We start from the raw sequence: 54,789 nt of genomic DNA on the forward strand, positions 1-54,789 counted from the left end.
CGTCGCACAGGTGCGGGTCGTGAGCGATCGGCGCGGCCGGGTAGTGCTTGCCGATGTTCATCGCATCCTCCGCGCCCAGGCAGGAGCCCAGTCGCAGAGGGCGTCAACCAGGTCAATGTCGGGCTCGCTGGGCGGCCGCGAGCTGGCGGCTGCGGTGCAGGCCCAGCCGGCCAGCCACCAGCGGCGCCGCATCCGATGTCCGTTCTCGCACCGCCGGGTCTGCCCGGGCCGCGTCCGGCCCAGCTTGTGCTCAAACGCGTTCCTGCTCACTCTTCATCGCCTCCACCCAGCGGGGCGTCGGGGGTCAGGTGCGACGGCGCGGGCATTCCATGGAGGTAGGCAACCGCGCCGCCGCAGGTTCTGATCGTGGCGTCGCGGTCGCTCTCCGGTGAAGGGACAACGCGGCCCCCTTTCAGGGCCGCCAGGTTGCCCAAGGGGGACGCATTGTCCCCTTGGAGGTCAGTGCGCTTCGAGTGAGCGGGCCAGGTCGCGCATCGCCGGGGTCAGCCTCGCCCGACGCTCACAGATCTGCACGACCAGACTGCGCGCGGCGACCTGATGCCGGAACCACACCGGGGCGGCGTTCCGCGCCCGCGTCAGCGTCTCGATGGCATCAGTGTCCCGGCGAAGATCGGCTTGAGCGCCGGCGACATCGAGCAGATGTCGGCCGTAGGAGATCGGGCGCAGGGACTGCCGCTGCACTTGCTGAGCGGCGACCAGTGCGCGGTCGGGCCGGCCCAGGGTCGCCTGCGCGTAGGTGTCCTGCATGGACACCTGAGACGGCCCGAAGTTCAGGGCGTAATCGAGCCGGTCGCCGCTCATTCGAGCCGTGCCGGCGCGGGCCAAACCCAGATAGTCATCGGTCTCTGATGCCCGTCCCGCTGCGCAGGCCGCCGCCATCGCCCACAGCACCATGCCGCCCCATACAGTCAACTGCTCCGGCGCGGCCGTGCTCATCCGCGGTTCGATCCGGCTGGCCACGCGCTCAGCAACCCGCTCGGCCTCGGCGTTGCGCGCCTGATTCATCAGCACCCAGGCGTAGGTGCCGTGCGCGGTGCTCCACTGCAACTCGTCGGGGCCGGCCGCCGCCGCGGTGACGGCCCGTTCGGCACCAACCAGCGCCAGGTCGTCGCGGCCGAGGTGTACCAGCAGGCACGCGGCAAGCTGGTACGCCCGGGCCAGGACCACGGCCCCGCCCTCGACTCCGGCGCGATGTGCGTGACGCGCCTCGGCGACGAGGGCGGGCGTGTGGCGTGCCAGGTCGACGAAGCGGCCACCCCAGTAGTCGTCCCAGCCGTCACCGACCGCGGCCGTCAGCCGCTCGATCGGAGTTGGCTCATGGTCGTCGTCGTAATCCATGCCGGCGAGCAGGTCGGGCGACAGGAGCGCGTCACGCAGGCCGAGGACGAGCCGGTCACCGCCGCCATCGAGGCGCGGCCGTTTGTCGGCGAGCTCGGACAGCGGGACGTCCAGCGCGTCGGCGAGGGCGGACAGTGACGTCAGGCGTGCCGATTCCCGCCTGCCCTGTTCCAGCTTCTTGACGAGGTCAACGCTCACGGCTGCCAGCGCGGCCAGCGACTCCTGGGTCAGGCCGCGTTCACTGCGTAGCCGACGGAGCCGTTCGCCGATGGTTCCTGATCTGCTGGCGCGAGTCATCGCCCACCATCCCTGCTAGCCGGTCAGGGGGTGACCGGGCCGCAAGACACCGGCCGCCGATATCGACGGTACGCCAGGGCAACGATCGGTGAGCGTCGGTGGACACGATGAGGACCAGGCGCTGGGCGGGCGCCGGAGCGAGATCGCGGATCTGCCAAAGACTTGAGCACGCAAAAGAGCCCCACCCCCGACCCGGGTACGGCCGAGAGTGGGGCTCCGCGAGGCGTGGTTGGTTCCGGCGTCCGGTTCGGTCAGTCCTGCGCCGCCGGCCGGGGCGAGAGCCCCAGCTGCCGCATCATTTCGAGGTGGTCCTCGACGCCCCAGCGGGCGACGATCTTGCCGTTGGCGATCTGGAAGAAGGCCATACCGTTGAAGCGCACCGACTTGTTCGTCGGCTTCAAGCCGCGGAACTCACCGGTGTGGGTGCCGGTGAAGGTGAACCGCTCCGCCACGGTGTCCCCGTCCTCGACGAGCGCGCTGATCGCGCAGGCGACCTGACTGAAGCCTTTGTGCAAGCCCCCGAAGACTTGCTTGACACCTTCCCGGCCGCTGCCGATACCGGCCACCGTGGTCTCGAACCTGACGTTCTCATCCACGATCTCGTTGAGCGCGTCGAAGTTGCCTTTGTTGACGATCTCATCGCTGAATCGCTGAATGATCGCCTTGTTCGGGGTCAATGGCTTGCCGATTCCCCCTGTGTCGCTCATGTCCCCTCCGTCAGAATCCGTTGTGCCGTCCTTCGGTGAACCTGCTCAGCGTCACCCAGTCAAGCGATCCAAATAGGATTCGGTCGGATACGCGACGCGGAAAAACCGGCCCGTTCGCCGCCTGACGAGATCGTCAGGCGGCGCACGTGGCTTGGTCAGGCCGTGGCGCAGGCCGCGCCGTTCAGGGTGAACGACGTGGGTGCCGGGTTGGCGCCGGTGTGGGTGCCGTTGAAGCCGAAGCTCACCGTGCCGCCGGCCGGCAGCGCGCCGTTGTAGGACGCGTTCGTGGCGGTGACCTGGGTGCCCGACTGGGTGACCGTGGCCGACCATCCCTGGGTCACCTTCTGGCCGGCGGGGTAGGCGAAGCCGAGCGTCCATCCGGTCAGCGCGGCGGGGCCGTTGGTGATCGTCACGGTCGCGGTGAAGCCGGTGCTCCAGCTGTTCGCGGTGTAGCCGACCCGGCAGCCGGCGGCCGGCGACACCGAGACCGAGGGCGACGCCGAGACCGAGGGCGACGCCGACGGGGAGACCGAGACCGAGGGGGAGACCGAGGGGGAGACCGAGGGCGACACGGACGGGGAGGCCGACGCGGAGACCGACGGGGACGGCGTTGTGCCGCCGGGGACCGTGCCCCACACCAGCGACGATCCGTCCCACAGTGGCACGCCGGTGTTCGGGCCGGCCGTTGCCTGGTAGGAGGGGTCGTTCGCCGGGTTCCAGACCCCGCCCTCGGCCACACCGATCTTGAGCTGGACCTCCATCCGGTGCGCCGACTGGCCGGCCGGGGCGATCGTGTAGCCGGTGCAGTCCACCTCGACGTACCAGATGGCGCCGGAGTGCTGCCGGGCCGTCGCCGGGCCGGGGCAGCCCTGCGTGTAGGGCGAGCTGACCTGCAGCGGTGTCTCGTCGTCGCGGGTGAAGTAGTACCGGAGCTTTCCGGCCGTCAGGGCCCGCGCCGGGAACGCCGACTTGTTGTAGACGACGACCTTCACGCCGGTCGACCGGGTCTCATTCTGCATAACCGTGGTTTCGGCCGACATTTCGGGGATGTCGGGTGTCTCCGCGACCGGGAACCCGGTCAGCGGCGCACCACCGAACTCACCGTAGAGCCGCGCGACAGCCGAGGTGAATCCGGCGTTGTAGTCCGTGGCGACCTCGTTCATCACATAGTCACCGCGACTGTCGGTGTACGCGTCGTCCGGCGACGACGGCCCACCCACCAGCGCTCCGTAGAGCACGTGCCGCGTCTCCACCGGGACCTGCTGGCTGTCCCACCAGGAGCCGTGGGCCGTACGGTGATGGGGATTCTTGGGGGAATCGGCGCCGAACCCGATCACGTAGCTGGCGTTCCGCGGGTTGTCGCCGAGGGCATAGTTGATCTGGCGGACCGCGAAGTCGTGATAGCGCTGCTTGCGGGTGGCGTCGCTGAGATGGTCGCTGTGGACCAGGGCGACGAAGGCGGTGTTCGCCGCATAGCGCAGCGCTCCCCACGAATCGACGACCACCATGCCGCCCGGCGAGGTGCGCACCTTCTCCCCGTTGACGCCGACGGTGAACCAGTCCAGCCATCGATTCGCGTCATCGAGGTATTTCTGTTTCCCGGTCAGCTGGGCGAGCAGCACATAGTTGCCGTATTGCTTGTTGTCCCAGCTGATCGTCCATTTGTACATCTTGGTGCTGGTCTGGTTCTCGTTGCCCTGCGCGTCGTATCCGGCCTCGGCCTTCGCCAGGTAGGAAGCGTCGCCGGTGGCCCGGTGCAGCCAGATCGCGCCCCACACCAGCTCGTCGGCGTAACCGCTCCAGGAGCGGTAGAACGACGTCGCGTCGGTGATGCACTCGTGATAGTTCTTGCGCACCCGGTCGGCGAAGGAATAGAGCTGTTTCGCATGCGACAGCAGGGTGTCCGCATAGGCCGCGTCGGTGGGGCGGAAAACCAGCGAGCTCGCTGCCATCGCGGCCGCTGTCTCCGCCGCCAGCTCACTGCCACCACAGCTCGCATCGATTTTGTACGCGGGACGCGCCATCGGCATGACTTCGGCCGGTCCCCACCATTTGTGGTCGTCGTCGCCCTTGCCGACCTGGCCGTAGAGCACGTCCGCGGACGGGTGCGCCTTGATGAAATAGTCGTTCGGGACGCGCAGATTGTTCAGCAGGTGGGTGAGCTGACCGGAGCTCGCGTACGCGTCCCGGTTCTCCACGGCGCCCCAGGCCAGCATGGTGGTGGTGAACGCCATCGGCAGCCCGAACTTGACGTGGTCGCCGGCGTCGTACCAGCCGCCGGTCAGGTCGAGCCCGGCGTCGGCGCCGTCGGTCATCGCCGAGTCGCCGCGCCAGGACACCCGGTTCCAGGCCGGTTTCTTGCCGGCGACCTGGGCCTCGTAGAAGAGCAGTGATTTCTGCAGCGCCTCGCCGTACCGGTACGGCGCCGCGGCCGCGTCGGAGGGCGAGGCGACCCAGAGCAGGCCGGCGCCGAGCACGGCAGCGGCGAGGGCAGTGGTGAGCTTTTTGATCATGCCGGTCCCACCTCGGTAGAGAGTGACCGTCATCGTTACATGGGAGCGCTCCCATTACAATCCTGTTAACTCGGGTTCGCGGCGGACCCCTCGGTGATCAGCAGAAGGACAGTGGTCTCCGGGCGCAGATGCGCTGAGCCGGCCCGGCGCAGGGCGTGCAGCGCGGCCAATGACGCTGCCCCGCACGGGCCCGTGTCGACCCCGGCGGCGGCCAGCTCGCGCGCGGCGGCAGCGGCTCTGGACGGCGTCGTCGTAGTCGCCCGGCACATGGGTGACGGTGGCGCCCTCGTCCCGGATCGCCTGGACGGCGTCGGGATGCACCCCGTCCGGCACGTAGATCTCGGCGCGGTGGCCGAACTGCTTGGCGAAGTGGGCGACCGCCCGGCCGTGGTTGCCGTCGGTGGCGGTGACGAGCGTGACCGGCCCGTCCGGGCGGCGGCCTACTTCCGGTCGTAGACCAGGGACAGCTCCCCGTGCTCGCCGGCGGCCTGGCTGACGAGCGTCCACTCATGGGCAGGCAGGCCGTCGTCGAACAGGCGCGGGCCGCCACCGAGGAAGATCGGGAACACCATCAGCGCGAGCCGGTCGACCTTGCCGGCCGCCAGGAGCGCCTTGATCACGCTGGCGCTGGAGAGCACCAGCACGTCGCCGCCGTCACCGGCCCGCAGGTCGTCGGCGACCTCGGCGGCCGGCCGGTTCACCACCGTGGTCCGCTCCCAGGGCGGTGTGGCCAGTGTCGACGAGAGAACAATCTTGTCCGTTTTCACCAGCCAGGTCGCGAACGCCTCGTCGCGCGGATCGACGCCCTCCGCGCCGATCACGGTGGGCCAGAAGCTGAGGAAGCCCTCCGCGTTCACTCGGCCGAGCAGCGCCGTGCCGGCCGGCTCCCACAGGGCGGTGAGGTGGGCGCGGGCCACGTCGGTCACCGCGTAGGGCAGCACCCAGCTCATGTCGACCGGGTTCTCCGGCGCGGCGTACCGGCCGTCGAGGGAGAGGCTCATGTTGGTGACGATGCGGCGTGCCATGTCAGTTCTCCGTCCGTAGAGTGGCGGCCAGCCTGTCGAGGCTTTGCCCGAAACCGATCTCGATGCCGGCGATGAAGTCCGCCGCGCCGGCCGTGCTGCCGGTGACCCGGTAGACCACGTCGAGCTCACTGCCGCCTGCGGCGGCGCGCAGGCGGAACTCGACGTGGGCGGTGAAGGCGATCCCGCCGCCGGGCAGCATCGGGGACATCTGGTACGCGAGGAGCTGTCCCGCCCGTACCTCGTCGACCCGGCCCTCGGCCCGTCCGGCGATCTCGTCGATGCCGTCGGTGTCGTCGGCGTCCCGGTACTCCTGGACGATCCGCCCGCCGGGCCACGCCTCGAAGATCAGCTCGGAGACGCGCAGGTCGTCCGGCGTCCACCAGCGGGCGAGCAGGCCGGCCTCGGTGAGATGCCGCCAGACCGTGGCGGGCGTGGCCGCGAGCACCCGCCGGAAGGTGAACATGCGGCCGTCGGCCCAGCCGGGTCCGGTCGCGGCGGCCCGCTCGGCGTCCAGGTGTGCTCCGGCGGGCGCGGCGGCAACGTGCTCGGCCATCTCACCCAGCCGCGCGGCCAGCTCACGCAGCGGCTCCGGCCGCAGCGAGTAGATGCGGCGCTGCCCGATCCGCTGCGCCGCGACGAGCCCGGCCCGCTCCAGGGTCTGCAGGTGCTTGGTGGTCTGCGGCTGGCGGACCCCGGCGAGCTGGGCGAGAACCCCGACCGGCCGGGGCCGCTCAGCCAGCAGGCCGACGAGCCGCCACCGAACCGGGTCGGCGAGAGCGGCGAACAAGGCGTCCATGCGCCAAGTATTCGCGCAGAAGAATATTCCTGTCAAGGAATAAAATCAGGCGGTGCGGGAGCCGCCGGAGGAGGCGACGAGCGCGTCCGCGACCAGGGCGGCGTCCGCGTCGGCCGGTCCCGCCGGGTACTCCGGGAGCAGGTCGTCCCAGACCGGCAGCCACGATCCCCACAGCTGCCCCTGGCCCTCGGGCCGGGCGAAGAACCACAGGTGCAGGTGGACCGCGCCGTCGCCGAAGCGGTACATGTGGGCGCGAGCGACGTGCGGCAGCGCCTGCATGTGCCGGACGATGCGGGTTCCCAGCAGGCCCATCTCGGCGGCCATCTCGTCGGGCAGGTCGGCGAGGTCGTAGTGGTCCCGGGGGTAGAGCATCAGGACCAGCGGCACCCCGGCGCCGGGGATCCGGGCCAGCCGCCAGCGCTCGTTGAACCAGATGCCCTCGTCCCGGTCGCCGCAGATCCGGCACTCGGCGGGATCCTCGCCGTGCCGCGGCGGTTCGGGCAGCACCGGCGGCCGGAGCGGGACCACCCGCAGTCCGTCCTGTTCGAACGGGCTGATCTCCCAGCCCGTCATCCGGGACAGGGGAAGCCGGTGCTCGCTGTCCGTGGCGGCGAGCGCGTGCTGGTGGAACTCGTCCGGTGTCAATGCCATGGCGGCAGACTAGCCAGCACGATCCACTGTCATAACTGCCGCTCCAGCTGTTCCAGACCGTTCCTGATCAGCCTCCCGTAATCGTCGTCGCCCAGCGCGCCGATGCCGGCCCGGGCCAGCTCCAGGTGCTCGCGGGCCCGGTCGAGGTCGCCGAGCTTGCGGTGGCAGTCGGCCAGGTTGAGGTGCAGCGACGGGTAGAGCGCGGCGACCGGCATCGGCACACCGGCCTCGGCGAGCCGGTCGTCGGTGAGCGCGCCGGTCGCGGTGAGTGCCCGCTGGTCCCAGAGCAGCTCCTCGCGGGGGTCGTCCTGCACGTCGGCCATCGCGTGCGCGAGCACGCTCACGTGCAGCGGATCGCCGCGTTCCCCGCCGATCTCGTCCCAGACCTCGGCGAACAGCGCGCGGGCGGCCTCGGGCCGGCCCTGGCCATGATGCAGGTCCACCCCGTGGGCGATGCGGTCCATCGTGGAATCAGCGCTCATGCCGTCAATTTATTCGCCGGCGCGGAGAACGCGCTGTCCATCGGCGGCCGGCTTTGCGATCATGCTGCGGTGCGGGTTGTGTTGCTGGGTCCGGTCGCGGTGTCGTCGGACGACGGGGCGCCGGTCGACATCCCGGGCGCCCGGCTGCGGATGCTGCTGGCCCGGCTCGCCCTCGACGCGGGCCGGCCGGTGCACACGGACACCCTGGTCGACGACCTGTGGGGCGAGCAGCCACCGTCCGGCGCCGTCGCGGCGCTGCAGGGCCTGGTCTCCCGGCTGCGCCGGGTGCTCGGCGCGAGCGGCTCGGTCGACTTCGCGGCCGGCGGGTACCGGCTCTCGGCGGGCCCCGGGGACGTCGACGCGCACCGGTTCGAGGAGCTGGCCGCCACCGGTCGCCGGGAGCTGGCGGCGGGACGTGCCCGGGAGGCCGCGTCCGCGCTGAGCGCGGCCGAGGATCTGTGGCGGGGCGCGGCGCTCGCCGACATCCGGGACGCGCCGTTCGCCCGCAACGCCGCCACCCGGCTGGACGAGGCGCACGCCGCCGTCGTGGCGGACCGCTGCGACGCGGAGCTGCGGCTCGGCCGGCACGCCGAGGTGCTGGCCGATCTCGTCGCGGCCGCCACCGAGCGTCCGCTCAGCGAGCGGCTCGCCATGCTGCGGATGCGGGCGCTGTCGGCCGCCGGGCGGCAGTCCGACGCGCTCGCCGTCCACGAGGAGATCCGCGCCCGGCTCGGCGACGAGCTCGGCGTCGACCCGTCGCCCGACCTGCGGGAGGTCCACCTCTCCCTGCTCCGCGGCGAGCTGGAACGGCCGGCCGCGCCGGCTGCCGGGGTGACGCCGAGCCGGCTCCCGGCGGACGTCACCAGCTTCGTCGGCCGCGAGGACGAGCTGAGCCGGATCGCCCAGCTGATGAGCGCCGCGCGGCTGGTCACCATCGTCGGGCCCGGTGGGGCCGGCAAGTCCCGGCTGTCGCTGGAGGCGGCGCGGCGGGACCCGGCGTACCGGCAGGGACGGGTGTGGTTCGTGCCGCTGGCCGCGCTCAGCGATCCGGACCAGCTCGCCGACACCGTCCTCGGCGTGGTCGGCTCGTCGCACGGCCGGCTCTACGACAGCGGGCAGCCGGCGGAGGCGATCGACCGGCTCGCCGAGATGCTCGACGTCGGCGACGCCCTGCTCATGCTGGACAACTGCGAGCACCTGGTGGAGGCCGCCGCCCAGCTCGCCGACGGGCTGCTCAGCCGGCTGGCGCAGCTGCGGATCCTGGCCACCGGCCGGGAGCCGCTCGCGATCACCGGAGAGGCGTTGTGCCACCTCGGCCCGCTGTCGCTGCCGCCGGGGGAGCCGGACCTCGGGACCGCGGCCGAGGCGGCGGCCGTGCGCTTGTTCGTCGACCGGGCCGCCGGTGTCCGGCCGGGCTTCACGCTGGACGAGACCACCGTCGACGCCGTGGTGGAGATCTGCTGGCGGCTGGACGGGATGCCGCTCGCCCTGGAACTGGCCGCGGTGAAGCTGCGCTCGATGGCGGTCGAGGAGGTGGTGCGGCGGCTGGACGACCGGTTCCGGCTGCTGACCTCGGGGAGCCGGGCCGCGATGCCGCGCCAGCGCACGCTGCTCGCGATGGTCGCGTGGAGCTGGGACCTGCTCGACGAGCCGGAGCGGATTCTGGCCCGGCGGCTGTCGGTGTTTCCCGGCGGGGCGAGCCCGGCCGCCCTGGAAGCGGTCTGCGCCGACGAGCGGCTGCCGGTCCGGGACGTGCTCTACGTGGTGGACTCGCTGGTGGAGAAGTCCCTCGTGCAGCAGGCGGGCGGGCGGTACCGGATGCTGGAGACGGTCCGGGCGTACGGGTCGGAGCGGCTGGCCGAGTCCGGCGACGACGTCGCGACCCGGTTCGCCGACTACTTCCTGTCCCTGGCGGAGCAGCAGGAGCCGTTACTGCGTACCCGGGAGCAGTTGAAGTCTTTCGCGGTCTTCGACGCGGAGCACGACAACATCACGGCTGCCCTGCGCACGGCCCTGGACGCGCGGGACGCCGTCCGCACGTACCGGTTCGTCAAGGCCCTGTTCTGGTATTGGGCGAACCGGGGGCGCAACGGGCAGCTGGAGACGTTCCTGGGCGCGCTGTCCGCGCTGGGCGACGCGGTGCCGGACGAGGCGCACCGGGCCGTCGAGCTGGTGCGGTCCGCGTTCCGCGCGCAGGAGGTCCACCCGGCCCGGCTGCTCTGGATCTCGCATCAGGCGTTCGCGCCGGACGCCGCCGACCTGGGGGAGGACCGGTTCCGGCAGGCGCTCACCGCGCCCGACCCGTGGGTGCGGGCCAGCGCGAACTGGGCGCACAACTTCATGCTCGTCGAGCAGGGCGTCCTGGATCGCGGCGCGCCGGCCCGGGAGGAGGCGGTGCGCGGCTTCGAGGAGGCCGGCGACCGGTGGGGCCTGGTGATGAGCCTGCTCGCGATCGGGCGGGTGCCGTCGCTGCGCGGCGATTACGCCACCTCGATCGCCGCCTTCGAACGCGCTGTCGCGATCAGCGCCGAGCTCGGCACCGAGGACTACTCCTACTGGACCCGCAACCGGCTGGCGCGGGAGCGGATGCGGGCCGGTGACCTGGACGGCGCGTGGCGTGACCTGCGGGCCATGCGGGACCGGGCGGAGCAGCTCGGGCAGCGGCGGCGGTCGGCGGCGATCCTGTTCAGCGTGGCCGGCTGGCAGCGGCGGGCCGGTGAGCTGGACGCCGCGGAACGGACCCTGGACCTGCTGGAGACCCGGGTGAGCCGGCTGCCGTACCCGGAGCAGATGGCCCGGGATCTGATCGCCGGGACCCGGCTGATGAACCGGCTGGCGGCCGGCACCGCGGCCGAGGCCCGGGAACTGCTGCCGCGCGGGGTGCGGCCGAACGTCACCCGCAACCAGAGCAACGGCCTGGCCTGGGCCGCCGAGCAGCTCGGCGAGCTGCTCGCGCTGGAGAACCGGCCGGTCGACGCGGCCACCGCGCTGGGCTGGAGCGAGGCGATCCGGGGCGCGTTCGACCAGGGGGAGCCGGTCCTGCGGGTGCTCGGCGCGGGGCTGATCGGGACGCTCGGTGAGCCGGAGTACCGGCGGGCGTACCAGGTGGGTGCCCGGCTGCCGCGGCCCGAGGCGCTGGACCGGCTGATCGAGGTGATCAGCCGGCCCAGCGCCTCGTAGGGTTTGTCACCGAGGGTCGCGGCGGAAGACCGACGCGGACCAGAGGTAGCCGACGACCGTGAGGCCGGCGCACCAGGCCACCGCGAGCCAGCCGTTGTAGCCGATCCCGGTGCCCAGCAGCAGGCCGCGCAGCGTCTCGATGGCCGGGGTGAACGGCTGGTACTCGGCGATCGGCTGGAACCAGCCGGGCATCGAGTCGACCGGGACGAACGCGCTGGACAGCAGCGGCAGCAGGATCATCGGCAGCGCGTTGTTGCTGGCCGCCTCGGCGTTCGGGCTGATCAGGCCCATGCCGACCGCGATCCAGGTGAGCCCCAGCGAGAAGATCACCAGGAGCCCGAACGCGGCGAGCCACTCCAGGGCGGTGGCGTCGACCGACCGGAAGCCGATCGCCACCGCGACCGCGCCGACCAGGACCACGCTCGCCACCGACTGCAGGACGCTGCCGGCGACGTGCCCGACCAGCACCGACGGCCGGTGGATGGGCATCGTGCGGAACCGGGCGATGATGCCCTCGGTCATGTCCATGGCGACCGAGACCGCGGTGCCGACCACGGTGCTGCCGACGGTCATCAGCAGCAGACCGGGCACGAGATAGGCCAGGTACGCGGTCCGGTCCGGCGCGCCGCCGGTGATCCCCGCGCTGAACGTGTCGCCGAAGATGTAGACGAACAGCAGCAGCAACATGATCGGCGTGAGCAGCAGGTTCAGTGTCAGCGAGGGATATCGGCGCGCGTGCAGGAGGTTGCGGCGCAGCATCGTGGAGGAGTCGCGGGCGGCGAGGGCGAGGGTATTCATCGGACGACCTCCGTGGACTGGCTTGCGGGCTGGCTGGTCAGGGCGAAGAACACGTCGTCGAGGTCGGGGGTGTGCACGGTCAGTTCGTCCGCCTCGACGCCGGCCGAGTCCAGCCGGTCCAGGACGGCGCGCAGCTGACGCTGGCTGCCGTCGCTGGCGACCTGCAGCGTCAGCCCTTCGTCGTCCCGGTTCGCGTCGGGCAGCGCGGCGGCGGCGTGGCGATAGGCGGCCGGGTCGGTGAACCGCAACTGCACGTGACCGCCGGGAACGAGCCGTTTCAGCTGCTCGGCGGTGCCCTCCGCGGCGATCCTGCCGTGGTTGAGCACGGCGATGCGGTCGGCGAGCTCGTCAGCCTCCTCGAGGTACTGGGTGGTGAGGAAGACCGTGACGCCGTCCGCTACCAGCTGCCGGATGATCTGCCACATGTTGTGCCGGCTGCGCGGGTCCAGGCCGGTGGTCGGCTCGTCCAGGAAGATGATGCGCGGGCTCCCGACCAGCGTCATCGCGATGTCGAGACGGCGTTTCATGCCGCCGGAGTAGGTGGACGCCGGCTTGCCGGCCGCCTCGGCCAGGTCGAAGCGCGCCAGCAGTTCGGCGGCGGTGCGCCGGCCCTCCCGCCGGGAGAGGTGGTGCAGATCCGCCATGAGCAGCATGTTCTCCTCGCCGGTGATCAGACCGTCGACGGCGGAGAACTGCCCGGTCACACCGATCGCGGCGCGGACCGCCGGCCCCTCGGTGACCAGGTCGTGCCCGCCCACGCTGATCTCACCGCCATCGGGCGAGATCAGCGTGGAGAGGATCTTCACGGCGGTGGTCTTGCCGGCCCCGTTCGGACCGAGAAGAGCAAAGATCGTTCCTTCCGGTACGGCTAGATCGACGCCGTCCAGCACGGTCTTCTCGCCGTAGGACTTGCGCAGCCCGTTCGCTGCGATGGCCAGGTCGGACATCACGATTCTCCTTCGGGGCTCAGAGGCTGCGGGCGACGATGTCGCCGTACGCGGTGGTGGCCTTGATCTCGAGCTCGGTGGTGCCGTCGTTGCGGAGGCTGTTGGTGATCCGGCCGTAGGAGGTGCCGGCGTCGAGCGCGGCGGAGACGCCCCGGGCCGCGCCGACGGTGATCGCTCCGGCCTGGGTGGTCAGCACGACAGTGCCGCTGACCGCCTCGGTGATCCGGATGTCGCCCTTGGTGGCGCTGATCTCCGCGGGCCCGGTGAGCCGGCCGACCGTGACGTCACCGGCGGCGACCGTGACACGGGCGCTGCCGGCCTCGGCGATGCCGACCGTGGCCAGCGACGCCTCGACGGCGATGTCGGCGAGCGGGCCCTCGCTGCGGAACTGGGCGTCAGCGGCCTTCACCGTGAGACGGGAGCCGGCCGGCAGCTGGACGGTGACCTGGATGTATCCGGAGTGGCCGAGGATCCGGTCGCGGGCGGCGGTGTTCTCGATGCGCAGGACGCCGTTGTCGTACCCGACGGTGGTCTCCTCGGCGGCCTGCACGTCGCGGCGCTTGCCGGCGTCCGCCGGGGCGATCTCGACGGTGGTGTCGGTGCGGTCGCCGGCGACGAACCGGATGTGCCCGGCCGGGATGTCCAGGACGGCGGCGATCGGGGCGGTGGTGTCGAACGTGTGCATTGATGTGCTCCTCAGTGAGCGGCGGTCCTGCCGTGTGAGGAGAACTCTGACGGGGAGCGCTGATGCGGCTCTGACAGCGCGCTGACACGCCCGGTCAGCCGGTGTCAACGGGTCTCATCCGGCTGACAGCCGTTTGGGGCGGCGCGCGGTGGGCACACCGATGTCATGGGTTTCATGGATAAGGCGAAGGATTTCGCGGACGACCACGACAAGCAGGTTGACCAGGGCATCGAGAAGGCCGGTGACCAGGTCGACGAGCGTACCGGCCAGAAGCACTCAGGGCAGGTCGACAAGGGTGTGGACGCGGCACAGCAGCGCACCGGCGCCGGCGACACCCAGCAGTGACGATTCTGCGAAACAGCCCCGCACCAGCGGTGCGGGGCTGTTTCACTGCCAGGGGCGCAGGCAGTAAGTGATCATGTCGAGCCGGCGGTCCGGATCGGCCGGCGCCGTGCCGATCACGGCGTGCACCTGCTGGCCGGCGGCGATCGCCTGAAGCACCTCGATCACCCGATCGATCGGGGTCTCCGGGCGCAGCGTACGGTCGGCGATCGCCTCGCCCAGGTGCCGGCGCATCAGCTCGGCCCAGTGGACGCCGACGTCGAGCCGGGCAGCGGTGATCCCGTCGCCCTCGGCGAGCCGGCCCCAGAAGCCGACGACCACATAGGCCTCGTCGAAGGTCTCCTTCTGCAGCGGCAGGATCTCGCGGAACATCGCGTAGAGCGCGTCCAGCCCACGCAGCCCGGCGGTGGCGGCGGCGATACGGCTGTTCGTGCGGTCCACGATGCGCTGATAGGCGCCGGCCGCGATCGCGTCGAAGCCCTCGAAGTAGTGCCAGAGGGTGCCGACACCGACACCGAGCTCGGCGGCGATGGCGCGGCTGGTGGCCGCGGGTAGCCCGTCGCGGGCGACAACGGTCAGGTACGCCTCGACGATCTCGGCACGTCGCTGGTCGTGGTCGACGATCTTGGGCATGCCCGAGAGGCTACTCGGCCCCGATCACGATGAGCCCGATCGCGATGAACCCGGGCGCGGGGGTTACGGCTGCAGGGGGAGGATCGCGCAGGTGGACGGCGCCGGCAGGCCCGCCAGCCGCAGCGACAGCCAGTCGATCGCCGGGCCCTGGTCGGTGAGCAGCGGTCCGAAGTGGTTGATCAGCGGGCTGCCGGTCCTCGGCAGGCTGACCGGGGCGTAGACCACCTTGCCGCCGCGGCCGCACCAGCCGGCCGCCATGGCCCGGGCCTGACCGTGCGGCACCAGGTTGTCGTTGACGCCTGTCGCCACGCGCACCACACCCGCCGGCTTGCGGGTGCCGATCCGCTGCGCGGCCAGGTACGCCCGCAGTTCCGGCTCGGCCTCGATGATCTCCGTGACGGATTGCCCGGTCGTGGTCCAGCCGGTGGTGCGTTTGCCGGCGTACCCGAAGATCGCGTCACCGACGCACATGGTGGACAGGTCCCGGAGCGCGGCCCGCCCGGCGTCGCTGAGATAGGCGTCGAGCAGGTCCCGCAGGGCCGGCTGCGACTGGACGAACCCGTTGACCGACCAGCCCAGCGCGCCCAGCAGCTCACTGCCGTCGATCGCCTCGGTCACCTCGGCCAGGTCGGCCGGCGGGGCGCCCGCGTAGGTGGCCTTGAGCGGCACCTCCGGCGCGTAGGAGGCGAGCAGCTCGGCCGCCGCCGCGACGGCGCCGCCACCCTGGCTGTACCCGTAGAATCCGACCGCCGACTTCGCGGTGATCGACGTGCCGGGCAGCGCGGCGGCGGCCCGGGCGGCGTCCAGCACGGCGTGGCCGGAGTCGACCCGGTTCACGTACGTGTGCAGCCGGTCGGTGGCGCCCAGCCCGGGATAGTCGGTCTGCACGACGGCGATGCCCTTGGCGAGCAGCCGGTACATGGCGAGGACCTCGTACCCGATCGAGACCGTGGTCTGTCCCTGGTCGACGCCGAGGACGAGGCCGCGTTGCAGGGCGAGCGACGTGGAACACTGGTCGCCCTGACCCATCGTGCCCGGCGCCAGCACGACCAGCGGACGCGCTCCCGGACCCTTCCACGCGGCGGCCGGTTCGAGGTAGGCGCCGGTCACGGCGACCGGGCCGCCGGTGGAGTCGGTGGACTTGTACATGATCCGGGTGGCGCGGCCGGGGAGCGTGCCGGTGATGCCCGGCAGGGACAGCGCGAGCGGGAGCGGCTCGGTGCGGACCAGCGTGCCGTTGGCCGCCGGGAGCGTGGCGGGCGGCGTGTAGAAGGCGGGAATCGTGACACCGCGCGAGGTGACGGTGTCCGCGGCGGCGGCGGCGTGCGCCGCGTCCGCTTGCGCGGCGCCGGCGGGGAGTGGGGCGAGTACGGCGGCGGTCGTGGCGCTGACCAGCGCGGCGAGGATGCGGGAACGTGCGGGCATGGCGGCCTCCGGGGTGGCTCGGCGACGCAGTTACCGGACGGTAACCAGGCGTACCGAGACATTCCAGGGCCTTCATTTCTCACTCCGGTGGCCCGGCGGGGTGGCGTTGCCGAGGTTTGCCGATGTCCGACTGGTGCTTACTGCTGGCGCGGAGAGCTTCCGGCAGCACTGACCCTGTTGGCTGATACCCGCCGCTCGGTAGTGCGCCGATGCGGACGCGCGTCACGGTCGGTCGCCCCTGACCGTGGAGCGCTGGAGTTTTCGTCATTCTGTGGGGCCTGGGACGTCCGCGGGTTTCCGTGCAGCGCCGCGTTGACCGTGGTCGTCGGCACGCTGGGTGACAACGGTTCGTGTTGCCGGGCGGTCCGGCCCCGATTTCGGCTGGCCTCGCAGCGGTGATGACGCACGCAAGCCGATGACGTGCGCCAGCCGTCACGGCCGCAGGGTGACCGCCGCCCGGAGGGAGCCGTCCATCTCGAACGGCACCGACTCGTGCTCGTGGACCACCAGCCAGCGTCCACCGACCCGCCGTAACCCCAGCGTCACCCGGAACCAGAGCCGGAATCCCTCCTCCGAGCCCCGCGGCGTCGCGGACAGGCAATCGATGCTCGTCGCAAACGCCACCTCCCCGTCCACGGTGATCTCCAACTGCGTCACCTCCCGGCGCGGCGGCTCCCGGAACGTCGCGATCCAGGCCTTGAACGCCGCCGGATCCCGCGCGTCGCCCGGCTGCCGCAGCGGCGGGGCGAGGTTGTAATCGACGAACGTGTCGGCATAGTGCGACAGGACGGCTTCGGCGTCGCCGGTCTCGAGCAGGGCGGCCTTGCGTTCGATGACTTCCCGGATCTCGTTCATGACGGGACGTCGAAACCCGCCCCGCCGGTTTCGACATCTCAGCGAGAAGAGAAAAGCGGAAGAGAATCGAGAAGAGAGGGAATCGAGTGAAATACCTGATCCTGATCCAGTCCAACCCGCAGTCCCTCGCGGTCTGGGAGACGCTGACCGACCAGCAGCGCACCGACTTCGGCCTCGGCCACCTCCGGCTCACCGAGGAGATGCGGGAGGCCGGCGTGCTGGTGGCCGGTGAAGGGCTCGGCGATCCGGCGCTGGCCACCCAGGTCTCCGTCCGGGACGGCGAGACGATCACCTCGGACGGCCCGTTCGCCGAGGTCAAGGAGCATCTGGCCGGCTTCTACCTGATCGACGTCGCGGATCTCGGCGAGGCGGTGGCCTGGGCCGCGAAGACGCCGGACGCGGCCTACACGCGAGTCGAGGTGCGGCCGGTCCTGGACATGAGCGGATGGGAGTTCTGACCGGGCTGCCGGACCTGCTGCGCGAGCTGGCCCCGCAGGTCCTGGCCGCGGTGGTGCGCCGCTACGGCGATTTCGACGCGTGCGAGGACGCGGTCCAGGAGGCGCTGCTGGCGGCCGCGCGGCAGTGGCCGGGGGAGGGCGTTCCCGCGCAGCCGCGGAACTGGCTGATCACCGTCGCCGGTCGCCGCCGGGTGGAGCTGCTGCGCAACGAGGCGGCCCGGCGCCGTCGCGAGGAGGCGGTGTGGCACGAGCCGGCGCCGGCGCCGCGCGGTGACGACGAGCTCGCTTTGCTGCTGCTCTGCTGCCATCCCGCGCTCTCCGTGCCGGCGCAGATCACGCTCACCCTGCGGGCGGCCGGCGGGCTCACGACGGCCGAGATCGCCCGGGCGCTGCTGCTTCCGGAGGCCACGGTGGGCCAGCGGATCAGCCGCGCCAAGAAGCGGATCCGCGACACCGGCACGCGGTTCGCGATGCCCGCGCCGAACGAGATCGGCGACCGTCTCGGTGCGGTGCGTCACGTGCTCTATCTGATCTTCAACGAGGGCTACACCGCGAGCTCGGGCGAGCTGTTGCACCGGGTCGAGCTCACCCGGGAGGCGATCCGGCTGACCCGCCAGCTGCACCGGTCGCTGCCGGAGGACGGCGAGGTGGCCGGTCTGCTGGCGTTGATGCTGTTCACCGACGCGCGCCGGCCCGCGCGCACCGGTCCGGGCGGTGCACTGATCCCGCTTGCCGAGCAGGACCGCGGACGATGGGACGCGGCGTTGATCAGTGAGGGCGTGGCGATCCTCACCCGTACCCTGTCGCGGTCCTTGATCGGACCCTTTCAACTGCAGGCCGCGATCGCGGCGGTGCACGACGAGGCGACGCGGCCCGAGGACACCGATTGGCCACAAATCACGATTTTGTACGGGATATTGCACGCGCTCGCCCCCAGCCCGATGGTGACCCTGAACCGCATCGTGGCCCGGTCCATGGTCGACGGTCCGGCCGCCGGGCTCGCCGCCCTGGACGAGCTGGCCGGCGACCCGGTGCTGGGCCCGCACCACCGGACCGCTGCGGTGCGCGCCCACCTGCTGGAGATGGCCGGCGCGGCGGCCGAGGCGCGGGAGCAGTACCGGACGGCGGCGCGGCTCACCCTCAGCCGTCCGGAACAGCGCTATCTCGAGGCGCGGGCGGCGCGGATTGTCGTACCCGGGCTCTAGGTTCTCGGGTGTGCCTAGATGATCGACATCGGGTCGGGCGGGAAGAGTTCGTGCCCGGCCCACGGGTCGACCGCTTCCGGATAGTCGGGATCCGCCGGCCGCGATGCCGCGTGAGCCGAAGCCGGCGTCGCGGCGACCGGGCCGGCGTGGGCCGCTGGGTCGGCCAACCGGCTGCGTTCCTCGGTCAACCGGGTGCGTTCGCCGGTCGGCCGGGTGCGTTCGCCGGTCGGCCGAGCGCGTTCGTCGGTCAGCCGGGCGCGTTCCTCTGTCAGCCTGGCTCGGGCGGCGGCGAAGACCGGCCCGGTCAGGCCGGCCAGGGGCTCGTCGCGCCAGAGCGCGAGCGCCTCCCGAGTCAGCTCACCCGCCGCGTCCGGGTCGCCGGTCCGCTGAGCCTGCCGGGCCCGGGTCAGCGCGGCGCGGAAGACCTCGGCGTCGACGGCGTTCGCACCCGGGCGGATCACATAGCCGCCGCCGTCCAGCGCGATCAGCGACGTGCGCGCCGGGTCGAGGGCCCGGCGCAGGCCACCGATGAACCGCTGCACCACGTCGACGCCGTTCTCCGGTGGATCGCCGCCCCACAGCGCGCCGATGATCTCCGGCATTCCCACCGGCGTGCCGGCGTTGAGCAGCAGGATCGCGAGGACCGCCCGCTGCTTGATCGGGCCGAGGTCGATCGGCTCACCGTCGCGGAACGCGCGGACCGGACCGAGGATCTCGAAACGCAGCATCCCGAAATCCTCCAGCGAGCACATACCCTCGGCACACACGAACTCAGCGAGCACGAGCAGCATAACGGCGGGGGTGGCCATGGACCTGGCGGACGACACACTCACGGATTACCTGCGGCGGCTCGCACTGCCCGGATTCGCCGACATCCACGTCCATTTCATGCCGGAGCGGGTGCTGCACAAGGTGTGGCACTACTTCGACACGTTCCCGCCGCGGCGTGGTCTGCGGTGGCCGATTCACTACCGCGAGGACGAGCGGACCCGCTTGAGCATTCTGCGCCGGCTCGGCGTGGTGACATTCACGGCCCTGGTGTACGCACACAAACCCGGCATGTCGGCGTGGCTCAACGACTGGTGCCGTGAGTTCACGGCCGGAGTGCCCGGCTGTGTCCCGTCGGCGACGTTCTTCCCGGAGCCCGGCGTCGGCGCCTACGTCCGGGAAGCCCTCGATCACGGCGCCCGGGTGTTCAAGTCGCATCTGCAGGTCGGCGGCTACGACCCCGGTGATCCGCTGCTCGATCCGGTGTGGGGGATGCTGGCCGAGGCCGGCGTGCCGGTCGTCTGCCACTGCGGCAGCGGCCCGACTCCCGGCGCGTTCACCGGGCCGGGCCCGATCAGCGAGGTGCTCGCCCGGCATCCGTCGCTGACGCTGGTCGTCGCGCACTGCGGCAGCCCGGAGTACGCCGCCTTCCTCGACCTGGCCGCCGCCCATCCGCGCGTGCATCTCGACACCACGATGGCGTTCACCGATTTCCTGAACGGCCTGGCCCCGTACCCGAAGGATCTGGTGCCGAAGCTGGCGGATCTGGGTGATCGCATCGTCCTCGGCAGCGACTTTCCCAACATCCCGTACCCGTACGCGCACCAGATCGAGGTGCTGGACCGGCTCGGGCTCGGTGACGACTGGCTGCGGGCCGTCCTGCACGACAACGGCGCCCGGTTGCTGACGTCGTGAGAGCGTTGATCGTCCGCGGCGGATGGGCGGGCCATGAGCCGGTCGCGTGCACCGAGATGTTCCGCGGCTTCCTCGCCGGCAGCGGGTTCAGCGTGCGGGTCGCGGAGAGCCTCGACGTCTACACCGATCCCGCCGCGCTCGCCGGCGCCGACCTGGTCGTCCAGTGCTGCCACGTCGACCCGACCCTGGAGGTGCTCGCCACGACCACGTTCACCGGCGATCACGACGCGCCGGAGACGGCCGGGGCGGTGATGCCGGTGGCGTGGACCCGCCGGTTCGGGCGGGGCGCGTCTTCGTGTGCACGCTCGGCCACGGCCCGGCCGACCTGGCCGTCCCGCAGACCCGGACGATCGTCGAACGCGGCCTGCTCTGGGCGGCCGGTGACTGACAGAAGATGTCAGTGGAGGGGGGCCATGATCGCTCTCGTGAACGACTTCGATTTTTTCCTCGGCTCCTGGAACGTGGTCAACCGCCGCCTCACGAAACTCTTCGCGGGCAGCGACGACTGGTACTCGTTCCCCGGCACCTCCACCTGCCACCAGGTCTTCGGCGGTGGCGGCAACTTCGACGAGATCGACTTTCCGACGCTCGGTTTCCGGGGGTGCACGCTGCGCCTGTTCGACGTCGAGCGCCGCGAATGGTCCCTGTACTGGGCCGACAGCCGTACCGGTGTGCTCGGCGCCCCGGTGGTGGGTGTCTTCGCCGACGGCCGTGGCGACTTCTACGGCGACGACATCCTGGACGGTCAGCCGATCCGGGCGCACTACATCTGGTCGGACATCACGCCTGACTCGGCGCGGTGGGAGCAGGAGTTCTCCGCCGACGGCGGGCGGACCTGGGAGTCCAACTGGGTCATGGAGTTCAGCCGCCGGTCCTGATCAGCGCGGGCCGGCCTTCAGCAGCGCCCACACGGTCTTGCCGCCGTCCGTTGCCGTCGCGCCCCAGTGGGTGGCCACCGCCGCCACGATCCGCAGGCCCCGGCCCGAGCCGGGCAGCATGATCGTGCTGGTCGGCGGCGGCTGCTCGGTGATCCGCGGCAGCCGGCTGTCGCCGTCCTGGACGGAGATCCGCAGATAGCGGCCGGTGTACGCGGTGAGCAGGTCGAACGCGGTGCCGGCGTGCGTGACCGCGTTGGTCGCCAGCTCGGAGGAGATCAGCTGCGCGGTGTCGCGCAGCTGGTCCAGGCCCCAGCCGGTGCACGCCTCGCCGAGCAGGCCGCGCGCGCCGCCGACGCTCGCCGGGACGGGCGGAAACGACTGCCGCATCCGGCGCGGCACGTAGGCGCGCGCCACCAGCTGGGCTTCGGACTGATGCTCGTAGAGGGCGACGAACGTGCGGTAGGCCGCGAAGTCCCGCCGCAGGGCCGGGTCGTCGACGCACAGCAGGACCGGGACGCCCCAGGTGTTCAGGGCGTTGTGGGCGAGCGTCGGGAAGAGGCTCAACCGGTTGACGCCGTCGTGGCTGAGCTGGGCGAGGTCGACGATCACCACGGTGGGGCACTCGGCCACGGCCGTGCCGATCACGCTGCGTATCGCCGGTGAGCTGGCCTGATTCAGTTCGCCGGTGACCCGTACCGTGGTGATCCCGGTGTCGAGGCTCCGCTCCACCGATGTCTTCATGTTGGCAATCCCGACTGTGACTGGTGGCTCGCCCCCATACTCAACGCTTGCCGCTGCCTCCCGGCAAGCCATCGGGGGTGGGACCCCGCGGGTCTTTCCTCGTCGCCCCGCCCTGAGGCCGTCACCGATTCCCGGCGGCTGCGGTGGCGGCCCCGGTAGCCTTGAGCTGCGAATCTGTGACGGCTGGGAGGCGATGGCCGTGGAGGACGCCCCGGTCCGGCGGAGCTTGTGGGTGTGCGCGGTCGCGGTGCTCACTGTCGCCCTCGCTGTGGTGCCGGTCGCCGATCATCGGCTGGCCGTCCACTCGTACCTGATGGTCGCGTTCTTGGTCTTGATGGTGGCGGGCGATCTGCTGACCGCGCATCTGCTGAGGCAGCAGTTCCTGGCCGGTGGCCGGCTGGCGACGCTGGGCCTGTCGTCGGCCTACCTCTACTCCGCCCTGGTGATGGTGGTGTACGCCGTCGTCTCGGCAAAAATCCAGCGCGCGGGCGTGGAGTCGACGTGGGCCGAGGTCTGCGGCCCGTGGCTCTTCCTCGCGGTCCTGTCCGGGTTCCCGCTGCTGGTGGCGACGTTGTCGGCGGGGCGGAGCGGGGTGCCCCGCACCCGGCGGCGGATCGTCGCCGCCGCGGCGACAGTGGCCGTCCTCACGCTCACGGCCGCGGTGGCGGGCACCGTCGTCGCCGGCGCGGGCCGGCTGCCCCGGATCTATCAGGGCGGTACGCCGACGGAGGCCGGCCGGTGGGCGGTGTGCGTGGCGCTGGTGATCGCGGCGGCCGGCCTGCTGACGGTGATCCGGAACCTGCGCCACCGCCCCCGCGTGGAACAGTGGGTGGTGGTGGCGCTCAGCGCGTCGCTGGCCACCACGATCCTGTTCCTCGCCGGGCCGCAGCGCTACACGCTGGGCTATTACGTGGCGCGCGTGACGATGCTGGTCTCCTCCGGAGTGGTGCTGCTGGCTCTGCTCGCCGAGACCGCGCACCTCTACCGCCGGCTCTCGGCGGCCCACGAGGATCTGGACCACGCGCACCGCGAGCTGAGCCGCCGGGCCGAGGACCTGGAGGCCGCGGGCGCGTGGAAGAGCGACATCATCGCCACTCTCACCCACGAGATCAACCAGCCGCTGGCGGTCATCTCGGCGTACTCCGAGGAACTGACCCAGGAGTGGGACACCACCACCGACAGCGAACGCCGCGCCGCGGTCCAGGCGCTGGGCAACCGCGTCGACCAGCTGCTCGACATGGCTGCCCACCTGCTGGCGCTCTGTCGGGCCGAGCCGGGCGAGATCCGTACCGAGCCGGTCGCCGTGCCGGTGGAGAAGGCGCTGGCCCGGGCCACCGACAACCTGACCAAGCAGGCCCGGACGCGGGTCACCGTCGGCCCCGCCCCGCCCGGCGCGGCCGTCTGGGCGGACCCGGTGCACCTGCACGAGGTGCTGACCAACTTCATCACGAACGCGGTGAAGTACAGCCCCGGCGGCATCCACGTCTCGGCGGCGCTGGACAGCGTGGGTGCCGAGGTCCGGTTCGCCGTCACCGACGAGGGCAACGGGGTGCCGCCGGACTTCGTCGAGCACCTGTTCGACCGATTCACCCAGGCCGAGCAGCCCGGCGAGGCGCGAACCGGGGCCGGGTTCGGCCTCTACCTGTCCCGGCTGCTCGCCGAGGCCAACCACGGTCAGGTCTGGTACGAGGCGGTGGTGCCGCACGGCAGCCGGTTCCTGCTGCGCCTGCCCTGCGCGCAGCGGCACCCGTCGCTGCGCCTGGTGGACGGCGACCTACCGGACGAGTTCTCGGCCACCCGCCAGTGACAGCGTCTGCCCGTTGACGTGACCGTTCGCCGCGGAGGCCAGGTAGGTGATCGCGGAGGCGACGTCCCCGGGCGTGCAGATCCTCGGACGGCGAGCACCCGTGCCGCGGTCTCGAGCGCGCCCTTCGCCGTGGCGTAGGCGAGCGGTCCCGCCATCGGCTGCTCGACGATGTCGGTCGACACCACGACGACTCGTCGAACTGCTGGAGAAGGTGCGCGGGAACCTCCTCACCCTCACCGCCGATTCCTGAGTACGGTCCACCGCTCGCTCGGGCGCCGCTGTTAGCCTCCGTGGGTGAGTTCTCTGTACGACTATTTCCGGGCGCCGGGTGCGGCAGCGATTCGCGAGCACATGGACGAGAACGAGGCCGACTCGCCGGTGCCGGACACGTTCGACGGCATCCAGCTGAAAACCATCGACCCGTCCGTGATCCTCAGCCAGCTGATCGCTTCCGCGATGGGCCGGGAATGGGGTACGGACCTGGTCGACGACCGCCTGGTCTGGCCGGAGGACGGGGAGCAGGATCTGGAGCACGAGGGCCCGTGGGTCACGGCTCTCAACGACCGGTGCCGGGACGTGCTCGCCGGGATCACCGCGGATCGCGTGCCGGAGCTGGCCGAGCAGTGGGCGACGGTCGAGGAGTTCGGCGGGTACGGCGACGCGGACTATCTGCGTGACGTGATCACCGATTTCGTCGCCCTGGCGATCCGGGCGCGTGAGCGGGGCGAGTCGCTGTACTGCTGGATGACCGTTTAGTCCCGCTTTGCTCCACCTGAGGGGCGGTCGGGTCTTCCCGCCCCTGGGGGCGGGCCGGCTGGTGCAACGAATCCCCCGCGTTCCCGTCCCACCCCGGCCACGGCGTGCGCATGGGTTTGTCACGGCTGGTGATCGGTCGGGTTGGAGGGCTGCTGCTTTGTCATGTGGTGGGGCCTGGGGCGTCCGCGCCTTTCCGCGAAGCGCCGGCTTTACCTCGGATGCCGGCACGCGGCGTGACGATCACGGGCGTTGACCGGTGGTCGCGCCGGAACGCCGGCCGAAACGTCACGTACTCGGGGCGCGTCCTCGCCACAGCGCTGACTCCGGCTAATTTACTGTAGGAAAGCCCCGCTACCAGCAGATATTCGGCCTCGGCCCGCGCCCCCGCGTGCACCGCCGGCCCCGCGCCCCCGCGCCCCCGCGTGCACCGCCGGCCCCGCGCCCCCGCGCCCCCGCGTGCACCGCCGGCCCCGCGCCGGCGTCCTGCGGCTGGCACCTCGCACCTGGTACCTCCTGCCTCGCCGATCTTGGAACCCGCCGCCCCGGCCGTAGCCCACACATGTGATCAAGCCCGGGTAACCGCTCTGGCCTACGGCTGGCGCCACCCGGCCGTAGCTCAGGCATGTGATCAAGCCCGGGTAACCGCTCTGGCCTACGGCCGGCGCCACCCGGCCGTAGCTCAAGCGTGTGATCAAGCCCGGGTAACCGCTCTGGCCTACGGCCGGCACCACCCATGACCACCAGCCGACATCGGAAGCTCCACGATCCACCACCGCGAGGCCGCCACCCGCCCGTTTCGCGGTAATGGCAAATATTGTCGGCTGCCTCAACCCGTTGACCACGCGACCCCGCCCCCCGCGAACGGCCGGGGGGGTGACGGCTCAAGCGATGACCCGCGCGGACCGGCGGTTCACCCGGACGGGCGCGCCGTCCCGGCCCGATCCCCGGTGGCCAGCCACAGCCAGGTCAGGAAAGCGAGGGAGACGACAGCGGCTATCCCGGCGATACCGGTCAGGAAGCTGAGGCGGCTCGGCTCCGGCGTGGTCGCCACGGTTTCCGAGGTCTTGGCGAGGAGCAGGCCGACCACCGTGACCGGGACGGAGAGCGCGGCGGTGACCAGCAACGGCCACGTGGCGAACCAGCTCGGCCGGCCGGGCGCTGTCCGCCGGCTCCACCTCAGGACGCGGATGCCGAAGATGACGAGCGCGCCCCAGGCGAGCACCACGAGGATGGCGGCGACCGTGTCGCTGGGCCGGTGCCAGCGGGCCCACACGGTGCCGATCGCGATGGCGCCGGTGAATCCGGCGCCGGCCAGGGCGGCGGTTCCCCGTACGGCTTCGGGCAGCACCAGGACCAGCGCGAACGCCATCGCCGCGGCGGCGGTGGTGTGCCCGCTCGGCAGCGAGTTCTCCCACTGGAGGCCGTCGAACGCCGGGCGGTGCAGCCGGCCCTTGAGCACCTGCGTGGTGACGTTGGCGCCGAGCACCAGGATCGCGGCGGCGATCGCCAGGTCGATGCGTCTGCGCAGCGCGCCGATGGCGGCGACGATCACGCAGGCCACCGCGACGCTTCTCATGTTGGTGGCGTCGAGGGCGTTGCTGAGGAGGCCGGCCAGTCGCGGATGCTGGACGTCGGTGCCCAGCATCGCCGCGGTGTCCAGCAACTGCCCGGAGATCGTGCGGACGAACACGTGGTAGGTGACCAGGGCGCTGAGCCCGGCTAGAACGCTGATGACCAGCGGACCCAGCAGATGCACGACGGCGGATGGGCGGCCGCCGCGCCGGGTGCCCCCGGGGCTCAGCATGGTCATCAGATGGTCGCCTCCCCGCGTGCCGAACGATCGAGCGTAGGCCTCCCGGTCAAGCCGGGTGACGTCAGGAGGGCCGGAACTCGCCGGTCAGAGGCGGATCTCGGAGGTGAACGCCCGGTCCTCGAGCCCGGTGTACTCGGTCATCGTGCACTCGCCGTCGTCGTTGATGGCGTGCACGATCACCGCGATCGCGCTGTCGTCCACGAAACGTAGCGTGAACACCGGATCTATCCCGTGCAGGAAGGTGAACGCCTCGAGGGCGTCTGCGCCCTCCTCGGCCAGCCGGCCGTGCGCGGTCCAGCCGGACTCGGAGCCGGCCGGGACGATGACGACGGAGATCTGGGCGCCGAACAGGTTCGTGGACGGGTTGGCCCACCAATCGAGCCAACATCGGCCCGTGAAGCGATCCATACCCCATTGTGGATCGTCGGCGGCCTTGTCGCCTGCCCATGACACACGTCCTGCTGCGGATCGCTGACCGCGAACAAGATCGGGTAGCCTCAGTTGATCTTTGGCTAAGGAGCACGGCAATCAGTAGTCCCGGCACGGCGATCCTGCGCAGAGCGGTCGCGCGCAACGGCAAGCGCCTCTGGACCGGCACCGCCCTGGCCGGCGTCTACCAGTTCTGCGCCGCCCTCATCCCGATCCTGATCGGCGTGATCGTCGACCGGGCGGTCGGCACCGGCGACGTGGTCGCGCTGGTCACCTGGATCGCGATCCTCGCGCTGTTGTTCCTGGTCCTGACCCTGACCTACCGGTTCGGGGCACGGCAGCTGCAGCGGGCCATCGCCGAGGAGGGCCATCGGCTGCGGGTCGAGGTCGCCGCGAAGATCCTGCACCCGCGCGGACTGCGCACCGACCGGCACACCGGTGACCTGCTCACCGTCTCGACCTCGGACGCCGACCTCACGTCGTACGTGCTCGACCACATCCCGCGCATCACCAGCTCCCTGGTGGCGGCCACGGTCAGCGCCGGCACGCTGCTGCTGATCTCCCGCCCGCTCGGGCTGATCGTGCTGGTCGCGACGCCTGTCGTGCTGGCGGTGCTCAACCTCACCGCGCCGCTGATCGCGCGGCGCGTCGCCGACCAGCAGGAACAGTCCGGCCGGGCCACCTCGCTGGCGACCGACCTGGTCACCGGGCTGCGGCCGCTGCGCGGGATCGGGGCGCAGGACGCCGCCGCCGAGCGCTACCGGGTGGTGAGCCGGCGCTCGCTGGCGGCCACGGTGCGCGCGGCCCGCACCCAGAACGCGTACCTGAGCGTCTCCACCACGCTGAGCACGCTGCTGGCCGGCGGCATCGCGATCGCCGCGGGCTGGTTCGCGCTGACCGGCCGGATCACGATCGGCGAGTTCATCACGGTGATCGGCTCGGCGCAGTTCCTGATCGAGCCGTTCGGCGTGCTCGCGGTCGTGCCGAGCTGGTTCGCCGCCTCCCGCGCGGCAGCGAACCGGGTCGCGTCGGTGACCGAGGCCGGCCTGGTCCTGCCCGACGGCGCCGCGGAACCCGCCGGCACGCGCTGTGAGCTGCGTCTTTCCGGTGTCACAGCGGGTTCGCTGGCCGGGCTCGATCTGCACGTGCGCTCGGGTGAGTTCGTCGGTGTGGTCGCCCGGCGGCCCGCCGACGCGGAGACCCTGGTGCGACTGCTGACCCTTCCCCAGGGGTACGGCGGTGACATCCTCCTCGGCGATCAGCGGCTGGAGTCGGTGGACCGTTCGCACGCCCGCCGCCTGCTGCACGTCGAACCGCACCGCACCGACCTGTTCACCGGCACCCTCGCGTCGAACATCGACATCCGCGGCGAGGGCGGCGAGCGGCTCACCGAGGCGCTGCGTGCCGCCGCGGCCGACGAGGTCGCGGCGGCCGGTCTCGACGCGCCGATCAGCGAACGCGGCGCGAACCTCTCCGGCGGCCAGCGCCAGCGCGTCGCCCTGGCCCGGGCCCTGCTCGCCCGGCCGCCGCTGCTCGTGCTGCATGACCCGACCACCGCCGTCGACGCGATGACCGAGCACGCCATCGCCGGTGGCATCCGCGCGCTGCGGCACGGGCCGGACGCCGGTTACGGCACGGTGGTGATCACCAGCAGTCCGGCGCTGCTCGCGGTCACCGACCGGGTCGTCGTGATCGGCGACGGCACGGTCGTGGCGGAGGGGTCGCACGCCGAGCTCAGCGCCGCCGACGAGAGCTACCGTCGGACGGTGCTGCGATGACGGCCCAGTTGCTGCCGGTGGCCGGCGCCGACCAGACCCGGTCGTGGCTCGCCGCCGAACTGCGGGCACGCGCGGGCTCGGCGGTGTTCACGCTGGTGGCCGGGCTGCTCGCGGCCGGCGCGGCGATCGTTCCGGCGTACGCGCTGGGCCTGCTCGTCGACCGGATCCGCGCTGGTGGCGACGCCGCGGCGATCCTGCCGCCCGCGGTGGCGATCGTGGCCGCCGCGGTGGTCGGCGGCGTCGCGACCGGCGCCTCCGGCTACCTGATCAGCCGGTTGGGCTCCCGGATCCTCGCCGACCTGCGGGAACGCACCGTGGAGACGGCTCTGCGCCTGCCCGCGCTGGTGCTCGACCGGGCCGGGCGTGGTGACCTGCTCGCCCGGGTGAGCGCGGACGTCACCGCCATCGAGAAGGCCGTCTCGGACGTGCTGCCCGGCATGATCTCGGCGCTGCTGCTGGCGGCGCTGAGCCTCGCCGCGATGCTGGGCATCGACTGGCGGCTCGGGCTGGCGGGCGCGGTCGCGGTCCCGTTCTACGTGGTGGCGCTGCGCTGGTACCTGCCGCGCGCCGCACCCTCGTACGCGGCGGAACGGGTCGCCATCGCCGCCCGGTCCCAGCTGTACGTCGAGGGCATGCAGGGCATCCGTACGGTCCACACCTACCACCTGGAGGATCGCCACCTCGCCGGCATCGAGGACGCGTCGGCCCGCGCCCGGGACATCTCGGTACGGGTCTTCGCCCTCTACACCCGTTTCGTCGGCCGGATCAACCGCGCCGAACTGGCCGGTCTCGGATCGGTGCTGGTGGTGGGCTTCCTGCTGGTCCGGCACGGCGCCGTCACGGTCGGCGAGGTCTCCGCGGCCGCGCTGCTGTTCCACCGGCTCTTCAACCCGGTGATCATCCTGATGGTCACGTTCGACAAGGCCCAGGACGCCGGCGCGAGCCTGGCCCGCCTGGTCGGCGTGCTCGGCATGGACATCGAACATCGCGGTGGCGGAACACCGCCGGCCGGCCGGGAGCTGGTTCTCGAGGACATCACCTTCGGCTACGACGGCGGCAGCCCGGTGCTGCGCGGCGTCTCGCTGACGGTTCAGCCGGGCGAGCTGGTCGCCCTGGTGGGCTCCACCGGCGCGGGCAAGACCACCGCCGCCTCCCTCGCGGCCGGCATCCTGCGGCCGGAGAAGGGGACCGCCACGGTCGGCGGCGTGCCGGTGTCCGAGCTGCCCGCCCGGACGATCGCGATCGTCAGCCAGGAGACCCACGTGTTCACCGGCCCGCTCGCCGAGGATCTCCGGCTGGCCCGCCCGGAGGCGTCCCGGGACGAGGTCGTCGCGGCGCTGGACCGGGTCGGCGCGCTGAGCTGGGCGCGGCACCTTCCGGACGGGCTGGACACGGTGGTCGGCGACGGCGGGCACCAGCTGACGGCGGCGCAGGCCCAGCAGCTCGCGCTGGCCCGCGTGGTGCTGCTGGATCCGCGGGTCGTGGTGCTGGACGAGGCGACCGCCGAAGCGGGCAGCGCCGGCGCCCGCGACCTGGAACAGGCGGCCGCCGCGGCGCTGGAGGGCCGCACCGCGCTGGTGGTCGCGCACCGCCTCACCCAGGCCGCGGCCGCCGACCGGGTCATCGTGATGGACCAGGGCGAGATCGTCGAGAGCGGCACGCACCACGACCTGGTCACGGCCGGCGGCCGGTACGCTCAGCTCTGGGCGGCCTGGTCCGCCCGCGGCGCCGCGACCTGATCCCGCGCGACCTGATCCCGGACGTGGTGGCGGCCGATCGGCAGCATCAGCGGCTTGCCCGAGACCGGATCGGTGATCACCTGGCTGTCCAGGCCGAACACCGCGCGCACGCAGTCCTCGGTGAGCACGCTGGCCGGGTCGCCCGCCGCGTGCAGACTGCCGCCGGCCAGGGCGATCAGATGATCGGCGTACCGGGCGGCCAGGTTCAGGTCGTGCAGCACCATCACGATCGTGGTGCCCCGGTCCGCGTTCAGGTCGGTGAGCAGGTCCAGGACCTCGACCTGATGGCTGACGTCCAGGAACGTGGTCGGCTCGTCCAGCAGCAGCACCTCGGTCTGCTGGGCCAGCGCCATCGCGATCCAGACCCGCTGGCGCTGGCCGCCGGAGAGCTCGTCGACCGCGCGATCGGCCAGCTCGGCGGTGTGCGTGGCGTCGAGCGCGGCGGCCACCGCGAGATCGTCCTGGCGGCTCCAGCGGGACAGGATCCGCTGGTGCGGGTTGCGGCCCCGGCCGACCAGGTCGGCGACCGTGATGCCTTCCGGCGCGATCGGGGACTGGGGGAGGAGCCCGAGCGTGCGGGCCAGCTCCTTGGCCGGCATCCGGTGCACTTCACGGCCGTCCAGCAGGACGTGCCCGGCACGCGGCGCCAGCAGCCGGGACATCGAGCGCAGCAGGGTGGACTTGCCGCAGGCGTTCGCGCCGACGATCGCGGTGATCCGGCCGGGTGGCACGAGCAGGTCGAGACTCTCGATGACGACCCGGTCCCCGTACCCGATGGTCAGCTTTTCCGCCGTCAGCGTGTGGTCAGTGGTCACAGCGAGCCTCCGGCGCGGTTGGTGCGGACGAGCAGATAGATCAGGTACGGGGCCCCGAGGACGCCCGTGACGACCCCGACCGGGTAGCGCACGCTGAACGCGAACTGCCCGACGAAGTCCGCCACCAGCACCAGCACCGCTCCGACCAGGGCGGACGGGATGAGCAGCGAGCCGCCCGGCCCGACCAGGCGAGCGGCGATCGGTCCGGCCAGGAAGGCCACGAACGCGATCGGGCCGGTGGCCGAGGTGGCGAACGCGATGAGACCCACTGCCGCGACGATCGCGATCAGACGGGTACGTTCGAGCCGGGTCCCGAGAGCCGCCGCGGTGTCGTCACCGAGCCGCAGCATGGTGAGGTTGCGCGACTGCGCCAGCAGCACCGGGCCGAGCACCAGCAGCGCCAGCAGCACCGGGACGGTCTCGTCCCAGGTCGAGCCGTTGAGGCTGCCGTTGAGCCAGCGCATCGCGGCCTGCAGGTCCCACTGCCCGGCCTGGTTGAGGACGTACGCGGTGGCGCTGTCCAGCATCGCGGCCATGCCGATGCCGATCAGCACCAGCCGGGTGCCGGCCACGCCGTCCTTGAACGACAGCACGTAGATGATCACCGCGACGCCGAGCCCGGCCACGATCGCGAACACCGACACCCCGGCCTCGCCGAGATTCAGCACGATGATCGCGAATGCCGCGGCGGCGCTCGCCCCGGAGCTGATCCCGATGATGTCCGGGCTGGCCAGCGGGTTGCGCAGCATGGTCTGGAAGGTCACCCCGCCGAGGCCGAAGCACACGCCGGTGACCAGGGCGAGGACCGCCCGGGGCAGCCGCAGCTCGCCGACCGTGAAGGAGGCGCCGGGCACGGTCTCCCCGAGGATCACCCGCAGCACGTCACCGGGCGGATAGAAGGTCTGGCCGGCCATCAGCGAGACGGCTACCGCGGCGACGACGATCGCGGCGAGGACGGTGATGACCGTCCGGCGCCGCCGGTTGCGCCGGACCCGGCCGCGGGTGACGGCCTGCAGGGTCATGGTGCTCACAGCTCGCGTACCTTCTGCCGGCGGACGATGGAGATGAAGAACGGTGCGCCGACCAGCGCGGTGATGATGCCCGCCTCGATCTCGTCGGGCCGGTTCACCACCCGGCCCAGGACGTCGGCGGCGGTCAGCAGCGTGGCGCCGACCAGGCCGGAGAACGGCAGCAGCCAGCGGTGGTCCAGGCCGATCAGCAGCCGGCACGTGTGCGAGACGATCAGCCCGACGAACGCGATCGGCCCGGCGATTGCGGTGGCCGCCCCGCACAGCACCACCGCGCCGAGGGCGGCTACACCGCGCGCCAGGGCGACCCGCTCGCCGAGACCGGCGGCGAGCTCGTCGCCGAGGGCCAGCGAGTTCAGCGGCCGGGCGCAGAGCAGGCAGATGACCAGCCCGGCGATCAGGAACGGCGCGATCTGGGCGATGCTGTCCCAGCCGGCGCCGCCGACCCCGCCGACCTGCCAGGACCGGAAGTTGTCGGTGATGTCGCCGCGCGGCAGCACCACGGCGGTGACGAGCGACGCGAGGGCCGCCGACGTGGCGGCGCCGGCCAGGGCGATCTTGAGTGGGGTCGCGCCGCCGCGGCCGAGCGAGCCGACCGCGTAGACGAAGACCGCGGAGACGGCGGCGCCGGCGATCGCGACCCAGATGTACTCGGTGGCGGTGGAGAGCCCGACCGTCACCAGGGCGAGCGCGACGGCCAGCATCGCGCCCATGTTGATCCCGAGGATGCCGGGGTCGGCGAGCGGGTTGCGGGTGACGCCCTGCATCACCACACCGGAGAGGCCGAGGGCCGCGCCGACCAGTGCGGCGAGCACCGTACGCGGAAGGCGTTTCACGACGGCGGCCTGGTCCAGGGTGGTGTCGGCGCCGCCGAGCGCGGCGACGATGTCGTCCCATCCGACGACCCGTGATCCGAAGGCCACCGACGCCAGCATGACCGCGACCAGGGCCGCGGCGACGGCGAGGAGCCAGGCCAGGCGCACCCGGGCCGGGCGTCGCAGAGTGGCGACGTCCGGCCCGGACGAGGTTTCGACGAGCGTCATCAGATCTTGTCAGCGGCCTTGCCGAGCAGGTCGACGTAGTCCTTGAGCACGTACGAGACGGCCAGCGGCGTCGGGTTCGCGGCGGTCGCGACAGGGGTGCTTCCGGGCAGCGAGACGAACGAGCCGCGCTTGATCGCCGGGATCTTGCCGAGCAGCGGGTCCTTCTGCAGCGTGGCCAGGGTGGTGCCCTCGGCATCGCCGTAGGTCACGATGATGTCCACGTCGCTGAGGTTCTGCACCTGCTCGGCGCTCTGGGTGAGGCTGAACTCCTCGGTCGTCGCGGAGGCCTTCGCGATGCTCTCCGGGTGCTTCATGCCGAGGTCGGTGAAGAACTGCGCCCGGGTGTCGTGCGTGGTGTAGAAGCTGACCTTGCTGAGGTCGGTCGGGTCGATGTGGGTCAGGAACATCACCGACTTGCCGGCCAGCTTCGGGTACCGCGCGGCCTCGGTCTTCATCTCCTGCTGGATCTTGGCGATCAGCGCGTCACCCTCGGCGGCCAGGCCGAGGGCCTTGCTCTCCAGCTTGATGCTGTCGCGCCAGGAGGTGGCCCAGGCGGCCTTCGGGTACGCGACGACGGGCGCGATCTTGCTGAGCGTGTCGTAGTCCTGCTTGGTCAGGCCGGAGTACGCGGCCAGGATGACGTCCGGCTTGGTGTCCGCCACGGCCTCGAAGTTGATGCCGTCGGTCTCGTCGAACAGCACCGGGGTGGGCGCGCCGAGCTCCTTGAGCTTCGCGGCGTCCCAGGGCAGCAGGCCGTCGCCGTCCTCGTCGCCGAAGTTCGCCTTCGCGTACCCGACCGGGACGATGCCGAGCGCGAGCGGAACCTCGTGGTTCGCCCAGTTGACGGTGGCGACCCGCTCGGGCTTCTTCTCGATGGTGGTGGTGCCGAACGCGTGCGTGACGGTGATCGGGAACGACGCCGCGGCTCCGCTCGACGCGGCCGGGGCGGCTTCGTCGTCGGACGATCCGCCGCAGGCGCTCAGCGCCAGGGCGGTGGTGAGGGCGACGATTCCGGTGAGGAATCGGGATGCACGCATGCTGGTGAGACTCCATCGCGATGGGGATAAGGGCTGCCTAACCTAACATGATCTTTATATCGATTTACATCGGCTCTATGGTGAAGCGATGGCGATGATCAGGAAGTTTCAGGTCACTTTCGACTGTGCTGACCCGCAGCGCTTGGCTCGCTTCTGGTGCGAGGTGCTCGGCTACGTCAAGGCGGACCAGCCCGCGGACGAGAACTCCTGGTCCGCGTGCACCGACCCCACCGGAGCCGGCCCGCGGCTGTACTTCCAGCGCGTTCCCGAGGGCAAGGTCGTCAAGAACCGGGTGCACCTGGACGTGCGGGTCGGCACCGGTCTCGTCGGGGAGGAGCGGCTCGCCGTGCTCCAGGCCGAACGCGAACGGCTGGAGGCGCTCGGCGCGACCTGCTTCCAGGTGTTGGTCGCCGACGGGGTGGACGAGTCATGCATCGTCATGCAGGACATCGAGGGCAACGAGTTCTGCCTGGACTAGTGATCGAGCGCTGTGGTCCGGCTGGTCCGGCTGGCCGTCAGCGCGAACCGTTGTCACCCAGCGTGCCGGCATCCGCGGTCACCTCGCGCTGCGCGGAAACCCGCGGACGCCCCAGGCCCCGCAGAATGACGCCAACCCCCAGTGCTCCACGGTCAGCGGCGACCGACCGTGACGCGCGGCCGCATCGGCTCGCTCGGCCCCGCTCGACCGGCACGACCGGCTCGACCGGCTCGACCGGCTCGATCGGCTCGACCGGGGCGGCCTGCTCGGCCAGCCGCGCCGACCAGACGGCGTGCCGGTCGGCGATCACGTCGCCGTCGAGGAAGGAGTCGCTGTAGGCGCCCCGGTAGTGCCGCCGCCAGCTGTCGGCGTGCAGAGCGGCGATCCCCGCCGCGTCGGCCGCCTCGGCGAAACGAAATCGGGCATCACCGCTGCCGTTCTCGCCCGCGGGCAGCTCGTCGAGCATCCGATCACGCCGGGGCGGTGATCCCGCCCGGTGCTCCGGCCAGGGCCTTGCTGACCGCGATCAGGAGCTGGTTCGCGGTGAACGGCTTCTCGAGCACGTCGGTCTCCGGCGTGCAGAGCCGGTTCGGGCCGAGGATGCCGTCGATGTATCCGGAGATGTAGAGCACCGGCAGCCGCGGGTGGGTCCGGTGCAGGATCTCGGCGAGTCGCGGGCCGGACATGTCGGGCATGACCACGTCGACGATCAGCAGGTCACAGCCGTCGTACGCGTGGGCGGCCAGCGCGTCCGGGCCGTTCACGGCGGATCGGACCTGGTATCCGCCGGCGGCCAGGATCCGGGCGATGCTCGCGCTGAGGGCGGGTTCGTCCTCGACGATCAGAATGCTCTGGCCACGGCCGTGCGGGACGGCCGACGGGCTGAACGCGGTGGCGGCCTCCTGCGGCGCGTCGGCGACCGGGAAGTAGAGCCGGAACGTGGTGCCGATGCCGAGCTTGGAGGAGACGTCGATGCTGCCACCCGCCGCTGTCACGATGCCGAACACGGTGGCGAGGCCGAGCCCGGTGCCGTACCCCTTGGGTTTGGTGGTGAAGAACGGTTCGAAAATGCGGTCCAGGGTTTCCGGTGACATTCCGCCGCCGGTGTCGGTGACCAGCAGCTGGAAATAGCGGCCGGCTTTCACCGGCGGCCGGATATCCGCCTGGTTCTCCTCCAGATTGACGGTGCTCGCGGTGATCACCAGCGTGCCGCCGTCCGGCATCGCGTCCCGGGCGTTGACCGCGAGATTGACCAGGATCTGCTGGATCTGGCCGGCGTCGGCGCAGATCCTCAGCGGTGTCGGCGAGGGCACCACGACGAGCTCGATGTGTTCGCCGAGGGTTCGCGCGAGCATGGCGTGCGCTTCGGCGATCGCGGTGTTGACGTCGAACACCTCCGGCCGGATCGACTCGTGCCGGATGAAACTGAGCAGCTGCGCGGTGAGCCCGGCCGCGCGCTCGGCGGCCTTGCTGACGTGGGCCAGATCCTTGCGGGCCTCGTCGGACGCGTTCTCGGCGACGAAGCCGGTGTAGTTCAGGATGATGGCGAGGACATTATTGAAATCGTGGGCGATGCCGCCGGCCAATTGCCCGAGGCTCGCCATCCGCTGCGCCTCCCGGGCGCGTTCCTCGACCACGCGCTGGCGTGCCTCGGCGAGAGCCGCGCTGACCAGGGCCAGGGCGGCGGCCATGACGCTCAGCAGGATGATGTGGCGGCGGGTGTCGGCGCCTACCGATTCCAGGCGGGCGAAACTGTCGCCGACCGCCGCCGCGGACAGGGCGACGGTGGCGTCGCAACCGTCGGTGATCTGCTCGTAGAGCTGAATCTCCGGGCCCAGGACGAATTCGGAAGCGGCCTTGCGATCCCCGGCCTCGCCGCTGCGGTACAGCTTCACGACTTTCTGGTCCAAGGCCATGAAATCGTTGAACGCGGTCCGGACGATCGTGATGGTCCGGGCGGCCTCGTCCGATACGGGCAGCGATTCCAGGGCGCGCAGTTCCCGGTCGAAAGCGGCGGCCGCATCGAGGAATTTCGCCCGGCTCGGTGAATTGTCGGCCGCGGCCTCCGGAACCGCGCGGAGAATGTCCATCGCATACGCCGTCTGCCAGCCGTTGAAATCAGCAGCCCGGAATTTCACCTGCTGCGCGGCCTGAGCCAACTGCTGCGCCCGGTGCGCCTCGGCGGCCATCGTCTCCTGACGGCGGGACACGGAATATCCCAGGGCGGCGACGGCGAGCAGCACCGCGATCAGCGCCGCGTTGATCAGCAAACGCTTCCCGGTCCGATTTCTCCACGGCCAGGCCATGCCGATATTGTCCCAAAAAATCCATCATCGGGCATGCGGAGAGACGCGAAAAGACCTTTCCAGGTACGCGGCCAGGTTGCCCAGCGACGACGCGATGCCCGCCTCGTGGTCCGCCTGGCCGATCCCGGGCGGCACATCCGTGGCCGTGACGGTCACCTCGGTGCCGGCATCGCCGCCGGTGAGGTCCCAGGTCATCGTCATGACACCGGCGAACGCCGGATCGTCGGCCTCGAAGACCACGCGCTGGACCACCCGCGCGTCCGGCACCAGGTCGGCGAAACCCACGTCGGCGACATCCGTCGCGTCGGAGCTCTTGCCCGGAGCGCCCGCCGCATCCAGGTAGGTGAGCACCATCCGGAACCCGCCACCGGGCCGGGGATCCCACCGCTCGATCCGCCCGTGCATGCCCGATGGAGGCAGCCACTCCTCCAGTGCCGCCCGGTCCAGCAGCGCGCCGTAGACGGCCGCCGGTGACACCGCTATCGACCGGCTCACCCGGTCCACTCGTGCTGTCATGGCGCGATCCTAAGTGCCGTTCCACCGGCGGGGGAGTTTCGCAATTTCCGGCGGGGGCACTTCAGCGCGTAACCAAGGAGGTGTTTGCGGTGACGGCAAGCGCATCGGCCGGTGGCGGGCCCACCGGCGCGTCCACGGCGGACCTGGTCAACCAGGCCGCCGCTCAGATCTCGACGCTGGTCCGCGACGAACTCGCACTGGCGAAACTGGAACTGACCGAGAAGGGTAAGCGCGCCGGCGTCGGCGGTGGACTGTTCGGCGGCGCCGCGGTCCTCGCCCTGTACGGCCTCGGCCTGCTGCTCACCCTGGCGGTGGTGCTTCTCGACCTGGCCTGGCCGTTGTGGCTCGCGGTGCTGGTCGTGATGGTCGTGGTCTTCGCCGCGGCCGGGATCGCCGCGCTGCTCGGTCGCACCAAGCTGAAGCAGGCCGCGCCGCCGGTGCCGAGTGACGCCATCGCCGGCGTGGAGGCCGACGTGAACACCATCAAGACCGCGGCTCGGGAGGGACGCCGATCATGAGCACTTCGGACAAGCCGGCCGACCAGGATCAGTTGCGCAGCGAGATCGAACAGACCCGCGCCGACCTGGGGCAGACCGTGGAGGCGCTGGCCGCCAAGACCGACGTCAAGGCCCGCGCGAAGGACGCCGCCGCCGACGCGAAGAACCGCGTCAAGGAGGCGGCTGCCGACGCCAAGGACCGTGCCGTCACGGCGACCGCCGACGCGAAGGACCGTGCCGTGTCGGTGACCGCCGAGGCCAAGGACCGGGTAATGGCGGCGACCTCGGACGTCAAGGAGCGGGCCGTCACGGCGACGGCCGACGCTCCGGAGCGCGGCCGGCAGGCGGTCGCCGAGGTGCGTGCGGATCCGCGCCGCGCCATCTCGCCGGCCCTGCTCGGTGGCGCCGTGATCGCCGCCGTGGCCGGCATCGTCGTCCTCCGCCGCCAGCGCTCCTGAGACTCGCCCCGTAGGCCGCCGGCGTTTGTGGGAGACCCACCCCGCAGGCCGCCGGCGCTTCGGAGGCCCACCCCGTAATACGAGAAGGAAGGCATCGTCATGCGACTCGTGACACTGGCGGCCGGATTCGCCACCGGTTATGTGCTCGGCACCCGGGCCGGCCGGGAGAAGTACGAGCAGATCGCCGCGACCACCCGCAAGATCACTGGCAAGGCCACCGACACGGCCACCGGCAGCACCGCGGTGACCTCGGCGCGGGGGGACACCAAGCCGCGGGCGGCGGGCATCGTCTCCTCCGACGAGCCGATCGCCGGCCGGAAACCCGAACCGCTGCCCGAGACGGAGACCCCGTCCGGTCCCGTCACCTACACCGGCGGGCGACTCTAGGCGGGCTCCTGCCGGCGCACCATCTCGCTGATCCAGATCGGCGCGAACGGTGACGTGCAGCCCGGTGCGGTCGGATAGTCCTTGAGCACCTCCAGGCGCTCACCGATCTCGATCGCCCGGGCACGCCGCGCGGCATTCTCGATGCCGATCTGCGCGAGGCAGTGGTTCATCGCCCACTGCAGGCGGTCCGGGGCGTCCTTCATCTCCGTCTCGATGGTGTCGAGCAGCCCGTCGAGGTCGAGCGTCTCCGGCTTTTTCGCCACCCGCTCGGTGGTCAGCGCCCAGCCCGCACTGGCCACCACCGGATCCGGGTCGGCGAACCAGGCCACCCGCAACTCCTCGGCGTGCGGGCTCTTCTTCACCACGTAGTTGACCAGCCAGTCGTGCACCTTCGGCGGGCGCGCGTCCCGCAGCATCGCGTCCAGTTCGGCCCGCTCGAAGGCCTTGGGCTTGCAGATCAGCAGGGCCAGCAGCCGGGCCGCGCTGTCACCGGTCCGCCACAGCTCACGCGCCAGATCCTGCTGCGTCTTCAGCCGTTTCGCGACAGCGCGCAGTTTCGTGAGATTGACCCCGTGATCGTCGCCGTGCCGCTCGTTCACCGCGCGGACCTTCGGGTCCTCCAGCGCGGCCAGCTCGGCCATCACCTCAGCCGCCGTCGTCCCCGCCGCCGTCGTCGTCCCCGCTGCCGTCTCAGCCATGGACTCACCTTACGAGCCGGGTCCGACAGAATCCGCCCCGCGATTTCACCACCGCAGGCTCAGCGTGAGCCGGCTGGAGGCGACGCTCGTGTCGTCGGCGTCGACGACGGCCACCAGCCGCACGCCGCCGGGCAGCTCGCCGGCGACGGCCAGGCCCTCCACCTTGTACGCCCCGTCCGCCCCGAGCGGGATCTCCGCGACGTCCAGCACCCGGTCGTCGTCGAGCAGGGCGAGCGCGGAGGCGATCACCGGGCCGTCGTCGATCGCGTTCGGGGCGTCCTCGGCGGCGGCGCTGACCAGGATCCGCCCGTCAGGCAGGGTCACCGCGTCGGTGACGGCCAGGGCGACCCCGTCGACCGTACCCAGGTCATAACGCCGCATGTCGGTGACCTTGACCTCGTCGGCGCCGCCGGTCAGAGCCGACAACAGGGCGGGCAGGCTGACCGAGACCCGGGCGGTGGGCGTGCCGGCGGCGGCGTTGCCCCGCTGGAACCAGCGCAGCGTGTCACCGGCCGGGCAGGCGCCCTCCAGGTTCAGGTCCGTGACCGGGCCGCCGATCGCCTCGGCGACCCGGTGGTACACCGGCGTCAGATCCGCCACGGTGAACGACCCCGGGGTCACCAGGGAGGCGCGCATCCGGGCGTCGCTCGACCCCGATCCGAGCAGCAGCACGCTGTCGGCGGTGATCGCGCACGCCGCTTCGAAGTCCGGCTTGAGATGCTTCGTGCCGGCCGCCGAGCTGAACTCCTCCAGGCCGTCGACCGCTTCGACGACGCGCACGGCGGTGATCGCGTCGCCGCGCCACCAGGCCGCGTGGGTGGCGTCGTCCTGCACGACGAGCCACCCGTCACCGAACGGCGCGATCGCGGAGGCGGCCCGCACCGGCGAGCCGTCGTCGAAGCGCAGCGAGGAGGTGCTTTCCACGGTGAGTCGCATAGTGCCTATCAGCGTACGGCCGGGACGGTCCTACCGCGGCCTCACCTTGATCACCCCTCAGGTGATGACCGGGCTACGGCGTTCGAGGAGCACGACGTCGCGCCAGACGCCGTGGTGGCGGCCGACCCGCTCGCGGGTGCCGATGACGCGGAAACCGCAGGCGGTGTGCAGGGCGAGGCTCGCCGTGTTCTCCGGGAAGACGCCGGACTGGATCGTCCAGACGCCGGCGCTCTCGGTGCTGGCGATCAGCGCGCCGAGCAGCAGCTTGCCGACGCCCCGGCCGCGGGCGTCGGGATGGACGTAGACGGAGTGCTCGACGACGCCGGCGTAGACGCAGCGATCGGAGACGCGGGAGCAGGCCACCCAGCCGAGCACCCGGCCCGCGGTGTCGAGCGCGACGAAGCGGTGATCGGGCAGCCGGGCCGCGTCGAACGCCGGCCAGGTGGGTGGCTCGGCCTCGAAGGTGGCGTGCCCGGAGGCGATGCCGAGCCGGTAGACGTCGAGGACCTGGCCGGCGTGCTCCTCGGTCATCGCCGCGAGGCGGATGCCCGGGCCGGTCGCCGGAGGCGGTTCGTGATGCGGCACCGCGCCAGTCTGACAGTCACCTCATCCACGGCGATGAAGGAGGTCATCCACGGCGGTGCAGGAGGCAGAACTCGTTGCCCTCCGGGTCGGCCAGCACCGTGAACCCCTCGTCACCCGCCTGACCCACGTCCGCCCGCGACGCGCCCAGCTTCAGCAGCCGCGCCACTTCGGCCTCCACGTCCCCGTCGGCGGCAACCAGGTCCGGATGGTCGCGGTTCTTCCCGGCCTTCGGCTCGGCGGTCGGCTGCAGCCACACGCTGAGCCCACCGTCCGGCGGCCAGAGATGGGCGGAACCGTGCTGCCCGTACTCGATCTCGTACCCCAGCGCCGCCGACCAGAACTCGGCCTGGCGGCGCACATCCCGCACGTCCAGTGTCCACTGCGCGAATCGGCTCACCATGTCACTCCGGTACCCGCGTCACCCCGCCGGATAACCCACTCACTGCTCGGCCAGCAGGCGGTGGAGTGCCTGCCGCGCGTCCTTCACGATCGCGGCCGCCCGCTCGACCACCTCCGGGGAAGCGGTCGCCGACAGTTCCTGTGCGGCCATCCGCAGTTTGAACGTCTCGTCCCGCAGCGGCGAGTGCTCCTCGGTGGGGAACGCCGCCCCGGCCCGGTCGACCCGGCGCTCCGCAGCCTGCTGCTGACCACTTTCGGTCAGCGAGAAGACGCGCTTGCCGTCGACCTCGCTGCTGCGCACCACGCCCCGGTCCTGGAACATCTGCAGCAGCGGGTAGATCGATCCTGGACTGGGCCGCCAGTTCCCGCCGCTGAACCGCTCCAGCCGGTCCATCACCTCGTACCCGTGGGCGGGCCCGTCCAGCAGCGCGGTGAGCAACAGATCGGGCACCATGCCGCGGCGCATCCGCGGCGGGGGCCCTCCGTGTCGTGCCATCGTCCTGGCTCACCAAACCTTTCCGGTACGAGACACAGTATGTCCCCGAGAGTCCGCGCGACCTTCCGCGCGCACACGGCCGCAGCGCGGGCATCCGGCCCCGCGCGGGTCCGGGCCGTCGCCCATCACGGCGACCCGTTCCGCCACCACGACCGGATCGCCGAGCCCGCCGTCCAACGGCGACCCGTCAAGCCGACCAATGACTCCCCACCCGCTGCTGCCCCCGCCCGCGGGAGCGCAGCAGCACGCCGCCTCACCCCGAGCCGTAGCCCAGACAGATCATCGGGCCGTCTTGCCTGCCTGGGCTACGGCCGAGGGAGCCGGGCCGTAGTGGAGGCAGGTCATCCGGTCGTTTTGCCTGCGTGAGCTACGGCTCGGGCGGCGGCGAGCGATCCGGCGGGCAGCGGCGAGCGATCCGGCGACCTTCTCATCGATCGAACACTATTCCCGAGACCGGTGTGACAATGCTCTACCCCCTGTAAACGGCGTTGACATCGTCGTTGGCCTAGCGTTGTATGCAAACCAGCCCAGCACAGGAGGAGCAGTGGACACCGTCATCGAGCGGGACGTCGTCGTGGTCGGGGCCGGTCCGGCCGGCCTGATGGCCGCCCGTACTCTCGCCGCCGCCGGACGCAGCGTGGCCGTTCTCGAAGCGCGGGACCGGGTCGGCGGCCGCACGTGGAGCGACGTGATCGACGGGGCGTTCCTCGAGATCGGCGGCCAGTGGGTGTCGCCCGACCAGACCGAGCTGCTGTCCCTGCTCAGCGAGCTGGGGCTGGGCACCTACCCGCGGTACCGCGACGGCGACGCGGTCTACCTCGCGCCGGACGGCACCCGCACCCGGTACCAGGCGGCCACGTTCCCGACCAGCGAGAAGACGACCGCCGAGATCGGACGCCTCACCACGATCCTGGACGAGCTGGTCGCCGAGATCGACCCGGACGCGCCCTGGAAGCACCCGCGCGCCCGCGAACTCGACACCATCTCCTTCCAGCACTGGCTGCGCCGGGAGTCCGCCGACGAGGAAGCCTGCGACGCGGTCGGCCTGTTCATCGCCGGTGGCATGCTCACCAAGCCGGCGCACAGCTTCTCCGCCCTGCAAGCGTTGCTGATGGCGGCGTCGGCCGGCTCGTTCAGCCACCTCACCGACGAGAACTTCATCCTCGACCGCCGGGTGATCGGCGGCATGCAGTCGGTGTCGCTGGCGATGGCCGAGCCGCTCGGCGCCGACGTGCACCTCTCCACCCCGGTCCGCACGATCCGGCGCGAGCCGGGCGGTTCGGTCACCGTCACTTCCGACCTGATCACGGTACGGGCCCAGCACGTGATCGTGGCGGTCCCGCCGCCCCTGTACTCCCGGATCAGTTACGAGCCGCCGCTTCCCCGCCGCCAGCACCAGCTGCACCAGCACCTGTCGATGGGCCTGGTCATCAAGGTGCACGCGGTCTACGACACCCCGTTCTGGCGGGCCGACGGCCTGTCCGGCACTGGCTTCGGATCGCAGTCGCTGGTGCAGGAGGTCTACGACAACACCAACTACGGCGACACCCGCGGCACCCTGGTCGGCTTCGTCGCCGACGAGAAGGCCGACCAGCTGTTCGCCCTGGACCCCGCCTCGCGCCGCCGGCAGATCCTCGCGTCGATCGCCGAGTTTCTCGGCGAGAAGGCGCTGAGCCCGGTCGTCTACTACGAGTCGGACTGGGCCAGCGAGGAGTGGACGCGGGGAGCGTACGGCGCCAGCTTCGACCTGGGCGGCCTCTCCCGGTACGGCGCCGACCTGCGCGCCCCGGTCGGCCCGATCCACTGGGCCTGCTCGGACATCGCGGGCGCCGGTTTCCAGCACGTCGACGGCGCCCTGCGCATGGGCCGAGCCGCCGCGGAGGCCGTCCTCGCCGCCTGACGAGCGCCCGGCCGCCGGCCGCACTGACAACCAGCCGGACCAGCCGGACCAGCCGGACCGGCTGGTCCGCTGGGTTTGCGGCTCAGGAGCCGCCGCCCGGCAGTGCGCCGATGCCGCTGAGTGCTAGGAAGCCGGCGGCCCGGAGGCGGGGTTCTGCCCGCTGAACGGCGGAGCCGGGCTCGGAGCCGCTTCGCCGCCCGGACCGCCGCCCGGACCGCCGCCCGGACCGGGGAACGGACCGGCAGCCGGGCCGGTGCCCGGAGCGGAGAACGGCGGGGCGGACGCCGGGCCCTGGCCGGCGAACGGCGCGGGGCCGTAGTTCTGCGGCGGGGGAGCGCCGACCCGCAGATCCTGCACCGGCACATCCTGGCCGAACGTGGCGGCCAGCGGCACCGTCGCACCCTGCGTCGCCACCTCGGCGCCCTCGCGGACCGCGGCGTGCACCGCCTCGCGCATGGCCCGGACCCGCTCGGTGCGCAGCATCTGGTTGATCGAGCCGGTGCGTCCCAGCATGCCGCCGACCAGGTCCTTGAAGTAGTGGCCGATCAGCGTCGCGCCGCGCCGGCTGCGCCACATCGTCCAGCCGAGGTAGAGGCTGCTGCCGTACGGGAAGACCGTCACGTAGACGCGGTAACTCCGGTCGCTGATCAGCAACCGGTTGTTGACCATCTCGGGGGCCAGGAAGTCGCTGCGGACCCGCACGGCGTGCGCGTTCAGCGGGTAACCCCGGCGGCGCAGCGTGCCGTAGATCGCGGCGTACGCCGAGTCGGCGGCCTGGTACCGCTCCTCCAGCAGGGTCTTCCACTCGGCGATCGGCTCGTCGATCCGGGACGCGAGCAGCACCAGCCAGAACACCGCGAACGACAGCAGCGAGCCGATCGTGAACAGGCCGCCGCCGGGGTTGCCGCCGGAGAAGATCGACGGCTCCGAGCCGAGCGTGACCAGCACGCCGAGGAAGGCGAAGACCGCCCAGACGAGGAACGCCGACAGGGCCGCGCCGAGCCAGAGCCGCACGATGGTCCAGGTGGACACCGATTCGTCGAAACCGAGCTCGATGCCGCCGTACCGCAGACCCTGCATCCGGTACGCGACGTCGCCGCTCCCCGGACCGACCGGGGACGGCTGCCGCGGCGCCTCACCGGGCATGCTCATGAAGGATTCCTTCCACTCGTGTGCCGTCAGGCCAGGGTGACCTGGATGCCGGTCGACGACGCCTCGGCGATGCCGGTGATCCGGTAGGCCGCCTCGCCGCTCTCGGTTCGTTCCGTACCGGAGAAGTCGGTGTACTTCGCTGACCACCGGACCTTGCCGGTGCCGTCGTCGGAGATCGTCGCGCCGGTGCCGCCACCCAGCCAGCCCGCCTGCGCCGGTGCGACCGAGATCTTCGGGTACGTGACGACCGTCCACCGCACCGTGGCGTCCTGCCCCCACACGTTGAGGGCGAAGGGGCAGCCCGCGGTCTGCGCCACGGAGGTCGCGGCGCACCTGTCGATGGTCTCGCGCACTGTCGACTCGATCTTCTCACTCGCGCCGGTGGCGAGAACCGGCTCGCCGAAGTCGAGCGCCGTGACGTAGACGCCCTGACCGGCCGGCGCCGGGACGCCGGTCGCGGTGGCCCCGGAGAACAGCGCGTTGCCGGCGACCTCGGCGGTGAGCCAGCCGGGGAAGGCGACCGGTTCGGCCAGGGCCGCCTCGGTCAGCTCGACGCCGTTGACGGTGACCGCCCGGCCCTGGACGCCGGTCAGCTCGAGCGCCACGAACGGCGCGAGGACCTGGTAGTCCTCGCCCTCGTCCGGCCGCACGACAAGGATTTGGTGATCGACCTCGGTGTCGCCGGCCCGGTAGTGGACGTCGACGATCTGGGCGTCGCGCCCGTACGGGATGTCGGCCTCGGTGCTCTCGCCGACCGTGACGTCCTTCGGGCGCACCGCCGGGTCGCTGAGCCCGGCGTCGCTGATCAGCGGGTACCGGGCGGTGTCGAGCTCACTGATCCGGTTCACGAGCTTGAGGGCCCGGTCGGCGTCGCCGTCGGCGAGGGCGTCGAAGTAGTCCCCGACCACCGCCTGCGGGGTGTCGGCGAGCAGCCGGGTCCCGGCGATCACGGCGGTGCCGGCGAGCAGGACCACGAGGGCGGCCGCGATCGCGATCACCAGGGGGCGGCGGGACGGCGGCGGCGGCGCGCCGAAGGCGACCTCCGGCATCGGCGACGGCGGGGCGACCGGGGGTGGCGGAACAGCCGCCGGAGCGGGGGCGCCGGCCAGTTCGGGCACGACCGGCATCCCGCAGTAGCGGCATGATCCCTGGTCAGCGGTGACGCTGCCGCCGCAGCGGAAGCACACGCCGGCCGCGGTCGCCTCGGCTGATCCCATAACCGCAGAACCCCTGTCCGATACAGGAAGAATGAACCATGGTCATCTTAGGTGACCGGAACCGTACCGTACGGGAACGGTCAGCGCGGACCGTAGACCAGCCGCTGGATCGCGGTGACGAGATCCTCGACGGCGTCCCGCAGCTCGGCGTCGGTGGCGCCGGCCAGCCGGTTGTAGCGGGAGTCGCGCAGCGCCGAGATCATTTCGGCGAGCCGGTCGGCGGCGATGTCGCCGGTCGCGGTGCCGTCCGCCTGATCGCGGCGGATCTTGGTGGCGGCCCGCTGGTCGTACCGGGCCTTGGTCTGCCAGAGCAGGGCGCGCAGCGGCTCGGAGGAGGCGGCGGCGGTCGCCGAGCAGGAGAGCAGGCCGGCGTTCTCCCGCCACAGCGTCGCCGAGGTGAGCAGCTGCTCGCGGAGCAGTTCGGGGGAGGGGCCGGCGCTGTCGAACCACACGTGCGAGGCGGCGAAGTCGTCCGACACCTGGGCCATCAGCGCGGTCAGGACCGCGGGCTTGGTCGGGAAGTAGAAGTAGAAGCTCGTCCGCGAGATGCCGGCGCCGCAGGCCAGGTCGTCGATGGTGACCGCCTCGTAGGACCGCTCGGCGAACATGCGTTTCGCCACGTGAAGGATCGCGGCCTCGCGCAGGTCGCCCTTCGACGGGCCGACGCGGCGGCGTGCCGGTGTTGCCTGACTCATGAACCGCAGTCTCCCACTGTGACGATCGACGCTGCGATTAGAAAAATCGACGGTGTGTCGAAAACAAAGGCTAGTGTACGACCGTGACCCCTCCCGTACGCCCGCGGCTGCTCCTGCTCGCCGCCGCAGCCGCGAGCTTCCTGCTCTCCCTGATCCAGTCCATCCCCGTGCCGGTGCTGCCGCAGATCGCCCAGCAGCTCGGCGCCGACGCCACCACCGTCGGCTGGGTGTCCACGGCGACACTGCTCGCGGCGTCCGCGTGCACCCCGCTGCTCGGCCGGCTCGGCCACGTCGTCGGCATCAAGCCGGTCTTCGTCGGCACGCTGATCGTCACCCTCGTGGGCAGCGTGATGGCGGCCACCGTGCAGGACGTGAACTGGCTGATCGTGGCCCGGGTCCTGCAGGGCACCAGCTTCGGCCTGTTCCCGCTCGGCATGAGCCTGCTGCGCCACGAGCTGCCGCCCGCGAAGCTGACCGGCGGGATGGCCACCGTCGCCTCCACGCTCGGCGTCGGCGGTGGCGTCGCGCTCGTCGCCTCCGGCCTGCTCATGCAGGGCGACGGCGACTACCGGCGGATCTTCTGGCTCTGCGCCGCGGTCACCGCCGTCGCGCTGGCGCTCGCGTTCACGCTGCCCCGCCGGGCCGGCGCCGGCGGCCGGGTCGACGTGCTCGGCGCGGTCGTGCTCTCGGCCGGGCTGGTCAGCCTGCTGCTGCCGATCTCGCAGGGACACGCCTGGGGCTGGACGTCGGCCCGGGTGCTGCTGCTCTTCACCGCCGCCGTGGTCATCCTGGTCGGCTTCTACCTGCTCGAACGCCGTACCGCCGCGCCGCTGGTCTCGGTGGAGATGCTGCGGCACCGCCCGATCCTGGTCGCCAACCTCGCCGCGATGGCGGTCGGCTTCGCGATGTTCGCCCTGCAGCTCTCGACCAGCTACTTCGTGCAGAGCCCGCGGGCGTACACCGGGTTCGGGTTCAGCGCGACGGTGCTGGAGACCAGCCTGGTCTTCCTGCTGCCCGGCGCCGCGGCCAGCGTGGTGATCGGCCCACTCGCCGGCGTGCTGCTGGGCCGGATCGGTCCGCGCAACGTGCTCGCGCTGGCCTGCGGCCTCGCGGCGGCGGGGATGGCGTCACTGACGGTGCTGCACGACAACCGGGTCGAGACGATCACCGCGTTCGTGGTGGCCAGCTGCGCCATCGCGATGGCCTACGCGGCGATGCCGGCGCTGCTGGTCAGCCACGTGCAACCGGCCGAGACGGGCATCGCCAACTCGGTGAACTCGATCATGCGTACGGTCGGCGGCACCATCGGCGGCGCGCTGGTGATCACGATCCTGGCGGCGCGGACGCACTCCTACGGCACGGTGGCGCTGCCGACGGAGAACGCGTTCCGGCTCAGCTACGGCATCGGCGCGGTCATCTTCGCGATCGGCGGCCTGCTGGTGCTGCTCTTCATCGACCGGCCGGCCCGGGCCCGCGCCGAGGAGCCGGTCGTGGCGGCCACCGCCCCGGTCACCGCCTCGGCCAGCGCGTAACGGAGCCGCACCTCACGCGCACCCCCGGCCCACTCGTCGCCGCCGTCCCCGCACCGACTTCTCTGGCATGAGCCCCAGGTGGAAGCAGGCCGCGGCAGCGGCGGCGACAGCGCTGATCAGTGTGGCCGGCCTCCAGGCGGCAGGCCCGGCTGAGGCCGCGCCGGCCGCCGGTTCCAAGACGGTGTACTTCACGTTCGACGACGGACCCGGCATGGGTACGGCCGAGCTGCTCGACGCCACCGCCGCCTACGACGCCAAGGTCAGCCTCTTCTACGTCGGCCGGCACGGCGAACAGTCACCGGAGCTGGTGGCGCGAGCGGCCGCCGAGGGACACGTCATCGGCAACCACACCTACAGTCACCGGCGGCTGCCCACCATGACCGGCGGCGAGGTCGAGCAGGAGCTGATCAAGGCCCGCAACGCGCTGGAGCCGTACGTGAGCAACTGCTGGCGGCCGCCGGGCTGGCAGACCTCCCCGGCCATCGAGCAGATCGCGAAGGGCCTCGGCCTGCGGCAGACACTGTCCGTGATGGATCCGGCGGAGAGCCGTCGCGTGTTCATCCCGGCGTCCTGGACGGACGAGGACCTGATCGTCTCGACAGTGCGGGAGCGGGTGTTCGACGGCGCGATGGTGACGCTGCACGCCGAGACGCCGGGCGCCGGGGCTCAGCTGCGGGCGTTCGAGCGGCTGCTGCCGTTGCTGACCGCCGAGGGTTACCGGTTCAAGGCGCTGCCCTATTGCGACATGCCGACGGTCAAGCTGCTCGCGGTGGGCGACGGCGTGACCAGCGGCGTTGCGGGCGCCGTTTCCGGCGCCGGCCAGAGCGCGGGCAAGGGCGCCGGCCAAAGCGCGGGCAAGGGCGCCGGCGAAAGCGCGGGCAAGGGCGCCGGCCGGAGCGCCGGGAACTACCGCGGCCAGCTCGACGCGATGCTGCGCCGGGGTGCCGAGCCGCACGGGCTGAACTTCCGCTGGGTGGGTGACGCGGCGGACGGTCCCGGGCTCCACCACGACGAGCACGATGGCTGGACCACTCAGCAGGTGGACCGGAACATCAGCCGGCTGCAGAGCACCCACCAGCCGGACGTCATCCTGGTGAACGCCGGGGCCGTCGACGTCCAGCGCGGCGCGACCGCGGACACTGTCGCCCGCCGGATGGCCGCGTTGCTGGCGCGCATCCGCCAGAACCAGCCGGACGTCAAGGTACTCGTGTCGATCCCGCCCGCCCTGTCCGCGCCACGACCCGCCCTGTCCGCGCCGCGACCCGCCCTGTCCGCGCCCCGGCCCGCGGAGGCGAAGCGCACACCCACAACGACTGAGCTCACGGCGGCCAAGCGAAAGGCCGCCAAACCGAAGGCGGCCAAGCCCAAGGCGGCCAAGCCCAAGGCGGCCAAGCCCAGCGCCGCTCAGCAGAGCGCCGCGAAGCAGACCGCGGCGCTCCAGCGGGCGATGCGTGACGTGATCCGGAACGCCGGCGCCGGCTTCTACGCCGTCGACCTGCGCGGCCCGGCGCTGGACGGCGGCGCCCGGGCCCACCGCACGATCGCGAACCGGTACTACCAGGCGCTGCGCGACGCCGTGCCGGGCAGCAGCAGGTGGGCCGCCGCTCCCCAGCCATGACCGTGCGAACAGCCCGCCCCCGCCCGGGGCGGGCTGTTCTGCGTTAGCGAACGTGTCCGATCCTGTTTCCTTCTGTTGACGTCAGACATGTGAATGCGCCAATGTGATCGCAATGTGTCCTTGATCGAAGGGAAACATTCGATGCCGCGATCACCCGCCAGATCCCTGTTCCTCGCCGCCCTGCTGGTTCTCTCCGTCCTGGTGGCGCCCACCGGCGCCGCCGCCGCCCGAGCGCCCGGAGCAGCGGCGGCCGTGCCGGCCGTGCACGGGCTCAAGGGTGAGTACTTCCGGATGTCGGCCCCCGGCGCCCGGGACTTCGCCGAGCTCGGCGGGATCGCCCTCGATCCGAACATCGACCTGCCCGGCCTGGCCGGCTCGTTCGAGACGTTCACCGGGCGCACCGAGCACACCACCGCCCGCTGGACCGGGACGATCACCGCGCCGGCCACCGGTGACTACACGTTCCACATGATCGGCGACAACGGGTTCCGGCTCTTCCTGGACGACCGGCCGGTGATCGATCACTGGGTCGGTGACTGGGACCGGGAGCAGACGAGCGCGCCGGTCCCGCTGGTGGCGGGACAGGCTCACGACGTACGCATCGAGATGTTCCAGGATGTCGGCGGCGCGAACCTGTTCCTGCGCTGGTCGGGCGCCGGGCTCGACAAGCAGATCGTGCCGGAGAGCGCTTTCACCCCGCCGGACGGCTTCCAGATCTTCCCGGTGGATCTCACCGTCGGTCCCGAGGGGAAGACGCTCGTCGCCGACTTCGCCGCCCCGGTCGGCGATCTCGGGGACTTCGCCGGGCACCTGATCGTCGAGGTCGACACGACACGCTTCCCGATCGCCTCGGCCCGGGTCGACCGCCGCGACTCCTCCCGAGTCGTGGTCACCCTCGGCGAACCGGTGCAGAAGGGCCAGAAGGTCCGCGTCAACTACGACGGCAGCGGCGGGCTGATCGTCGGCGGCGAGGCCGTTCCGCAGATCGTCCGCTCCGCGACGAACACATCCGAACACCGGCTGACCACCCCGTGGGGCGACCGGGTCGACGAGCGTCACCCGCTTCCGGAGTACCCGCGTCCGCAACTGATCCGCAAGGACTGGCTGAACCTGAACGGGCAGTGGGAGTTCGCCGGCGCCGAAGCCGGTGAGCAGCCGGTCTTCGGGCGGAAGCTCGCCGAGCGGATCACCGTGCCGTACCCGGTCGAGTCGCTGCTCTCCGGCATCGAGCGCCGCGAGGACCACATGTTCTACCGCAAGCTGGTCACGGTGCCCGGCGGCTGGAAGGGCAAGCGGATCAAGCTCAACTTCGGCGCGGTCGACTACGCGGCGAAGGTGTGGGTGAACGGCACGCTCGTCACCTCGCACACCGGCGGCTACACGGCGTTCACCGCGGACATCACCGGCGCGCTGACCGGGCGCGGCCCGCAGGAGATCATCGTCGGCGTCACCGACGTGACCGGTCCCGATCAGCCGAAGGGCAAGCAGTCGCTGAACCCGGGCGGCATCGTCTACGAGCCGTCGTCGGGCATCTGGCAGACGGTGTGGATGGAGCCGGTCGCGCCGGTCGCCGCCGACGACGTGGTGATCACGCCGGATGTGGCGTCCGGGTCCGCGGTGGTCCGGGTCGCGTCGGCCACCAACGCGCCGGTGACCGTCGTCGCCCGCGACAAGAACGGCAGAATCAAAGGCAGGGCATCGGGTACGGCCAATGCCGACCTGCGCGTGACAATCGAGAATCCGCGTCTGTGGAGCCCCGATGACCCGTACCTTTATGATCTTGATGTTCGTCTCGGCGGCGACAGCGTGCGCAGCTATTTCGGCATGCGCCAGGTCGAGGTGAAGAATGTCGGCGGTTTCCCGAAACTCGTGCTGAACGGCAAACCGATCTTCTCGCTCGCCACGCTGGATCAGGGATTCTGGCCGGACGGCCTCTACACCCAGCCGAGCGACGCGGCGCTGCGATTCGATCTGGTCGAGACGAAGAAGCTCGGTTTCAACGCGGTCCGCAAACACATCAAGGTGGAATCCGCCCGCTGGTACCGGCACGCCGACGAGCTCGGCCTGCTGGTCTGGCAGGACTTCGTGTCAGCCGACATCACCGGCCCGGCCGGTCAGGACGCGTTCCTGACGCAGGGCAAGGCGATGATGAGACAGCTGCACAATTTCCCGTCGATCATCGGCTGGGTCGTCTTCAACGAAGGCTGGGGCGAATGGGACCGCGCGGCCACCGGCCGGATCGCCGACGACATGAAGGCGCTCGACCCGTCGCGCATCCTGAACGCGCACAGCGGCGTCAACTGCTGCGCCTCGAAGGGTGATTCCGGCCGGGGTGAGGTCATCGACCACCACGACTACACCAACACCGATCCGGCCTATCCGGACGCCACCCGGATCGCGATGGACGGCGAGCACGGCGGGTTCACGCTGCGCACCCCCGGTCACATGTGGCCCGGGCCGCCCGCCGTCATCTACAGCGGAGTCGCCGACAAGGCCGCGCTGACCGCGAAGTACGTCGACAACACGCGGCGGTTCTACCTGGAGGCGGCCGGCGCGGAGCTGTCCGGTTCCGTCTACACCCAGATCACCGACCTGGAGACCGAGCTCAACGGCCTCTGGACCTATGACCGGCGAGAGATCAAGGTCGACCCCGCTCCGGTACGGGAGATCAACCGCGCCGTGATCGCCGCCGGAGCCGCTGCCGGGGCGCGGACCTACCCCGGTCGTGCGGACTGGAGCCTGGACGAGGGGAGTGGTACGACCGCGGCCGACAGCAGCGGCGGCGACGCCGATCTTGGGCTGGCCGGCGACACGAGCTGGACCACCGGCGTGACCGGTTCTGCCCTGTCGTTCGACGGTGCCGGCGACTACGCCGACACCGCCGGCCCGGTCCTCGACACCACCCGGGACTACACGGTCGCGGCGTGGGTGACGATGGACGAGCTGCCCGGCAACTACGCCACCGCGGTCAGCCAGGACGGCCGCCGTGCCGAGAATCCGTTCTACCTGCAGTACGGCCAGGGCGCCTTCGCGTTCAGCACACCCGGCGGCAACCGGGCCCGGCTGGTCACCACGCCCGAGCTGAACCGGTGGTACCACCTGGTCGGTGTCCGTGACCACGCCAGCGGGGAGATCCGGCTCTTCGTCGACGGGAAGCGGGTCGCCACCGTCGCGGCCGGGCCGGACGTGGTGAGCACCGGGCCGCTGTCGGTGGGCCGGGCGAAGTACGCGGGCAACAACACCGACTACTGGTCCGGTTCGGTCGATCAGGTGCACGCCTATGGGCGTACCCTCAGCGACGCCGAGGTCTCCGCGCTCCATGCGCAAGAGGCCCGCTGAGCTCACGCGGTGAAAAGGCCCATCCCGCCGATGCGGCGGGATGGGCCTCGCGTCGTCCCTGCTTACTTGCCGCGCGCCTTGCGGGTGCTCTTCGCGTTGGCCTTCTGGATCGCGTCGACCAGTTCGGACTTGGTCATCTTCGAGCGGCCGCTGATGTCCAGCTTCTTCGCCACGTCCTTCAGGTGCTCCTTGCTGGCGTTCGCGTCCACACCGCCGGCCGTCTTCGCCTTGGTGTCGCGCCCGCCGGCGGCCTTCTTGTCACTGGGACCCTTCTTGGCCTTCGGCTCCCAGTGATCGCCGACCTTCTCGAACGAATGCTTGACCGCGGAGAACGCGGTCCGGTGGGCCCGCTCGCCCTCGCCGTACTCCTTGACCGCGGCGTCGTGCGCCTTCACGTAGGTGTCCTGAGCCTTCTTCGGCGAACGCTTCAGCGTGCTCGGCATGTCCTTGCTCGCGGGCATCACAGCCTCCTCGTCCGTTGTCCGGCATCATGCTCGTCCGTTGTCTGACAACAGTTCGTGCCCGTCGCGAGCAAGCCGAAACGTCCCGCCTCGCGTCCCGGGGGAACTCTCCCCTCACCGGAGAGTAGAGTCTGCGTGCCTCGCGCAACCTGGTCCTGATATGACGGGATAAAACCCCTGAACCCTGAAACGAGCACCATGTCGACGATGTCGCCCGCAGCACCTCCACGCTGGTCCCGACCGGCCTGGCTGACCGACCCGCGCGTGCTGCGCACCGAGGTCCTCGCGGGCCTGGTGGTGGCGCTGGCGCTGATCCCGGAGGCGATCTCGTTCTCCATCCTGGCCGGCGTCGACCCGCGCGTCGGCCTGTTCGCCTCCTTCACGATGGCCGTGACGATCGCGTTCACCGGCGGCCGTCCCGCGATGATCAGCGCGGCCACCGGCGCGGTCGCCCTGGTCGTGGCGCCGCTGGTGACGTCGCACGGGCTGGACTACCTGATCGCCGCGGTCATTCTCGGCGGTCTGCTGCAGATCGTGTTCGCGCTGATCGGCGTGGCGAAGCTGATGCGGTTCATCCCGCGCAGCGTGATGGTCGGGTTCGTCAACGCGCTCGCCATCCTGATCTTCACAGCACAGGTGCCGCACCTGATCGGCGTACCGTGGCTGGTCTATCCCCTGGTGGCGGTCGCGCTGGCGATCATGGTCTTCCTGCCGAGGCTGACCACCGCCGTGCCGGCGCCGCTCGTCGCGATCGTGCTGCTGACGGTGTTCACGGTGGTCGCGCACGTCACCGTGCCGACCGTCGGCGACGAGGGCGCCCTGCCGGACAGCCTGCCGGCGCTCGGTCTGCCGGACGTCCCGGTCACCGTCGAGACGCTGCGGGTGATCGCGCCCTACGCGCTCGGCATCGCGCTGGTCGGGCTGATGGAGTCGCTGATGACCGCGAAACTCGTCGACGACATCACCGACACCCACTCCGACAAGACCCGGGAGTCGTGGGGGCAGGGCGTCGCGAACATCGTCACCGGCTTCTTCGGCGGCATGGGCGGCTGCGCGATGATCGGGCAGACGATGATCAACGTGAAGGCGTCCGGCGCCCGTACCCGCCTCTCCACGTTCCTCGCCGGCGTGTTCCTCCTGATCCTGGTCGTCGCCCTGGGTGACGTGGTCGCGCTGATCCCGATGGCCGCCCTGGTCGCCGTGATGATCATCGT

Annotated in this window: 53 protein-coding genes (1 of these 53 only partly in view); 19 read left to right on the forward strand and 34 right to left on the reverse strand. The window is 71.4% G+C overall.

The window, feature by feature from the left end; all coding sequences use genetic code 11:
* Positions 1-459: 459 nt before the first annotated feature.
* The 8 genes from AB0F72_RS32635 to AB0F72_RS32670 all read right to left on the reverse strand — a co-directional run bounded on the left by AB0F72_RS32635 (position 460) and on the right by AB0F72_RS32670 (position 7,830).
* Positions 460-1,656 carry a helix-turn-helix transcriptional regulator gene (locus AB0F72_RS32635; RefSeq protein ID WP_360439462.1) on the reverse strand — a complete coding sequence of 399 codons (1,197 nt, stop codon included), beginning with the start codon at positions 1,654-1,656 and terminating at the stop codon, positions 460-462.
* A 251-nt stretch (positions 1,657-1,907) separates the two neighbouring features.
* Positions 1,908-2,363, reverse strand: a complete 456-nt coding sequence (locus AB0F72_RS32640) for an ester cyclase (RefSeq protein WP_360439465.1) — start codon at positions 2,361-2,363, stop codon at positions 1,908-1,910.
* Positions 2,364-2,518: 155 nt separating this feature from the next.
* On the reverse strand, positions 2,519-4,876 hold the full coding sequence (locus tag AB0F72_RS32645; protein ID WP_360439468.1) for a glycoside hydrolase family 9 protein: 2,358 nt from the start codon (positions 4,874-4,876) through the stop codon (positions 2,519-2,521).
* A gap of 54 nt (positions 4,877-4,930) precedes the next feature.
* Positions 4,931-5,383: a pyridoxal-phosphate dependent enzyme gene (locus AB0F72_RS32650; RefSeq protein WP_360439471.1), complete on the reverse strand. Its 453-nt coding sequence runs from the start codon at positions 5,381-5,383 to the stop codon at positions 4,931-4,933.
* Entirely contained in the window at positions 5,317-5,901 is a 585-nt protein-coding gene (locus AB0F72_RS32655) for a dihydrofolate reductase family protein (protein ID WP_360439474.1), read from the reverse strand. The genes AB0F72_RS32650 and AB0F72_RS32655 overlap by 67 nt, the downstream gene beginning before the upstream one ends.
* Before the next feature lies 1 nt (position 5,902).
* Positions 5,903-6,697, reverse strand: a complete 795-nt coding sequence (locus AB0F72_RS32660; RefSeq protein WP_360439477.1) for a metalloregulator ArsR/SmtB family transcription factor — start codon at positions 6,695-6,697, stop codon at positions 5,903-5,905.
* Positions 6,698-6,742: 45 nt separating this feature from the next.
* Positions 6,743-7,348 carry a hypothetical protein gene (locus AB0F72_RS32665; RefSeq protein WP_360439480.1) on the reverse strand — a complete coding sequence of 202 codons (606 nt, stop codon included), beginning with the start codon at positions 7,346-7,348 and terminating at the stop codon, positions 6,743-6,745.
* Between the two features lie 29 nt (positions 7,349-7,377).
* A complete protein-coding gene (locus AB0F72_RS32670; protein ID WP_360439483.1) occupies positions 7,378-7,830 on the reverse strand; it encodes a hypothetical protein in 453 nt (150 codons plus the stop codon).
* A gap of 69 nt (positions 7,831-7,899) precedes the next feature.
* On the opposite strand from AB0F72_RS32670, the gene AB0F72_RS32675 reads away from it, so the two are divergent.
* Complete coding sequence (locus AB0F72_RS32675; RefSeq protein ID WP_360439486.1) at positions 7,900-11,010, forward strand: BTAD domain-containing putative transcriptional regulator; 3,111 nt, start codon at positions 7,900-7,902, stop codon at positions 11,008-11,010.
* 6 nt (positions 11,011-11,016) lie between these two features.
* Here AB0F72_RS32675 and AB0F72_RS32680 read toward each other — a convergent pair whose 3' ends face one another.
* The 3 genes from AB0F72_RS32680 to AB0F72_RS32690 are packed head-to-tail and all read right to left on the reverse strand — an operon-like array spanning position 11,017 to position 13,440.
* The gene (locus tag AB0F72_RS32680) at positions 11,017-11,808 is read right to left on the reverse strand and encodes an ABC transporter permease (protein ID WP_360439489.1); all 792 of its coding nucleotides are present in this window, start codon (positions 11,806-11,808) and stop codon (positions 11,017-11,019) included.
* Positions 11,805-12,755 (reverse strand): ATP-binding cassette domain-containing protein, encoded by a 951-nt coding sequence (locus tag AB0F72_RS32685; protein ID WP_360439492.1) that lies wholly within the window; start codon positions 12,753-12,755, stop codon positions 11,805-11,807. The genes AB0F72_RS32680 and AB0F72_RS32685 overlap by 4 nt, the downstream gene beginning before the upstream one ends.
* Positions 12,756-12,774: 19 nt before the next feature.
* Positions 12,775-13,440: a DUF4097 family beta strand repeat-containing protein gene (locus tag AB0F72_RS32690; protein WP_360439495.1), complete on the reverse strand. Its 666-nt coding sequence runs from the start codon at positions 13,438-13,440 to the stop codon at positions 12,775-12,777.
* Between the two features lie 165 nt (positions 13,441-13,605).
* Here AB0F72_RS32690 and AB0F72_RS32695 point away from each other — a divergent pair, with 165 nt between their 5' ends.
* On the forward strand, positions 13,606-13,785 hold the full coding sequence (locus AB0F72_RS32695; protein WP_360439498.1) for an antitoxin: 180 nt from the start codon (positions 13,606-13,608) through the stop codon (positions 13,783-13,785).
* Between the two features lie 42 nt (positions 13,786-13,827).
* On the opposite strand, the gene AB0F72_RS32700 is transcribed toward AB0F72_RS32695, so the two are convergent.
* The 3 genes from AB0F72_RS32700 to AB0F72_RS32710 all read right to left on the reverse strand — a co-directional run bounded on the left by AB0F72_RS32700 (position 13,828) and on the right by AB0F72_RS32710 (position 16,695).
* Positions 13,828-14,415, reverse strand: a complete 588-nt coding sequence (locus tag AB0F72_RS32700) for a TetR/AcrR family transcriptional regulator (protein ID WP_360439501.1) — start codon at positions 14,413-14,415, stop codon at positions 13,828-13,830.
* A 63-nt stretch (positions 14,416-14,478) separates the two neighbouring features.
* Entirely contained in the window at positions 14,479-15,840 is a 1,362-nt protein-coding gene (locus AB0F72_RS32705) for a lipase family protein (protein ID WP_360439504.1), read from the reverse strand.
* A 432-nt stretch (positions 15,841-16,272) separates the two neighbouring features.
* Positions 16,273-16,695, reverse strand: coding sequence for a nuclear transport factor 2 family protein (locus AB0F72_RS32710; protein WP_360439507.1), 423 nt, complete (start codon positions 16,693-16,695; stop codon positions 16,273-16,275).
* An 86-nt stretch (positions 16,696-16,781) separates the two neighbouring features.
* Here AB0F72_RS32710 and AB0F72_RS32715 point away from each other — a divergent pair, with 86 nt between their 5' ends.
* Positions 16,782-17,153: a YciI family protein gene (locus AB0F72_RS32715; protein WP_360439510.1), complete on the forward strand. Its 372-nt coding sequence runs from the start codon at positions 16,782-16,784 to the stop codon at positions 17,151-17,153.
* A complete protein-coding gene (locus tag AB0F72_RS32720) occupies positions 17,141-18,358 on the forward strand; it encodes a DUF6596 domain-containing protein (protein WP_360439513.1) in 1,218 nt (405 codons plus the stop codon). Before AB0F72_RS32715 ends, AB0F72_RS32720 begins: the two co-directional genes overlap by 13 nt.
* 14 nt (positions 18,359-18,372) lie before the next feature.
* Here the strand turns inward: AB0F72_RS32720 and AB0F72_RS32725 are convergent, their stop codons facing one another.
* Positions 18,373-19,086, reverse strand: a complete 714-nt coding sequence (locus tag AB0F72_RS32725) for a BTAD domain-containing putative transcriptional regulator (RefSeq protein ID WP_360439516.1) — start codon at positions 19,084-19,086, stop codon at positions 18,373-18,375.
* Between the two features lie 79 nt (positions 19,087-19,165).
* Between AB0F72_RS32725 and AB0F72_RS32730 the strand changes: the two genes are divergently transcribed.
* Together AB0F72_RS32730 and AB0F72_RS32735 are read left to right on the forward strand one after the other, a co-directional pair.
* Entirely contained in the window at positions 19,166-20,041 is an 876-nt protein-coding gene (locus tag AB0F72_RS32730; protein ID WP_360439736.1) for an amidohydrolase family protein, read from the forward strand.
* On the forward strand, positions 20,038-20,919 hold the full coding sequence (locus tag AB0F72_RS32735) for a hypothetical protein (RefSeq protein WP_360439519.1): 882 nt from the start codon (positions 20,038-20,040) through the stop codon (positions 20,917-20,919). Before AB0F72_RS32730 ends, AB0F72_RS32735 begins: the two co-directional genes overlap by 4 nt.
* Here the strand turns inward: AB0F72_RS32735 and AB0F72_RS32740 are convergent, their stop codons facing one another.
* The gene (locus AB0F72_RS32740; protein ID WP_360439522.1) at positions 20,920-21,660 is read right to left on the reverse strand and encodes an ATP-binding protein; all 741 of its coding nucleotides are present in this window, start codon (positions 21,658-21,660) and stop codon (positions 20,920-20,922) included.
* A 193-nt stretch (positions 21,661-21,853) separates the two neighbouring features.
* Between AB0F72_RS32740 and AB0F72_RS32745 the strand changes: the two genes are divergently transcribed.
* Both AB0F72_RS32745 and AB0F72_RS32750 read left to right on the forward strand, forming a co-directional pair.
* Positions 21,854-23,467, forward strand: coding sequence for an ATP-binding protein (locus AB0F72_RS32745; RefSeq protein WP_360439525.1), 1,614 nt, complete (start codon positions 21,854-21,856; stop codon positions 23,465-23,467).
* Positions 23,468-23,761: 294 nt separating this feature from the next.
* A complete protein-coding gene (locus tag AB0F72_RS32750) occupies positions 23,762-24,223 on the forward strand; it encodes a hypothetical protein (protein WP_360439528.1) in 462 nt (153 codons plus the stop codon).
* A gap of 910 nt (positions 24,224-25,133) precedes the next feature.
* On the opposite strand, the gene AB0F72_RS32755 is transcribed toward AB0F72_RS32750, so the two are convergent.
* Entirely contained in the window at positions 25,134-26,033 is a 900-nt protein-coding gene (locus AB0F72_RS32755) for a phosphatase PAP2 family protein (protein ID WP_360439531.1), read from the reverse strand.
* Between the two features lie 87 nt (positions 26,034-26,120).
* Positions 26,121-26,444 (reverse strand): hypothetical protein, encoded by a 324-nt coding sequence (locus AB0F72_RS32760; RefSeq protein WP_360439534.1) that lies wholly within the window; start codon positions 26,442-26,444, stop codon positions 26,121-26,123.
* 38 nt (positions 26,445-26,482) lie between these two features.
* On the opposite strand from AB0F72_RS32760, the gene AB0F72_RS32765 reads away from it, so the two are divergent.
* Positions 26,483-28,243 (forward strand): ABC transporter ATP-binding protein, encoded by a 1,761-nt coding sequence (locus AB0F72_RS32765; RefSeq protein ID WP_360439537.1) that lies wholly within the window; start codon positions 26,483-26,485, stop codon positions 28,241-28,243.
* Positions 28,240-29,982, forward strand: a complete 1,743-nt coding sequence (locus AB0F72_RS32770) for an ABC transporter ATP-binding protein (protein WP_360439540.1) — start codon at positions 28,240-28,242, stop codon at positions 29,980-29,982. Before AB0F72_RS32765 ends, AB0F72_RS32770 begins: the two co-directional genes overlap by 4 nt.
* Here the strand turns inward: AB0F72_RS32770 and AB0F72_RS32775 are convergent.
* The 4 genes from AB0F72_RS32775 to AB0F72_RS32790 are packed head-to-tail and all read right to left on the reverse strand — an operon-like array spanning position 29,940 to position 33,905.
* On the reverse strand, positions 29,940-30,797 hold the full coding sequence (locus AB0F72_RS32775) for an ABC transporter ATP-binding protein (RefSeq protein WP_360439543.1): 858 nt from the start codon (positions 30,795-30,797) through the stop codon (positions 29,940-29,942). The genes AB0F72_RS32770 and AB0F72_RS32775 overlap by 43 nt on opposite strands.
* Positions 30,794-31,819 (reverse strand): iron chelate uptake ABC transporter family permease subunit, encoded by a 1,026-nt coding sequence (locus AB0F72_RS32780; RefSeq protein ID WP_360439739.1) that lies wholly within the window; start codon positions 31,817-31,819, stop codon positions 30,794-30,796. The genes AB0F72_RS32775 and AB0F72_RS32780 overlap by 4 nt, the downstream gene beginning before the upstream one ends.
* Before the next feature lie 5 nt (positions 31,820-31,824).
* Positions 31,825-32,868 (reverse strand): iron ABC transporter permease, encoded by a 1,044-nt coding sequence (locus AB0F72_RS32785; protein ID WP_360439546.1) that lies wholly within the window; start codon positions 32,866-32,868, stop codon positions 31,825-31,827.
* A complete protein-coding gene (locus AB0F72_RS32790; RefSeq protein WP_360439548.1) occupies positions 32,868-33,905 on the reverse strand; it encodes an iron-siderophore ABC transporter substrate-binding protein in 1,038 nt (345 codons plus the stop codon). Before AB0F72_RS32790 ends, AB0F72_RS32785 begins: the two co-directional genes overlap by 1 nt.
* Before the next feature lie 88 nt (positions 33,906-33,993).
* Here AB0F72_RS32790 and AB0F72_RS32795 point away from each other — a divergent pair, with 88 nt between their 5' ends.
* A complete protein-coding gene (locus AB0F72_RS32795; RefSeq protein ID WP_360439551.1) occupies positions 33,994-34,383 on the forward strand; it encodes a VOC family protein in 390 nt (129 codons plus the stop codon).
* A 37-nt stretch (positions 34,384-34,420) separates the two neighbouring features.
* Here the strand turns inward: AB0F72_RS32795 and AB0F72_RS32800 are convergent, their stop codons facing one another.
* The 3 genes from AB0F72_RS32800 to AB0F72_RS32810 are packed head-to-tail and all read right to left on the reverse strand — an operon-like array spanning position 34,421 to position 37,205.
* Entirely contained in the window at positions 34,421-34,849 is a 429-nt protein-coding gene (locus AB0F72_RS32800) for a hypothetical protein (protein ID WP_360439554.1), read from the reverse strand.
* A 4-nt stretch (positions 34,850-34,853) separates the two neighbouring features.
* On the reverse strand, positions 34,854-36,689 hold the full coding sequence (locus tag AB0F72_RS32805) for an ATP-binding protein (RefSeq protein WP_360439557.1): 1,836 nt from the start codon (positions 36,687-36,689) through the stop codon (positions 34,854-34,856).
* 24 nt (positions 36,690-36,713) lie between these two features.
* Positions 36,714-37,205: an SRPBCC family protein gene (locus AB0F72_RS32810; RefSeq protein WP_360439560.1), complete on the reverse strand. Its 492-nt coding sequence runs from the start codon at positions 37,203-37,205 to the stop codon at positions 36,714-36,716.
* Positions 37,206-37,285: 80 nt separating this feature from the next.
* On the opposite strand from AB0F72_RS32810, the gene AB0F72_RS32815 reads away from it, so the two are divergent.
* The 3 genes from AB0F72_RS32815 (at position 37,286) to AB0F72_RS32825 (ending at position 38,547) form a co-directional block, all read left to right on the forward strand.
* Positions 37,286-37,723, forward strand: coding sequence for a phage holin family protein (locus AB0F72_RS32815; protein ID WP_360439563.1), 438 nt, complete (start codon positions 37,286-37,288; stop codon positions 37,721-37,723).
* The gene (locus tag AB0F72_RS32820) at positions 37,720-38,160 is read left to right on the forward strand and encodes a DUF3618 domain-containing protein (protein WP_360439566.1); all 441 of its coding nucleotides are present in this window, start codon (positions 37,720-37,722) and stop codon (positions 38,158-38,160) included. Before AB0F72_RS32815 ends, AB0F72_RS32820 begins: the two co-directional genes overlap by 4 nt.
* Positions 38,161-38,259: 99 nt before the next feature.
* Positions 38,260-38,547 (forward strand): hypothetical protein, encoded by a 288-nt coding sequence (locus AB0F72_RS32825; protein WP_360439569.1) that lies wholly within the window; start codon positions 38,260-38,262, stop codon positions 38,545-38,547.
* On the opposite strand, the gene AB0F72_RS32830 is transcribed toward AB0F72_RS32825, so the two are convergent.
* The 5 genes from AB0F72_RS32830 to AB0F72_RS32850 form a co-directional block, all read right to left on the reverse strand.
* A complete protein-coding gene (locus tag AB0F72_RS32830; RefSeq protein ID WP_360439572.1) occupies positions 38,544-39,245 on the reverse strand; it encodes a DNA alkylation repair protein in 702 nt (233 codons plus the stop codon). The two genes, AB0F72_RS32825 and AB0F72_RS32830, sit on opposite strands and share 4 nt — an antisense overlap.
* A 45-nt stretch (positions 39,246-39,290) precedes the next feature.
* Positions 39,291-40,181: a hypothetical protein gene (locus AB0F72_RS32835; RefSeq protein WP_360439575.1), complete on the reverse strand. Its 891-nt coding sequence runs from the start codon at positions 40,179-40,181 to the stop codon at positions 39,291-39,293.
* A gap of 57 nt (positions 40,182-40,238) precedes the next feature.
* Positions 40,239-40,712, reverse strand: a complete 474-nt coding sequence (locus AB0F72_RS32840; protein ID WP_360439742.1) for an N-acetyltransferase family protein — start codon at positions 40,710-40,712, stop codon at positions 40,239-40,241.
* Between the two features lie 97 nt (positions 40,713-40,809).
* On the reverse strand, positions 40,810-41,166 hold the full coding sequence (locus AB0F72_RS32845) for a VOC family protein (RefSeq protein WP_360439578.1): 357 nt from the start codon (positions 41,164-41,166) through the stop codon (positions 40,810-40,812).
* Positions 41,167-41,205: 39 nt separating this feature from the next.
* The gene (locus AB0F72_RS32850; protein ID WP_360439581.1) at positions 41,206-41,619 is read right to left on the reverse strand and encodes a PadR family transcriptional regulator; all 414 of its coding nucleotides are present in this window, start codon (positions 41,617-41,619) and stop codon (positions 41,206-41,208) included.
* Between the two features lie 586 nt (positions 41,620-42,205).
* Between AB0F72_RS32850 and AB0F72_RS32855 the strand changes: the two genes are divergently transcribed.
* Positions 42,206-43,561, forward strand: a complete 1,356-nt coding sequence (locus AB0F72_RS32855; RefSeq protein ID WP_360439584.1) for an NAD(P)/FAD-dependent oxidoreductase — start codon at positions 42,206-42,208, stop codon at positions 43,559-43,561.
* Between the two features lie 123 nt (positions 43,562-43,684).
* Here the strand turns inward: AB0F72_RS32855 and AB0F72_RS32860 are convergent, their stop codons facing one another.
* The 3 genes from AB0F72_RS32860 to AB0F72_RS32870 form a co-directional block, all read right to left on the reverse strand.
* Positions 43,685-44,713 (reverse strand): adhesin, encoded by a 1,029-nt coding sequence (locus tag AB0F72_RS32860; RefSeq protein ID WP_360439587.1) that lies wholly within the window; start codon positions 44,711-44,713, stop codon positions 43,685-43,687.
* 26 nt (positions 44,714-44,739) lie between these two features.
* Positions 44,740-45,930: a hypothetical protein gene (locus tag AB0F72_RS32865; RefSeq protein WP_360439590.1), complete on the reverse strand. Its 1,191-nt coding sequence runs from the start codon at positions 45,928-45,930 to the stop codon at positions 44,740-44,742.
* Positions 45,931-46,010: 80 nt separating this feature from the next.
* Positions 46,011-46,625: a helix-turn-helix domain-containing protein gene (locus AB0F72_RS32870; RefSeq protein ID WP_360439593.1), complete on the reverse strand. Its 615-nt coding sequence runs from the start codon at positions 46,623-46,625 to the stop codon at positions 46,011-46,013.
* An 83-nt stretch (positions 46,626-46,708) separates the two neighbouring features.
* Here AB0F72_RS32870 and AB0F72_RS32875 point away from each other — a divergent pair, with 83 nt between their 5' ends.
* The 3 genes from AB0F72_RS32875 to AB0F72_RS32885 all read left to right on the forward strand — a co-directional run bounded on the left by AB0F72_RS32875 (position 46,709) and on the right by AB0F72_RS32885 (position 53,114).
* The gene (locus AB0F72_RS32875) at positions 46,709-48,157 is read left to right on the forward strand and encodes an MFS transporter (protein WP_360439596.1); all 1,449 of its coding nucleotides are present in this window, start codon (positions 46,709-46,711) and stop codon (positions 48,155-48,157) included.
* Between the two features lie 67 nt (positions 48,158-48,224).
* Entirely contained in the window at positions 48,225-49,775 is a 1,551-nt protein-coding gene (locus AB0F72_RS32880; RefSeq protein WP_360439599.1) for a polysaccharide deacetylase family protein, read from the forward strand.
* Between the two features lie 141 nt (positions 49,776-49,916).
* Positions 49,917-53,114, forward strand: coding sequence for a LamG-like jellyroll fold domain-containing protein (locus AB0F72_RS32885; protein WP_360439602.1), 3,198 nt, complete (start codon positions 49,917-49,919; stop codon positions 53,112-53,114).
* A 62-nt stretch (positions 53,115-53,176) separates the two neighbouring features.
* Here the strand turns inward: AB0F72_RS32885 and AB0F72_RS32890 are convergent, their stop codons facing one another.
* Positions 53,177-53,575, reverse strand: coding sequence for a ChaB family protein (locus AB0F72_RS32890; RefSeq protein WP_360439605.1), 399 nt, complete (start codon positions 53,573-53,575; stop codon positions 53,177-53,179).
* Between the two features lie 198 nt (positions 53,576-53,773).
* On the opposite strand from AB0F72_RS32890, the gene AB0F72_RS32895 reads away from it, so the two are divergent.
* On the forward strand, positions 53,774-54,789 hold the 5' portion of the coding sequence (locus AB0F72_RS32895) for a SulP family inorganic anion transporter (protein WP_360439608.1). It continues 466 nt past the right edge of the window; the window shows 1,016 of its 1,482 coding nt (coding positions 1-1,016); its start codon is at positions 53,774-53,776; the stop codon falls past the right edge of the window.

The organism is Actinoplanes sp. NPDC023936 (assembly GCF_040639325.1).
Classification (GTDB): Bacteria; Actinomycetota; Actinomycetes; order Mycobacteriales; family Micromonosporaceae; genus Actinoplanes.

What these genes read in the sequence shown, in the direction of transcription:
- AB0F72_RS32825 (WP_360439569.1), top strand. Translation starts at nt 38,260, where the DNA reads ATGCGACTCGTGACACTGGCGGCCGGATTCGCCACCGGTTATGTGCTC.
- AB0F72_RS32770 (WP_360439540.1), top strand. Translation starts at nt 28,240, where the DNA reads ATGACGGCCCAGTTGCTGCCGGTGGCCGGCGCCGACCAGACCCGGTCG.
- AB0F72_RS32800 (WP_360439554.1), bottom strand. Translation starts at nt 34,849, where the DNA reads ATGCTCGACGAGCTGCCCGCGGGCGAGAACGGCAGCGGTGATGCCCGA.
- AB0F72_RS32795 (WP_360439551.1), top strand. Translation starts at nt 33,994, where the DNA reads ATGGCGATGATCAGGAAGTTTCAGGTCACTTTCGACTGTGCTGACCCG.
- AB0F72_RS32885 (WP_360439602.1), top strand. Translation starts at nt 49,917, where the DNA reads ATGCCGCGATCACCCGCCAGATCCCTGTTCCTCGCCGCCCTGCTGGTT.
- AB0F72_RS32790 (WP_360439548.1), bottom strand. Translation starts at nt 33,905, where the DNA reads ATGCGTGCATCCCGATTCCTCACCGGAATCGTCGCCCTCACCACCGCC.
- AB0F72_RS32780 (WP_360439739.1), bottom strand. Translation starts at nt 31,819, where the DNA reads ATGACCCTGCAGGCCGTCACCCGCGGCCGGGTCCGGCGCAACCGGCGG.
- AB0F72_RS32635 (WP_360439462.1), bottom strand. Translation starts at nt 1,656, where the DNA reads ATGACTCGCGCCAGCAGATCAGGAACCATCGGCGAACGGCTCCGTCGG.
- AB0F72_RS32860 (WP_360439587.1), bottom strand. Translation starts at nt 44,713, where the DNA reads ATGAGCATGCCCGGTGAGGCGCCGCGGCAGCCGTCCCCGGTCGGTCCG.
- AB0F72_RS32645 (WP_360439468.1), bottom strand. Translation starts at nt 4,876, where the DNA reads ATGATCAAAAAGCTCACCACTGCCCTCGCCGCTGCCGTGCTCGGCGCC.
- AB0F72_RS32760 (WP_360439534.1), bottom strand. Translation starts at nt 26,444, where the DNA reads ATGGATCGCTTCACGGGCCGATGTTGGCTCGATTGGTGGGCCAACCCG.
- AB0F72_RS32840 (WP_360439742.1), bottom strand. Translation starts at nt 40,712, where the DNA reads ATGACCGAGGAGCACGCCGGCCAGGTCCTCGACGTCTACCGGCTCGGC.
- AB0F72_RS32705 (WP_360439504.1), bottom strand. Translation starts at nt 15,840, where the DNA reads ATGCCCGCACGTTCCCGCATCCTCGCCGCGCTGGTCAGCGCCACGACC.
- AB0F72_RS32695 (WP_360439498.1), top strand. Translation starts at nt 13,606, where the DNA reads ATGGGTTTCATGGATAAGGCGAAGGATTTCGCGGACGACCACGACAAG.
- AB0F72_RS32870 (WP_360439593.1), bottom strand. Translation starts at nt 46,625, where the DNA reads ATGAGTCAGGCAACACCGGCACGCCGCCGCGTCGGCCCGTCGAAGGGC.
- AB0F72_RS32835 (WP_360439575.1), bottom strand. Translation starts at nt 40,181, where the DNA reads ATGCGACTCACCGTGGAAAGCACCTCCTCGCTGCGCTTCGACGACGGC.
- AB0F72_RS32745 (WP_360439525.1), top strand. Translation starts at nt 21,854, where the DNA reads ATGGCCGTGGAGGACGCCCCGGTCCGGCGGAGCTTGTGGGTGTGCGCG.
- AB0F72_RS32785 (WP_360439546.1), bottom strand. Translation starts at nt 32,868, where the DNA reads ATGACGCTCGTCGAAACCTCGTCCGGGCCGGACGTCGCCACTCTGCGA.
- AB0F72_RS32730 (WP_360439736.1), top strand. Translation starts at nt 19,166, where the DNA reads ATGGACCTGGCGGACGACACACTCACGGATTACCTGCGGCGGCTCGCA.
- AB0F72_RS32660 (WP_360439477.1), bottom strand. Translation starts at nt 6,697, where the DNA reads ATGGACGCCTTGTTCGCCGCTCTCGCCGACCCGGTTCGGTGGCGGCTC.
- AB0F72_RS32805 (WP_360439557.1), bottom strand. Translation starts at nt 36,689, where the DNA reads ATGGCCTGGCCGTGGAGAAATCGGACCGGGAAGCGTTTGCTGATCAAC.
- AB0F72_RS32850 (WP_360439581.1), bottom strand. Translation starts at nt 41,619, where the DNA reads ATGGTGCCCGATCTGTTGCTCACCGCGCTGCTGGACGGGCCCGCCCAC.
- AB0F72_RS32725 (WP_360439516.1), bottom strand. Translation starts at nt 19,086, where the DNA reads ATGCTGCGTTTCGAGATCCTCGGTCCGGTCCGCGCGTTCCGCGACGGT.
- AB0F72_RS32665 (WP_360439480.1), bottom strand. Translation starts at nt 7,348, where the DNA reads ATGGCATTGACACCGGACGAGTTCCACCAGCACGCGCTCGCCGCCACG.
- AB0F72_RS32765 (WP_360439537.1), top strand. Translation starts at nt 26,483, where the DNA reads ATGACACACGTCCTGCTGCGGATCGCTGACCGCGAACAAGATCGGGTA.
- AB0F72_RS32820 (WP_360439566.1), top strand. Translation starts at nt 37,720, where the DNA reads ATGAGCACTTCGGACAAGCCGGCCGACCAGGATCAGTTGCGCAGCGAG.
- AB0F72_RS32670 (WP_360439483.1), bottom strand. Translation starts at nt 7,830, where the DNA reads ATGAGCGCTGATTCCACGATGGACCGCATCGCCCACGGGGTGGACCTG.
- AB0F72_RS32810 (WP_360439560.1), bottom strand. Translation starts at nt 37,205, where the DNA reads ATGACAGCACGAGTGGACCGGGTGAGCCGGTCGATAGCGGTGTCACCG.
- AB0F72_RS32690 (WP_360439495.1), bottom strand. Translation starts at nt 13,440, where the DNA reads ATGCACACGTTCGACACCACCGCCCCGATCGCCGCCGTCCTGGACATC.
- AB0F72_RS32655 (WP_360439474.1), bottom strand. Translation starts at nt 5,901, where the DNA reads ATGGCACGCCGCATCGTCACCAACATGAGCCTCTCCCTCGACGGCCGG.
- AB0F72_RS32845 (WP_360439578.1), bottom strand. Translation starts at nt 41,166, where the DNA reads ATGGTGAGCCGATTCGCGCAGTGGACACTGGACGTGCGGGATGTGCGC.
- AB0F72_RS32755 (WP_360439531.1), bottom strand. Translation starts at nt 26,033, where the DNA reads ATGACCATGCTGAGCCCCGGGGGCACCCGGCGCGGCGGCCGCCCATCC.
- AB0F72_RS32740 (WP_360439522.1), bottom strand. Translation starts at nt 21,660, where the DNA reads ATGAAGACATCGGTGGAGCGGAGCCTCGACACCGGGATCACCACGGTA.
- AB0F72_RS32685 (WP_360439492.1), bottom strand. Translation starts at nt 12,755, where the DNA reads ATGTCCGACCTGGCCATCGCAGCGAACGGGCTGCGCAAGTCCTACGGC.
- AB0F72_RS32710 (WP_360439507.1), bottom strand. Translation starts at nt 16,695, where the DNA reads ATGAACGAGATCCGGGAAGTCATCGAACGCAAGGCCGCCCTGCTCGAG.
- AB0F72_RS32640 (WP_360439465.1), bottom strand. Translation starts at nt 2,363, where the DNA reads ATGAGCGACACAGGGGGAATCGGCAAGCCATTGACCCCGAACAAGGCG.
- AB0F72_RS32720 (WP_360439513.1), top strand. Translation starts at nt 17,141, where the DNA reads ATGGGAGTTCTGACCGGGCTGCCGGACCTGCTGCGCGAGCTGGCCCCG.
- AB0F72_RS32680 (WP_360439489.1), bottom strand. Translation starts at nt 11,808, where the DNA reads ATGAATACCCTCGCCCTCGCCGCCCGCGACTCCTCCACGATGCTGCGC.
- AB0F72_RS32880 (WP_360439599.1), top strand. Translation starts at nt 48,225, where the DNA reads ATGAGCCCCAGGTGGAAGCAGGCCGCGGCAGCGGCGGCGACAGCGCTG.
- AB0F72_RS32890 (WP_360439605.1), bottom strand. Translation starts at nt 53,575, where the DNA reads ATGCCCGCGAGCAAGGACATGCCGAGCACGCTGAAGCGTTCGCCGAAG.
- AB0F72_RS32865 (WP_360439590.1), bottom strand. Translation starts at nt 45,930, where the DNA reads ATGGGATCAGCCGAGGCGACCGCGGCCGGCGTGTGCTTCCGCTGCGGC.
- AB0F72_RS32830 (WP_360439572.1), bottom strand. Translation starts at nt 39,245, where the DNA reads ATGGCTGAGACGGCAGCGGGGACGACGACGGCGGCGGGGACGACGGCG.
- AB0F72_RS32700 (WP_360439501.1), bottom strand. Translation starts at nt 14,415, where the DNA reads ATGCCCAAGATCGTCGACCACGACCAGCGACGTGCCGAGATCGTCGAG.